The following is a 56,092-nucleotide window of genomic DNA, read 5'->3' as shown; positions in this document are numbered from 1 at the left end:
TCTCCAGGAGTACGGCGTTCGCCACCCTGAGCGCATGATCTTCGGCCGTCGTCGCAGGCCCACCCAGCAGGTTTCCACTGTTACTGCCGGGCACGGCGTTATAGTCGCTTCGTTTCCAATCGATGTCTCTAATCGGGAATCTTATTTTTGAAATTTTGCTTGGTTCTTGTCATCATATAAATTAAAAGGATTTGATTTGACTATTCAATCTTCGGGCGAGAGTCAAATAAGGTATACACTAAGTTAATCTTATTATGGTGCGTAAAATGAAAAAATTGTTGATTCCAGCTATTGCAGCATTATTTGTGGCAAATGCTTATTCTGCCGCTTCGGTCACTGGAAAGATAAAGAGGGTTCGAGTCGATCATGATGGGAGAGCCATGATAGTTTTTGAGCAACCTCTAGGCGGAACTCCAGCCGCGTGCTCGGATAAACAAAACTATGGCAATGCATTGGCTGTAGATGCGCGTACTGAAGGGGGGAAAGCAGTATTAAGCATGGCGTTAGCTGCGAAGCTTTCAGGATCAACTGTTGCGGCTTTTGGATCGGGTACATGTGGTTTGTATGGAGGTAGCGTTATTGAAACTTGGAATATTGGTTCCTTAGAGTAAGAGGTTTTGAAGTAACTCAAGACGATGTTATGTGGCGGGGCGTTCAAAATTCTATGCCAGCCAATTAGCCTCTTGCTTTTGCGGTCTATATAGGACCTGGAGCGCTGTGTTGCGTTGTTCCAGCATCGCCATTATTGAATACGCCGGTCATCCCCTTTCGGTGCGGCCGGTGGAAAGGGCGACTTCTACGCACTACACCGGCGAGCCGCTGGACCTATCCTGATTTCATTTCTTTTCATTGCATTTTGCCGCCAGCAGTGCGGGGTTATCACGCCGCCAAATCTAACAAGTCTCGAAAATTCAAATACTTAACTAAGTAGCTGACGCCAAACCCAACGAAAATGGAATCCCCAAAAGGCCTGGCGATCACTCCTCCCCACGCCTGCGCGTTTTGCGCTTTTCCTTAGCCAGCGAAATTGGAAAACACCGCAAACCCCCGCCAGCCTTGGGCTGTAGCGATTTTCCGAATTTCACAAATTGAAGAAAAATGAAGAGTTTTGAAAAGGTTTTTCACAGCCAAAAATGACCGATAGCCAGGAATCACGGGGTTTTCCCGGCAGTACCGGAGTGCTCTATCTTATTTTTTGTGTGTGCAGTTAGCCTGCGTCGGATGCCATTAATTAATACAACCAACCTAAAACTCGCCAGGCAATAAGAGTTAACAGGTGCTCTGCTCAACCTATTAAGTGCCATGTTCAGGCTGCCTCTAAATTTGCGTGGACACAATGTGGACACTTAACGATTTTTTGGCGTGTTTCTGTGCATGAACGCAAACAATAAAAAACCCGCGAAAGCTAGCGCTGACGCGGGTTTGGAGATGGTGCCCAGAGGCGGAATCGAACCACCGACACGGGGATTTTCAGTCCCCTGCTCTACCGACTGAGCTATCTGGGCCGGACGCGGTCGCCGGGCTTGCCGGGCGTTGCGAGGCGCGTATTAAACCCGCTCCTTTAGGCCGAGTCAAGCCCTTGATTGCTCGACGGTTTTTGGTGAGTAAGCCTTCACTTCCGGTCGCTTTCACCGACTTCCGGCGGCACATAGCCCTCGGCCGCGTCATAGGCTTCGCCACTGAGGAATTTGCCCATCTGCTCACCCAGATAGACGCGGCTGGAGGGCTCCATCATATTGAGACGCTTTTCGTTGATGAGCATGGTTTGGTGCGCCAGCCACTCCTGCCAGGCCTGCTTCGATACATGCTCAAAGATGTCCTGACCTTTGGGGCCGGGGAAGGGCGGTGCCGACAGGCCCTCCAGCTCCCGCTGGTATTTGCGACAGAAGACGGTTCTGGACATGACGTTATCCCTCAGTTTTTGGCTGGCGAGTTTCTGCAGTTGTCGAACAAGCCCGACCACCGGAGCCGGCAGGCCCAGTTCCTGCGCCGCCCGGGGGCGGTTGAGCTGGCGCAGTTTATACCAGCTGCCGGAGTGCTCGGCCACCTGCGCCGGCAGTGAGGCCAGCTGTACCCACAGGGGGCTTATATCCAGGTGGAAATGGGTAAAGGTATGCCGCAGCTCCGGCAGGGGGTGAAGCCCGGCAATTTCCAGGCCCTGTGTACTCAGCCACTGGCGTGCCTCGTTCTCACTGCCGTCCTCCAGTTGCGGAGGTGTCCAGAGGCCACCCCAGATACCTTGCGGAGGCCTCTGCTGTAAAAACAGCGCACCGCCGTGTTCCAGCAACAGCATGGTGGTGCTGCGCACCGGCTTGTCCCGCCTGGGCTTCCTGCCGGGAAACTCCTGTGGGTCGCCGTGTCGGTGTGCCTGGCAGTGGGCGGCCAGTGGGCAGTCGCCGCAGCGGGGATTGCTGCGGGTACAGAGGGTGGCGCCGAGGTCCATCATGGCCTGGGTGTAGTCCCCCCCTCTGGTGACGGGCGTATACTGCTCCGCCAGCTGCCAGAGTTCTTTCGCGACTGCCGTCTGCCCCGGCCACCCGGCTACCCTGTGCAGGCGGGCCAGTAGTCGCTTGACGTTGCCATCCAGGATCGGCGCCCTCAGTCCCATGCTGATACTGGCTATGGCGCCGGCGGTGGAGCGGCCGATCCCGGGCAGTGCTATCAGCTCTTCCAGGTTTTCCGGCAGGGCCCCGCCATGTGTGGACACGACGACCTGCGCGCACTTGTGCAGGTTGCGTGCGCGGGCGTAGTAGCCGAGGCCGCTCCAGTGGGCGAGCACGCGATCCAGCGGCGCTGCGGCCAGGTCCGCGAGCGTGGGGAAGCTGCCCATGAAGCGTTCGAAATAGGGGATGACGGCGCTCACCTGGGTCTGCTGCAGCATTATCTCGGACACCCATACCCGGTAGGGGTTGATATCCTGCTGCCAGGGCAGGTCTTTGCGGCCGTGCTGGTCGAACCAGGTTAGCACCCGGTGCTGAAATTGTTCTGGGGACATGACTGCTGGGTTGTTGGCGGTGGGCTTGGGGGAGCCTGCCAGTGTAACAAAAGGGGGCGGCTATGGGGCCGCCCCGGATCTGTGGCCGGCTATCAGTCGCGCCGGAAAAGGCCCTTGAGCCTGTCTTTGAGTTCGTCCACTTTTTCCTGCACTTTGCGGCCGTATTTTTTCTCCGCCTTGTATTTCAGTTCCTCGCGGGCCAGGTCGTCCAGGCGCCGGCTGTCCGGTTTGCAGCTGCCGATACCGGCATCGTCGAGACTGCCCTTGCAGCGCAGCGGCAGCGGGCGGTTGCGCCAGCGGTCGTTCTGTACAGAACAACCGTCGGCGGAGGTTTTCTGGCCCGTCAGGGCCAGGCCGAGGGCAAAATCAAACTCGCCTTTGTGCAGATCCAGGCTCCCATCCCCGGTCATGGCGATATTCTCGATACCGGCCTGGACCTCGCGAACCTGCACCTGCGTACCCTCGACGGCTATATTGGCGCGCAGGTCCTGCAGGCGGGTCTGCGCTGGCCACTCCCTTTGGGGCAGTGGCGATTTCTCGACAAGGCTGACCAGCTGGCACATGCCCCTTTCCAGATTGAAGGGTGCCAGGGCCAGCTGGTCGCTGGAGACCTGTATGGCGGCGCGCAGCTGCTCCTGCAGTTGTGCCGTGTCGGCGCCGTGGGTTTGCGCGGTCCAGTTGACGCTGGCGCTGCCGGACAGTTTTACCCGTTCGCTGGGAAACAGGGCTTGTTGCAGCCTGGCGAGTTCGACACCGGTCAGGCCGCCGCTGACGCTGGTCTCGGCGGACTGGGCGCGGGCATTGAAGGTGCCATTGGTATTCAGTTCACCGCCGTAGAGGCCGGCGGAAAGTTTCTGCAGGCGGTAGAGGCCATTGTCGACGGTCAATTGCAGCTGGGGTTTGTCCAGCTGGATCTCGAAGGCCTGCAATTGTTCCATTCCCAGGTCGATGTTGGCGTTGAAGCCGCGCATGGCGGTCAACGGCAGCGGGATTGGCTCCGGCTCCGCTGCCGCAGGCGCCGGTTCCACAGGTGCTTCCGCCGGCTCCGCCGATGCGTCCGCAGGGGGCGGCGGCAGGTAATTATCGACTATCAGCGCACCGCCGCGCAGAGTGAGATCCAGTCCGGGCATGTCCGCATTGCGCAACTGGGCGCTGCCGGTAAATTGGGTATCGTCGAGCTGCAGTTGCAGCGGGGTCAGATCGAGTTTGCGCCCGGTACCCTCGATACTGGTTTCGAGACTGAATTTCTGCAGGGCTGTATCGCTGCGGACAGACAGGCCTGTGCCCATGATATCCAGCCAGGGACGCAGTGGCTCGGCCTCGGCCTTGAGGTTCAGCTGCATCCGCCAGGGCGCGTCGGGGCCATTGCGGCGCAGGTGGCCCCGCAGGGAAACCAGGGCCGCCGCCGGACCACTGGATACGCTCAGCTGCAGGGGCTGCAGGCGCAGGCCCCTGATGCCTTCGTCCAGGGCCAGGGTGCCGTTCAGCTCCAGGGTAACAGCTTGTTGCAGGGCGCTGCCGCTGACCAGGGCATTGGCGCTGACCTGTCCCGGCTCGCCGCCGGGCACCAGGTTGTCGGCGGTCAGGCGCAGTTTCTCGACGGTGTACTGGGTTTCTTTGCCGGCGTCGCTGTAACTGACGCGGCCGTCTTCGATGCGCAATTTGTCCAGTGCCAGCTGAAGCTGTCGGTCGCCGGGCCCGGATTTCCCGGCGGGTACTTCGAGCTTCGGGGGTTCCTCTGCCGCGCGGCTCTGCTGCTTTTCCACCGCCTGGGTCAGCTGCTGCCAGTTGCCGCGCCCGTCTTTATCGACGGTCAGTTGGATTTGCGGCTTCTGTAACAGTATTTCCTGTGCTTTGATGCGCTTTTTCAGCAGCGGCATCAGCGCGACCCCGACGGCGATGCGATCCGCTTTCACCAGTGGTTGATCGGGCTGGGCCAGGGGCGCCAGTTGAACGCCGTCCAGCTGCAGGGCCAGGTCCGGCCACAACTGCCAGCCGATATCGCCGTCCAGTGCCAGTGCTATGCCGTGCTTGGCAGCGAGCTGTTCGAATTGGGGTTTGTACCTGTTGACATCGATACCCGCCAGCAGCCAGGCGACGGCGCCGGCCAGTAACAGGAGAACGATAAGCAGGGCGGTGGCGGTGCGCTTGATCCAGGCCATGAAGCTGCAAGTCCCTATGGTTGATCCGGTAGGGCCGGGCCCTTGGGCGTCGGCTGGCGTCTATTTAGGCGCCGGGCTTATGAGTGTTGTGACGGCACTATTGTAGGAGATATGGTCACTATGCCAAGGCTGTTGTGATTACCGGCGGGGAACGATTTTAACGGATGTTTACAAGGAATGTTCGGAGTGCAAATCGAGCGCGTGGCTGCTGGATTTGTCGTGACGGGTTTGCGGACAGGTTCCGCGAACACGGGTTGAGGGAAGCCTTTTCCACAGGCTAACAGGGCACCGATAACCGCCAACCAACCAGGCGAAGCCGGTTGATTGACGATGACAGTGGAGACAGGCGGGGATCAGAACCTGAAGCGCATACCGGCCTCGATACTGCGGCCCTGCTCCGGCGCGAAGTCCCGCAACAGTGAGGTTGAATTGCGAATTTCCTCATCCAGCAGATTGCGTGCACTGGCAAACAGCACTGCGTTGGTATCGCCGAGCTGGAGATTGTAATTCGCGGTCAGGTCCATGCGCGTGTAGCCGTCGGTGGGTTCCTCGAAGGCGCCGGGGTGATTCTGCTCAAACGCATAGGTGGTGCGCCATTCCCAGCTCAGCTGCTGATAGTCACCACCCAGGGCGATACCGGTGCGTAGCGGCGGCATGCGCGGAACGTCGTCGCTCTGCCCGGCGACGCTGTCCGCGAACTGGGCCCGCACGCTGTCGCCGAACAGGGTCAGGTACAGAGATTCGCGCAGCGGCAGTCGCACCGACGCTTCGGCACCGTAAAAGGTGGCATCGCGATTGGTGTAGGCGTACACCGGCAATTCGCTTTCCTCATCCTCGAGGCCGGTATTGAGGGCGTAGATATAGTCGCTCACGCGGTTATAGAACAGGTTCACTTCTACCCGCGCGGCGTGCCAGCCGGCCGCCTCTTCGTTGTGGTGGTGGTAGCCCAGTTCCAGATTGACGGAGTTCTCGGCATCCAGTTCGCTGTTGCCGACGATGTATCTCGCCTCTGCCAGGTGTGCGCCATCGGCGAACAGTTCCTCTGCCACCGGTGCGCGCTCGGCACTGGTGAGGCCGAGACTGATATGCTGGTGTTCGGCGAGGAAGTACTGCAGGGCGGCGCTGGCGCCGAGCAGATTGAAGTTGCGATCACTGCCCAGGTCCGGGTTTACCTCCACCCGTTCCAGGCGCCCCCCCAGGTCCAGATGCCAGTTGTCCCAGCTGCGCTCCTTCATCGCGAAGGCGCCGGCGCTGGTGGTGTTGGAGGGCTGAATAAAGGCCTCTTCACCGACAGCTGCGAAGTCTTTGTCCGTTAGCTGCAGACCGTAGGCCCCGCGCCATTCACCGCCGTCGTCGTGGGTCACTTCGATACGGCTCTCCCAGGCTTTATTGGTAAAGCGGGTGCCGGGCTCCCCATTCTCCAGTTCCACGTGTTCATAGTCGTTGTAGCCGACGCGCACGCTGAGCTTGTCCCAGTAGTCGCTGTCGAAGCGGTGTTCGCTCTTCAGGTCGAAGCGGGTCTGGGCCAGGTCGATACGCACGGATTCGGGGCCTTCACCAGCATGGGCTTCATGCTCATCCGGGGTTTCACCAGCGTGTTCATCTCCGTGGTCATCTCCGTGCTCATGCTCGTGCGCGCCCTGGGGAATGCCGTAGTTGTTTTCCAGCCGGTTGATGGAAAGGCCGACAAAGCCGCTGTCGGTAATCCAGGACAGGCCGCCGCTGGCACTTTGGGCGCGGCCGTTGGTATTGCCCACAAAGCCATCGGTGTTGAACTCTTCCTCGTGCTCTTCCCCGGCGTGATCCCCATCATCATGGTGCTCTTCGTCGTGTTCGACAATCGCCAGCCCGGGGATGCGGGTATCGCCGTTTTCCCGGTAGACGCCGTCCAGGTACCAGGCCAGCTGGCCGGCACCGCCGTCCAGGCGGAACACACCGGCATCCTGGTCATTGCCGCTGTTGTGGCGCAGCTCCAAAGCACCGGAGGTCTTCTCCGGCAATCGGGTGGGAATACGGCCGTCAATGACGTTGACGACACCACCGATGGCGCCGCTACCGTAGCGCAGTGCGGCGGGGCCGCGCAGGATTTCAATGCGTTCGGCCAGCAGTGGTTCTATGCCGACGGCATGGTCGGAACTGGTGTTGGAAGCATCGGCCACATCCAGGTTGTCGCTCAGAATCTTGACCCGGTTGGCACTCTGGCCGCGAATAACCGGCAGGCCGACACCGCCCCCAAAGGAGGCGTTGTGCACACCCAACTCGCTGTTGAGGGTGTCACCCAGAGTTGCGGATGCCCTGTCCCGCAGCTTGTCTCCACTGAGTACCGAAACCGGCGCAGCCACCGCATCAGCAGGCTTGTCCAGAGGGGAGACGGTTACATTGACTTCTTCCAGTACCTCGCTCTGGGCGAAACCATAGGGCACAGTGAGGGCGCCGGCGATTGCCAGGGCCAGTTTGCTGTAATTTTTCATCGGTTCTGTTCCTGTTACACGGCTGCGGGCAATTACTATTAGGTGCAACCCGGCAGACCGGAAATCCAATTTCGGGATTGTTGGTTTTTTAATGGTGTAACAGGGGGGCGGGCGGCGCGCGGGCACTCTGGCGCTCTGGCTGGCTGTCGCTGGCAACAGGTGCGCTGTGGCTAAAGGGGGTCAGGGGCGCGGCCGCAGGGAGCATCCGGTACTCGCTGCCCAGAGTGGCCGGCATATGGTTGAAGCAAATATCGCACAGTTCGTGGGCGGGGTCGGCGAAATGGATGTGCTCCGCCAATACCGGCTGTGCCGTGATCAGTGCGACCAGCAGCAGCAGGCTCGCCCAGATGGGCGTTCTTTGACGGGGGTGCTTTACCATGCGCCGTATCTTAATCAATCACTCGGTCGAATCAAGTTTCATCCGAGACAATCGGGTCACAGGCGCTGTGATTGGACCTATAATCCGCACCTTCTATCGCAAATGACGGGTCGGCTTGTTCGACCCGCGAACCAGGATGCAGCTCATGCGCAAGGCCAGCGTCAACCGCGACACCCTTGAAACCCGGATTCAGGTCAGCGTCAATCTGGACGGTACCGGTCGCGGCCGGTTCGATACCGGGGTGCCCTTTCTGGAACACATGCTGGATCAGGTAGTCCGTCACGGCATGATCGACCTGGACATCAGCTGCAAGGGTGACGTGCATATCGACGATCACCATACGGTGGAGGATATAGGCATTACCCTGGGCAAGGCCATCGCCGAGGCGGCGGGGGACAAAAAGGGCATGACCCGCTACGGCCACAGCTATGTGCCTCTGGATGAGGCTCTGTCCAGGGTGGTGGTGGATTTCTCCGGTCGCCCGGGGCTGGTAATGAATGTGCCTTTTACCCAAAAGCGCATCGGCAACTTCGATACCGAGCTGTTTTTTGAGTTCTTTCAGGGCTTCGTAAACCACGCCCTGGTGACGCTGCATATCGACTGTCTGCGTGGACACAATGCCCACCACCAGGTGGAGACGGTCTTCAAGGCCTTTGGCCGCGCGCTGCGCATGGCCCTGACTCTGGACCCGCGCATGGCGGGCGCCACGCCTTCCACCAAAGGTGTGCTCTGACCATGCAGAGGATTGCTGTGTTGGATTACGGTATGGGCAACCTGCACTCGGTGGTCAGTGCTGTGAAGCGGGTCGCGCCGGAGGATGAGGTGGTGTTGGCCGGAGGACCGGACCAGGCTGCTGGAGCGGACCGCCTGCTGGTGCCGGGAGTGGGTTCCATCGGCGCTTGCATGACGGGATTCCGGCAGGCGGGGTTCGAGCCTCTACTGCGCTCGGCGATCGAGGCTGAACTGCCTGTTCTGGGGATCTGTGTGGGTATGCAGATCATGATGCGCCACAGCGAGGAGAATAATGGGGTCGACTGCCTCGGCATTTTTCCGCAGCCGGTAAAGTTTTTCGGTACCGGACTGAGCTCGGAGGGTGCGCGTCTGAAGGTGCCCCATATGGGCTGGAACCGGGTGCGCCAGGTTGTTGACCACCCTCTGTGGCAGGGTATCGACGACCAGAGCCGGTTTTATTTCGTACACAGTTATTATGTACCGGCCGGGGGCAACAGCGCGATGGTGGGACAGGCCGACTATGGTATCCAACTGGCCGCGGCAGCGGCCCGGGGCAGTCTTTTCACCACCCAGTTTCACCCGGAAAAAAGTGCCGGTGTGGGCCTGCAGCTACTGAAGAATTTCGTCCACTGGGACGGCGCTGTCTGATAGCCGGCAGCGAGCGGATCAACCCTATTCTACCGTCAACCATAAAGATTCAAGATGATAGTTATTCCCGCGATAGACCTTAAGAACGGCCAGTGTGTACGCCTGCGACAGGGGGAGATGGAAGAGGCTACGGTGTTTTCCGACGATCCCCTGGGCACTGCCCGGCACTGGGTTGAGCAGGGGGCGCGCCGGCTCCATCTGGTGGACCTGGATGGCGCCTTTGCCGGCAACCCGGTCAACGGCGAGGTGGTCACCGCCATTGCCGGGGCATTTCCGCAGTTGCCGGTGCAGATCGGTGGTGGAATCCGCGATCTGCACACTATCGAACATTACCTCGACGCCGGGGTTAGCTGGGTGATCATCGGTACCGCTGCGGTGAAGGATCCGCAGTTGGTGAAGGACGCCTGTCGGGAGTTCGAGGGCCATATTATTGTCGGCCTGGACGCCAAAGATGGCCTGGTTGCCACCGAGGGCTGGGCGGAGGTGTCCAGCCTGCAGGCGACAGAGCTGGCGCGGCGCTTTGCCGACTGTGGTACCAGTGCCATTGTCTACACGGATATCGCCCGCGACGGCATGATGCAGGGGGTCAATATCCCCGCGACCCTGGCGATGGCGCGTGCGGTTCAGGTACCCGTCATCGCATCGGGCGGTGTCAGCAGTATGGGGGATATCAAACAACTGCTGGAGGCCGGGGAAATCTACGGGGCAATCACCGGCCGCGCGATTTATGAGGACAAATTGAATCTGCGCGCGGCCCAGAGCCTGTGCGACGAGTGGGGAAAATAAGCGTGGGTCTCGCGAAGCGCATCATTCCCTGCCTGGATGTGGACGCCGGCAGAGTGGTGAAGGGGGTCAATTTTGTCGGTATTCGCGATGCGGGGGATCCGGTGGAAATCGCCGCGCGATACAACCAGGCCGGTGCGGACGAAATCACTTTTCTCGATATCACGGCTACCCACGAGCAGCGCGATACCACGCTGCACACGGTTGAACGGATTGCGTCGCAGGTCTTTATTCCCCTCACCGTCGGCGGGGGTGTGCGCAGCTTGCAGGATATCCGCAATCTGCTGAATGCCGGCGCGGATAAAACCGCAATCAATTCGGCGGCAGTGAAAAACCCGGAGCTGGTGCGCGAGGCGGCAGAGCGTTTTGGCAGCCAGTGCATTGTTGTCGCAATTGACGCCAAGCAGGTGGCGGGTGAGCGCTGGGAGATTTTTACCCACGGCGGCCGCAAACCCACCGGTATCGATGCGGTGCAATGGGCGCAGAAGATGGCGGACCTGGGTGCCGGGGAAATACTGCTCACCAGTATGGATCGCGACGGTACCCGGAGCGGGTTTGACCTGGCACTGACCCGAGCGGTGAGTGATGCAGTAGCGGTCCCGGTCATAGCGTCCGGCGGCGTCGGCGATCTGGAGCATCTGGCGGAAGGTGTTTTACAGGGCGGTGCCGATGCGGTGCTGGCGGCAAGTATTTTTCACTTTGGCGAATACACTGTGGAAGAGGCCAAGCGCTATATGCAGGCACAGGGTATTGAAATGCGCCTTAGCGGGCTCTTGGAAAAGTAGTTTTCAACAGCCGGTTAGACAGGTAGAGCGGTCTCAGCGGCTCTGCGTGTGTGGGTTTTTACTGTGCCGGCCGGCGAACAGGTGCACCACCGAACTGGAATGGTTTTCCTTTGCGCGGGGTTCAAAGAGGGTGGCCAGCGCCTGTTCGGCTTCACTGCGACAGGGGTAGGGTCCGAAACAGCGGCCGCCGCGGACCTGAAAGTACCAGTCATCCCCAACCTTGTAGAAACGATCCGAGCGGGGCGGAATGGGTTGCCCCTCTTCGCCGTTGCGGTAGCGTTGCATTGACACCTTCCGTGGAATTGGGTGCGGACATGGCCCGCGCGGATTCCCTGTTGGTTATTCTCGACCCCGGCAGTCTCCCACCCGTGGGGGTTGTATCACTGGCTTAAGCGGGCTAACCGCTCGCGCTCCAGGCGATCGCGTTGGGCGTAGAGATTGAGCCCTTTCAGCACGTTGAGTGCCTCGAATATCTGGTTGTCGCGCCCGTACCAGTCCTCCCGTTGGGCCTTTTCGCGGGCGCGGTCCTCGGCGTTGCGCTCGGCACCGCCGTTGCCATTGTCCAGGTGCCCGGCCAGGTCCGCCTCGGTGGTGCGGGAGTCCGATGGCAGCCGGGTGACCTTGACCCGTTCCACCTCGATATCGGGGTTGATTCCCTGGGCCTGAATGGACCGGCCATTGGGGGTGTAGTAGAGGGCGGTGGTCAGTTTGATGGCGCGGTCCCGGCTGATGGGAATCACCGTTTGTACTGAGCCTTTGCCAAAACTGTCGGTGCCCATCACCACAGCGCGGCGGTGATCCTGCAGGGCGCCGGCGACAATTTCCGCCGCCGAAGCGGAGCCGCCGTTGATCAGCACCACCAGGGGTGTGCCGTCGCTGAGATCGCCGGGCTCCGCCGAGTAGCGCAGATTGGAGGAGTCGTTGCGGCCTTTGGTGTACACCACCAGGCCCTCTTCCAGGAAGGCATCCGCCACTTCCACCGAGGCCTGCAGCACTCCGCCGGGGTTGTTGCGCAGGTCGAGGATCAGGCCCTTCAGCTCGCGCTCGTCGCGCAGCTTTTTGAGTGCCCGAGCCAGGTCGCGGCCGGAGTCGACCTGGAACTGGCTGATGCGAAGGTAGCCGTAGCCGTCCTCGAGGAATTCACCGCGCACACTGGGTACGCGCACTTTGTCGCGTTTGATGGTGACCTGGAAGGGCTCCTTGTAGCCTTTGCGGGCTATGGTGAGGGTCACACTGCTGCCGATGGGTCCGCGCATGCGTTCCACGGCCTCTTCCAGGCTGACACCGCGCATGGACTTGCCGGCCAGGCGCAGGATGATGTCGCCGGATTTCAGGCCGGCGCGGGCGGCCGGTGTGTCGTCCATGGGGGTGACGACGGTGACATGCTCGTTCTCAATACCCACCTCGATACCCAGGCCGGCGAATTCGCCGGTGGTATTTGCCTGCAGATCGTCGAAAGATTCGCGGTCCAGATAGGCGGAGTGAGGGTCCAGACCCTGCAACATACCTTTGATGGCGTACTCCAGCAGGGTGCTGTCGTCCACTTCCTCGATATAGCCCTGACGGATCTGTTCGAACACCTTGGCGAAACTGCGCAGATCCTCCAGGGGCAGTCGGGTCTCTGCTGGTGGTGGCTGTTTGGCTGGGGCATCCCCTTGGCTAAGACCAATCAGCGGCAGCGCGGTGAGGGCAGCTGCGCCGATGACGGCGGCCAGCGTCTTGGGAGTTGGCATAACGGTTAGACCTCGGCCTTATTTGTTCGCTTCTTCGCCAAAGTGTAGACCTGGGAAAGAAGCTAAGTTTCCAACTTGACATGCCATTCTACCAACTTGAGATGGTGCGGCGGTATTGCCGGCTGGCGGGGAGGGGGCTGTACGGCGGGGCTCCGGGTCAGCTTCGGCACCAGATGGTGGGGTCCTGAGGCTGGCCGTCATGGCGGATTTCGAAATAGACACCGCTATCGCTCAGGCCGCCCGTATTGCCTGCGCGCGCGATAGTGTCTCCGGTCTCCACCCACTCACCGAGACTGCGGCTGAGCGACTGATTGTGACCATAGAGGCTCAAATAGCCATCGCCGTGGTCGAGGATGATCAGCATGCCCTGGCCGCGCAGATAATCTGCAAATACCACGCGGCCCCGGTGGATGGCGCGCACCGGCGTTCCCTCGCTGGCGCGGATGGTAATACCGGTCCAGGTGATGCCGTTGGCGCGGCGCTGGCCGAAGGCATTGGCCCGCCGGCCCTTGCTGGGCCAGTCCATGCGGCCCCGCTGCCTGGCGAAGGGCTGCTGGTGGTCGGGATCGATCAGGCTGGCGATAGCGCGGCCCACCTGATCCACAAGTTTTTGCAGGCGGTTTCGGTCCCCCTGCAGCTTCTGCAGCGCATTGTTCTTGTCGGCCAGGCGCAGTGTCAGTTGAGCGAGGGCGTCCTGGCGCTTGCTGCGCGCCCTGCGCAGTTGCTGTTCACGGATTTCCAGCTGCCGCAGTTCTGCCGCCAGGGTGTCGCGCTCCCCTTCAATAGTGCGACTGAGGGTCCGCAGCTTACTGAGTGTGTCGAGATAGTCGTCGATGACGCGGCTGCGTTCTTGGAGGAAGTATTGGTGGTAGCGGAGTTGGCGGGCGATGTGTTGAGGGTCCTGCTGGTTCAGGAGCAGTTTGATCTGCTCCTGTTTGCCGAGTCGGTAAGCGGCGGCGACTTCCTGTTCGACCTGCCGCTGCATACTTCGCCGGGACTGCTCCAGCTGCTGCCGCTCCAGCTCCAGCTGTTGCAGCCTGTTGTTGCGGCTGCGGGTGTCACGTTTGATCCTGTCGATGCGCTGCAACAGATCGGAGATATCCTTCTCGCTGGTCTCCAGATCCTCTAGCAGTTGGTCGCGCTCATTTTTTACCTGTCGGAGTTCCTGCTGCAAAGCCTCGATGCGCTGTTTAACCTCGTGCAGGCGTTCCTGTTCGGTCTGGGCTTGCACAAACTGGGCCGGCGCCGCCAGCAGCAGGGCCAGCAGCGCGTACGGAAGCCTGCGCAGTAGCTGTTTCATCTTTCCCATTGCACCAGGCTCCGGCCAGTCATTTCCCCGGGCTGGGGCAGGTCCATCAGTGCCAGCATGGTGGGGGCCACATCCGCCAGGCTGCCGCCGTCGCGCAGGGCGAGTTTGCGCTGACCTATATAGACCAGGGGCACCGGCAGCGTGGAGTGCTGGGTGCTGACCTGGCCGGAGGCCGCATCATACATTTCTTCCACATTGCCGTGATCGGCGGTAATCAATACCTCTCCGCCAGCGGCGAGAGCCGCGGTCACGACCCGGTCGACACAGTGATCCAGAGTTTCAACCGCCTTCACCGCTGCCTCGAAGACGCCGGTGTGACCGACCATGTCACCGTTGGCGTAATTGCAGATGATCACATCAAAGGCACCCGCCTCCAGCGCCGCCACCAGCTTGTCGGTGACTTCCGGCGCGCTCATTTCCGGTTGCAGGTCATAGGTGGCCACGTCGGGGGACTTGATCAGTTCGCGGGTTTCGCCGCTGTAAGGGGCTTCGCGACCGCCGCTGAAGAAAAAGGTCACATGGGCATATTTTTCCGTTTCCGCGATGCGCAGCTGCGTCTTACCCAGCTGAGCCAGATACTCCCCCAGGGAGTTGGCCAATGCCTGGGGCGGGAAGGCGCAGCTGGCCTGGATGTCGGCGGCATACTCGGTGGTCATCACGAAATCCGCCAGCTTGGGCTCAGCGGCGCGCTCGAAGCCCTGGAAATCCGGCTGGGTAAAGGCCCGGGTGAGCTGGCGGGCGCGGTCCGGGCGGAAATTCATGAAGATCAAGCTGTCGCCATCGGCCACTGGCGCCGCTGCCCCCACCAGGGTCGGCGCGACAAATTCATCATTTTCGCCCCGCTCATAGGCCGCTGCCAGGCCGGCCAGCGCATCCTCCGCACGGTGCGCGGCGCTGCCCCGGGTGAGCAGGTCGTAGACAGCCTGGGTGCGGTCCCAGCGCTGGTCGCGATCCATGGCGTAATAGCGCCCCGCCAGGCTGGCGATGCGGGCGCTTCCCACCGAATCGCACACCTGTGTCAGACGCGCGATGGAGGCTTCGGCACTGCGGGGCGGGGTATCGCGCCCGTCCAGGAAAGCGTGCAGGTAAATCGCTCTGGCGCCCCGCTGGGCGGCCAGGGTGATCATGGCGACGATATGGTCCTCGTGACTGTGCACACCACCTTCGGACGCCAGTCCCATGATATGCACAGCACCGTTGTTGAGAATGGCCTTGTCCACCGCGGCGGTGTAGGCGGGATTGCGGAAGAAGTCGCCACTGCCGATGGCCTTATTGATGCGGGTGAAATTTTGATAGACCACGCGTCCGGCGCCCAGGGTCATGTGCCCCACTTCGGAGTTGCCCATCTGGCCCTGGGGCAGCCCCACTGCCAGGCCGGAGGTCTGAATCAGGGTCCTGGGCCGGGTTGCCCAGATTTCGTCCCACACGGGGGACAGCGCCGAGTGAATGGCGTTGTGCTGAGAATTGTCACTGTGGCCGAAGCCGTCCAGGATCAACAGGACCAGCGGGTGTTTGGGTGGGGACTGGGCGGCTGTCATGCGTGGAGTTTCCCAATGGCTGACTCAGTATGGGGACGCGGATTTTAACCTGTTTGACCGCCGTTGGTCAGGTGTAGTGGCGCCGGACCCAAAGATTCACTGGTTAAGAATTCGCCACAGTAGTGTATACTCCCGCCCTCTCCTGAACTGCGCAAGTGTCCGGGGGACAACAAAAGACACTGACGAAACTGGGGGCCGAGTGGATTTTTTCGTCTTTATAAGCGAGCAGTGGCTACTGGTCAGCCTGCTGGTGATACTCCTTTATGCCTTTGCGCTGAATGAGCGCCGCAACGCCGGTATTCCCGCTTCGGTGCATGAGGTGACACGCCTGATCAACAGCCAGGGCGCACGGGTGCTCGATGTGCGCGACTGCGGTGACTATGACGCGGGCCATATTGTCGACGCGCTGCACATTCCCCACGGGGAGGTGGCCGGACGCCTGAATGAGCTGGCGTCCATGAAGGACAAGCCGCTGATAGTGGCGGACAAAATGGGCCAGCACGCGGGTGCCGTGGGGCGCGCCCTGAAACGTGAGGGATTTAGCGTGCGCCGGCTGCAGGGTGGCATGACGGAGTGGTCCACGCAGAATCTGCCGCTGGTCAAGAGCTGACCGCAATCGAGAGCTGAAGTTAATGCAACCCGTTGTTATCTATACCACCCGTTTCTGCTTCTTCTGTCTTCGCGCCAAGCGCCTGTTGAACAGTAAAGGCGTGGACTACAAAGAGATTCCGGTGGATGGCGACCCGCGTTTGCGCGCAGAGATGGCCGCTAAGGCGGGCCGCAGCACTGTGCCGCAGATCTGGGTGGGAGACCATCATGTGGGCGGCTGTGACGAGTTAATGGCGGCAGAGCACAGTGGGCAGCTGGACAAACTGCTGCAGTCCCGGGCCTGAGTTCCGCGGCAAATTGGCGCCAAATATCAACCCAGGCCTTGAAACGGTATTCGGAGGCCCCATTTGAAAGGCTCATACAGGGAGTCTTTCTCAGGGAAGACGGAAATAAACCATTGATTACCAACGACAGGCAGTAACATGGCTGAAGAAAAGAACGGTGCCGCGCCACAGGCTGAGGGTCCAGGCGTGCAGTTCGCGATGCAGCGCATCTATTTGAAAGACCTCTCCTTCGAAACCCCGATGGGCGTAGAAGTATTCAAGAAGCAGTGGAAACCCCAGGTAGGCCAGGAGCTGAACACTCAGACCGCCAAGATCGATGAAGATCTGTACGAAGTGGTTTTGACTCTCACTATCACTGTAAAGCTCGAGGAAGAGACTGCTTTTCTGGTAGAGGTAAAGCAGGCCGGCCTGTTTACCGTCAAGGGCCTGGAGGGTCAGCAGCTGGCTCAGGCGTTGAATACCGCCTGCCCCCAGATCCTGTTTCCCTATGCCCGCGAGGTGGTGGACAATGCGGTGATCAAGGGCTCCTTCCCGGCTTTGATGTTGCCGCCGATCAATTTCGACGCTCTTTTTGCCGCTGCCCTTGCCCAGTCGCAGCAGCAGTCGGCAGATCAGGCGGAGTCGACCGAGGCGTAATTCGCTCAGGTCGTCGCACAGGAAGGCCCCATCGGGGCCTTCTTGCATTTTGGGTCGCCACGGCGGCGACTTGCCGCAGCGCGGCCAATGGCATAGCCTCGTGCCGGAGAGTGCGGGGTCTGGCTGCCCCCGGCAGCTGAGGTGGAGTGACAATGAAGTGGGATTTGCCCCGGCCCTTTGAGTGGCGGGTCGAAGTGGCGGGGGAGCAGCTGGACGGGCTGCACCACGTGAACAACGCCGAGTATGTGCGCTGGTGTGAGCGGGCCGGCTGGGCCCACAGCGTTGCCCTGGGGCTGGATGTCTCCCACTACCAGCAACTGGACCGCGGAATGGCGATCCGCCGCGCCGAGTACGACTATATACTGGCCGCCAGAGAGGGTGATGAACTCCTGTTCGGCACCTGGCTGACCATGGTGGACGGGCGTATCAATTTGACCCGCAGGTTTCAGGTGTTTCGCCTGTCGGACGGTGCACTTATCCTGCGGGCGCAGTGGCAAATGGTATGCATTGAATTATCCAGCGGCAGACCGCGCCGTATGCCGCAGGCCTTCAGGGACACCTATACCCCCGCGGTTGTGACCCTGCCGGCCGCTGACCCACATTGACCAATACCGGGACCACCCTGGAGAGTGAGCATGGGCGAAGAGCCGATTACCCTGAGTGAAAATACCGGAGCCCTGCGCGGCAGGACAGTGTTTATCACCGGCGCCAGCCGCGGCATCGGTCGGGCGATTGCGCTCAAATGTGCCGCCGATGGGGCCAACATCGTCATTGCGGCGAAATCCGCCCAGCCCCACCCCAAACTGCCCGGGACCATCTTCTCGGTTGCGGAGGAAGTGGAAGCTGCCGGTGGCCAGGCACTGCCGCTGCAGGTGGATGTGCGTGAAGAGGCGCAGGTGGCGGATGCACTGGCCACTGCGGCGGACAGGTTCGGTGGTATCGATGCGGTGATCAACAATGCCGGCGCCATCAACCTGACCAACGTCGAGTCCACACCCCCAAAACGCTATGATCTGATGCAGAGCATCAACAGCCGCGCTGTGTACCTCACCGCCCATCTGGCGATTCCCTATCTTAAAAAGTCCACCAACGGCCATATTCTGAGTCTGTCGCCGCCCCTGAATCTGCAGCCCAAGTGGTTGGGGCCCTGTGCGCCCTACGCTCTTTCCAAGTTCGGCATGACGATTCTCAGCCTGGGTCTGGCCGAGGAGTTGCGCGATACGGGAATCAGTGTCGCCACGCTCTGGCCGCGAACCCTGGTGGCAACCGCGGCGATTGAATTCGCGGTGGGCAGTCGGGAGATGTTCGAGCAGAGCCGCAAGCCGGTCATCATGGCGGATGCAGCTTACGAAATCCTGTGCACCGAGAAGGGTGTGCTCAGCGGCCAGCAGCTGATCGACGAGGAACTGCTGCGGGAGCGCGGAGTGACCAACTTTGTGGAGTATGCGCACAATCCGGACATGGCCGACCAACTGGCTGTGGACCTGTTTCTGGACTAGCAGGCGACGCCTAAGTCGTTGATTTTGAAAGAAAAGTGAAAATCACATTTTTCGCTTTTCGTGTTTTGAAACAGGCAGGATGCCTTTTTCAACAACCTGCTAGGGCCTGTTCACAATAACCGAGTTAGCTCTGCTGCCACTGGAGAGACAGGACGGTGACAAGCGACAGCGATATTTTCCGCCGCGCCCTGGGGCAACTGGGTGACGTCAAGCCGCTGCAGAAAGAGCGCAGGGTGACCCTGCAAACCGAGCGGGCCCACGTTGCGCTTAATCAGAGTGCGCGGCGCCAAGCCGCCACCCGGGAGCAGTCCAGTGAGCTGAATCCGCTGGCGGGGGATGGGGAGTACCTGGAGCCGGTGGCCCCCTGGGATCCAATCGAGTTCAAGCGCGATGGGGTGCAGAACGGGGTTTACCGCAACTTGCGCCTGGGCAGGTACCGGGTGGATGCGCGTTTGGATCTGCATCGCCACACGGTGGAAATGGCGCGCCGCGCACTGTTTGAATTTGTGCGCGATTGCGTCGAGGCCGACGTGCGCTGTGCCTTGATTACCCACGGCAAGGGCGCGGGGCGGAAGCAGCCGGCCCTGCTTAAAAGCTGTGTCAACAGTTGGCTGCCGCAACTTGCAGAAGTGTTGGCCTTCCACAGTGCGCAAAAACAGCATGGTGGTATGGGTGCCACCTACGTTTTACTGCGCAAGAGCGAGCGCAAAAGGCAGGAAAATCTGGAGCGGCACCAGCGGCGCCCTTTTTAATCCAGTCATTTGATTGTCACAAGCGGCAACTAAAATAAATTCGCAACGATGTCCCCGCCCGCCGCATGGGTGGATTTCGAGCGGCTGTCGGGACATTGTTGACCTTCTCTCTGTGGGATTTCTCGACTTAGAGTGATGGCGGCCCCGGGGGCCGCCTTTTTTCGCGGGACCATGTGGCCCTAGCAGGCTGTTGAAATTCGCAGAATTTCGACAGCCTGGTACCGGAATATGGATGTTCCGGCAAAATCGACGACGCCTAAGTCGTTGATTTTGGGCGAAAAGTGAAAATCACATTTTTCGCTTTTCGTGTTTTGAAACAGGCAGGATGCCTTTTTCAACAACCTGCTAGTTGCCAACTTCATCGGCGCGGCGGAACACGAGCCGTGAGGAACCGCTTTTATCCTGCAGAATCAGTGTATTCTCCGAGACCACCAAACTGCCGGTGCGCGATAAAGCCTCGAGAAAATCCTCTTCCAGTGCGCCGCTGTCCTCGACATCGCCCATACGCAAAATTTTCGGCGCCTCCTGCCAGGAAAAATCGCCGTTTTGGGAGAGGGAAAAGCGGGCCGTGTAAGGGTTGGCGCCGGCGCTGCCGCGCACATGGCCGAGTTTGTCACAGGTAAGGTAGGGGCGGTCGCGCCAGACTTTCTGCCACAACATGCGGTAGCGGTGTTGCCGGCCGTCCACGGACAGGCTTTGCAACAGCCACTGGTGCTCGCAGATATAGGATTGCCGGCTGCTGTCCGTTTGCTCGGATTTCTGCAATTTTCCGCAGCCGCCCAGCAGTGTCGCGCTGAGCGTTATCCACAGCAACAGGCGCACTGGCGACAGAGTGCGAAATGCTTCCACGGCGCGGACCTCTTTTTTTATGCTATTAAAACGCAAAAACTGCCGCCCGTCTGCGGTCTATATCAAGGATTTACCCTGACATATTCGATATAGATGTCGCCGGAAGGGTTGCGCAGAATCAGGCGGTTGCCGCCGGACTTGGTGAGCGCCTGGCGGGTGCCGGCGAGGGCGCCCAGGTAGGCATTCTCCTGCTGCATCAGATAATCGGGCCCGCTCATCTTGGTGGAGGCAAAACTGGATGTGTCCCAGATCATCTGGCCGTTGTCGGTAATCTTGACTGAGCCGCGAAAGGTATTGATACCGCTTTTACCCACTACATCGCCCGCCGGGTTGCAGACAAAGGTGTAGCGGGAGCTGTCCTCAACCTCGACGGTTTCCCCGTTTACCCGCAGGCGCTTGAGTTGCCACTTGTCGCTGCAGACGGAGGTGGAGCTGCCTGCATGCTGGGTGATCTGTGGCTGCTCCGTACCCACCCCCAAACAGCCAGCCATCAGTGCGGCCGGCACTGCCAGCCATATTTGTGTGAACTTGCCCATCTGAATACCGCTCCCTGTCTACTGCTTGCTGCCGGCGCCCCAGGTGCCAGATTTGCATTAGCACAAGCTTAGCCCTTGCGCTCCCTTCCGGGGAGAGTTAGGGCGACATTCAACGAACCGGGGGAGAGTGGCAGGGCCGCTCAAGCGGCGCGCGCGCGCAGCAGGCTGGTCAGGAACAGTATGCCCGCCGCCAGTACTATGGAGGGGCCTGCCGGGGTGTCCCACAGGACTGATGCCAGCAGGCCCAGGACTACGGCGCAACAGCCGATCGCCGAGGCCAGTAGCGCCATGCGCTCGGGGGAGTTGGAAAACCTGCGCGCGCCTGCCGCGGGGATAATCAGCAGTGCGGTAATCAACAGGACGCCCACCACTTTCATTGCGATAGCAATCAACAGGGCCAGCATGAGCATCAGCGCCAGGCGGACTCTTTCCACCGGTACACCCTCTACCGCCGCGAGTTCCTCATGCAGGGTGAAGGCCAGCAACGGTTCCCACAGAAAATACAACAGACTGCCGATGACGATTACCGCCACACCCATCAGCAGCAGGTCCCGCGTACTTACCGCGAGCAGGTCGCCGAGCAGCAGCGACAGAAGGTCAACCTGGATGCCAACCAGGCTCACGGTCACTATGCCCAATGCCAGCATGGAGTGCGACAGGATGCCCAGCAGGGTATCCACAGACAGCTGTTGACGCCGCTGTAGAGATACCAGCAACAGCGCCAGCAGACAGCAGGTGGCGCCAACCGCCAGGGTGGGCTGTATCTGCAGCAGGAAGCCCAGCGTTACGCCCAGCAGTGCGGAGTGGGCCAGGGTGTCGCCAAAGTAGGCCATACGGCGCCACACCGCAAAGCAGCCCAGGGGGCCGCTGGCCACCGCCACCAACAGGCCGGCGGCGAGCGCGAGCCATAGGAAGCGGCTTTGTAGCAAAACGACGAATTCGGCCACTCAGGTTTCCTTCCCTGTGGGTTCGCTGGAATGGTGTTGATGATCACAGGAGACTATGTCGCCACTGATATCGTGCTGATGATTGTGGCGATGGGTATAGGGCACCACCTTGTCGCCGAACAGCGCCAGATAGGCGGGGTCGCGGCTGACCTGGTCCGGCAGTCCCTGGCAACAGATGTGCTGGTTGATGCACAGTACCCTGTCGGTGGCCGCCATCACCAGGTGGAGGTCGTGGGATACCAACAGAACGCCACAGCCCAACTGGTCGCGCAGCGCCGCGATCAGTTGGTAAACCTCGGCCTGGCCGCCGAGATCCACGCCCTGGGTCGGTTCATCCAGGACCAGCAATCCGGGTTTACGGGATGCGGCACGGGCCAGCAGTACCCGCTGTATCTCGCCGCCGGAGAGTTGCGCCAGGCTGGATTCCAGCAGTTGTTCCGCGCGCACTCTCTGTAGGGACGCCACTGCCTCCGCCGAACTCAGGCGCGGCTGGCCCAGTTGCAAAAACCGCAGTACCGACATGGGCATAGAAGCATCTATGTGCAGTCGCTGGGGCATATAGCCCAATACCAGCCCCGGCTGTCGCCACACCCTACCCTGGGTCGGCGGCGTCAGACCCAGTAGCAGCCGCAGTAAGCTGGTTTTACCGGCGCCATTAGGGCCGATTACGGTGGTGATTTCACCGGCGCGAACCTGTAGGGAAATATCCCGCAACAGTTGCCGGCCGGCCACTTCCAGACCCAGGTGGTCGGCGGTGATAAGGGCTGGGGACTGGCTCAGGGCGAAGCTCCGGCGTTGTGTGGAGGAAATTACAAGGCTGGCGGGGGGAGGCCGAGTGTGATTATATCCCATTCCCGTCGCCCCCCACGAGTCAGATGATGGTTGTGATGCGCCTGTTGTTCCTGTTCGTCCTGGCTGCGGTTGCGGCCTGCAGTAAAGAAGCCCCACCGGCTGCCACGGAAATCGTAGTGAGTATGCGCCCACTGGCACTGATCGCGCGCGAAATCGTCGGGCCGGACATACCGGTGCGCACTCTGATGACCGGTGACGATCCCCATCGCTACGCGCCCAGCGCATCCCAGCGGGCAGCCCTGGAAAACGCCCGCCTGGTGGTCTGGATGGGGCCGGAGCTGGAGGGGGTGCTGGCGCGCCAGCTGGCATCGCTGCCGCGGCAGCGACAGCTGGCACTGCTGGATGCCGGAGGTTATGAGACCGCGGGTGCCTCTGCCGGGGATCCCCACCTGTGGCTGCGACCGCTCAATGCGGCGGTGATCGGCGCCCATATCGCAGACCGCCTGGGAGAGCTGGACCCGGCCGGAGTGGAGGGTTACCGCCAGCGTGCCCGGGATTTTTCCCGTCGCATGGCCAACGCACAAAAGGTTTTGAACCGCGCATTGTGGGCTTATCGCGAAGTACCGATAGTGGTGACCCACGACGCTTACGGGCATTTCTTCGGTCCCGCCGGCGTTCGCACCCGGGCCCTGAGTGACAGCAGCCATACAAAGCGCGGCGCCCGTACACTGCTGGAGCTGCAGGGATTGGGGGATGGTTGCCTGTTCGGTAAGGCGCCGGCCAACGACCGGGACCGGCAGACGGCCGCTAGCCTGGGGCTGCGCTATGGGGCACTGGATCTGCTGGGCAGCGACCTGCCCCGGGAAGCCGATTACGGAGCCCTGGTCCGGCAGCTGCTCACCGATGCGCGCGGGTGCCTGGCAGAGACATCCGCGCAGCGGTAGAGCCGGCGCAATTCACCGGCGGGAACCCCGCCGACAATTTCCCCTCGCTGCGCGCTAGTGTTCCTCTTCCGTTTCCGTGCGGCCGCGGGTCCGTTTAAGCTGCTGGCGCAACTGTTCGATGGGTTTTACCTGAGTCTCCCGCAAGCGGCGCAATTGCTCCCGCCGATGCTGTTGCGGCAGCTGTCGCCTCTGGTCGCGGACCTGTCGAGCTTTTTCCTCGTCATCACTGGGTTCCGGGGTGCCGAAAACTTCCAGATACTCCATCGGTCCGGCTTGCTGTACCTGCTGGCCTGCTGCATCTGCCAGAAGGGGAGTTGAACCGATGGTGAACAACAGTAACAAAGCGGAAAAAACGACTCTCGACATAGCAATATTCCTTGCATGAACTTTGACCAATATGCATAGGTATAGCAGCCCAACCGAAGCGGACGTGGGAGGGGGAGCCGGATTTCCGTTATGGGGGTGGCCACAGGCGCAGGGGCGCTGCAGTGGACTGCCCGCGGCGCGCTATGGCCCTGGAACCAGGGTTGTAAATGCCGCTGGTATCGCGGGAGGATGCGGTGGTCAGTGCGCGTAATCGAGTATCGATACAAGCGAAAAAAAACCAACGCGGGTATCCTGTTGTGCTATGTCGATGACCCACCACTCACTGCTAGATTTCCGGAAAATTATGCGTAACAAACAAGCTCCCGCCGCTCCCCTGATCCTTGTGGATGGCTCCTCTTACCTGTATCGCGCCTTTCATGCACTGCCGCCGTTGACCACCAGCAGCGGCCAGCCCACCGGCGCGGTACGCGGCGTAATCAGCATGTTGCGCCGCCACCTCAAGGAGCACCCTGACAGCACGGTCACGGTGGTGTTCGATGCCAAGGGCAAAACCTTTCGCGACGCACTGTTCGCGGACTACAAGTCTCACCGGCCTCCCATGCCGGATGACCTGCGCGAGCAGATCCAGCCGATTCACGACATCGTCGATGCCATGGGGCTGCCGCGGCTGATCATTGACGGAGTGGAGGCGGATGACGTTATCGGCACCCTGGCCCTGGAGGCGCAGGCGCAGGGCACAGAGGTGATTATTTCCACCGGCGATAAGGACATGGCGCAACTGGTGCGCCCGGGGATAACCCTGGTGAATACCATGTCCAACACCGAGCTGGACGAAGGGGGGGTGAGGGATAAGTACGGTATCGGGCCCGAGCTTATCATCGACTTCTTAGCCCTGATGGGCGACAAGTCCGACAATATTCCCGGCGTTCCCGGGGTCGGCGAAAAAACCGCGCTGGCGCTGTTGCAGAACCTGGGTGGCCTCACGAATATCTACGCCGACCTCGACGCCATAGCGCCACTGGGGTTTCGCGGTAGCAAGACACTGGCAAAAAAAATGGCGGAGCACCGCGAGGTGGCAGAGCTTTCCTATCAGCTCGCCACCATCAAGACCGATGTGGACATGCCCTATAAGCCGCAGGAGCTGCACAATGAAACCCCGGACAGGGAAAAATTAATTGAGCTGTTTACAGCGATGGAGTTTCGCGGCTGGCTGGATGAGCTGAGCGGTGGTGAGGGTGCGCAACAGGCCATGCAGGAAGCGGCGGAGCGGGATTACCAGATAGTGACCGATATGGCGGAGTTCGATCACTGGCTGGGAAGGCTTCGCGATGCGTCCATTTTTGCGTTCGATACCGAAACCACCAGCCTCAACTACATGCAGGCCAGGCTGGTTGGGGTGTCCTTTGCCGTACAGCCGGGAGAGGCCGCCTATGTGCCACTGGCGCACGACTACATAGGGGCACCGGAGCAGTTGCCTTTTGACCAGGTGCTGGAAAAGCTAAAGCCGCTGCTGGAAGACCCGGCACAGAAAAAGGTGGGTCAGAACCTGAAATATGACAGCCATATTCTGGCCAATTACGGAATTCACTTGCGCGGCATCAGCCGCGATACCATGTTGGAGTCCTATGTGCTGGACAGCACCGCCAGCCGCCACGATATGGACAGTCTGGCACTTAAATACCTGGGCGAGCACACGGTGCACTTTGAGGATATCGCCGGCAAGGGTGCCAAGCAGCTTACCTTCAACCAGATTGAGCTGGAGAGGGCGGGTCCCTATGCCGCCGAGGATGCCGATATTACTCTGCGTCTGCACGGTGAACTGAGCCGTCGCCTGGCACTGGAGCCGTCGCTGGAGAAGGTACTGGATGAGATCGAAATGCCACTGTTGCCGGTACTCGCCCATATGGAGCGCAACGGTGCTTATATCGATGCCGGAATGCTGGCCCAACAGAGTATCGAATTAGAGAAGAAAATGCGCGAGGCGGAGCAGCAGGCATTTGCAGTCGCCGGGGAGGAGTTCAACCTGGGCTCCACCAAGCAGCTGGGGGCGATACTTTTCGACAAGCTGGGGATTCCGGTGATCAAGAAAACCCCCAAGGGGGCGCCCTCCACCGCGGAGCCGGTGTTGCAGGAGCTGGCCCACAGCCACGAGTTGCCGGCGCTGATCATGAAGTACCGCGGACTGGCGAAGCTGAAAAACACTTATACCGATAAGCTGCCACAGATGATCGACCCCTCCACCGGGCGAGTGCACACCTCCTACCACCAGGCGGTGGCCGCCACCGGAAGGCTCTCTTCCAGCGACCCCAATCTGCAGAATATTCCCATCCGCAGCGAGGAGGGGCGCCGTATTCGCCAGGCTTTCGTGGCCGATCCACGCATTGATGGCGGCAGTGTGATTATCGCCGCTGACTACTCACAGATTGAGCTGCGCATCATGGCCCACCTGTCCGGAGACAGTGGTCTGGTGGAGGCCTTTGCCCGTGGCGAGGATATTCACCGCGCCACCGCGGCGGAGGTTTTCGAAGTGTCGACGGAGGAAGTCAGTGGCGAGCAGCGCCGCCGCGCCAAGGCCATCAACTTTGGTCTCATCTACGGTATGTCGGCATTTGGCCTCGCCAAACAGTTGGGCATTCCCCGCGCGGATGCCCAGACTTATATCGACCGTTACTTCGCGCGCTACCCCGGGGTCCGGGCCTACATGGAGAATACGCGCAGGCACGCGGCGGAGAAAGGCTATGTGGAAACCCTTTTCGGCCGCCGCCTGTACCTGCCGGAGATCAACGCCCGCAACGGCGCACAGCGCCAGGCTGCAGAGCGCACCGCTATCAATGCACCCATGCAGGGCTCGGCAGCGGACATCATCAAGCGGGCCATGATCCGGGTGGAGGCGTGGTTGGCGGAGCAGCAACTGGCCAGCAAATTGATCATGCAGGTGCACGATGAGCTGGTGTTGGAGGTCGTGGAAACCGAGGTGGACCGGGTCCACAAAGGTATCTCCGAGTTGATGCAGGGTGCGGCGGAATTGCGTGTCCCCCTGATTGTCGATGTGGGCCAGGGGGCAAACTGGGATCAGGCCCACTAGCAGGTTGTTGAAAAGGGCATCCTGCCTGTTTCAAAGCGCGAAAAGCGAAAAATGTGATTTTCACTCTTCTCCCAAAATCAACCAGTTAGGCGTCGTTGATTTTGCCGGAAGATCCATTTTCCGGTGCCAGGCGTCGAAATTCTTCGAATTTCAACAGCCAGCTAGAGCTTTGCTACACCAGCCGGATCCCAGACACTCGGGGTGATGGAGGAGAAATAATGCGCCAATTAACGGGAATTTACATTTTTTAACCCTCGCTGGGGAACCTGGGTGGCAATGGCCGCTCTAATCACACGAGATCGTTGGAATGCGTCATCATCCCCCAAGGAAGTCAGATGTTAGCCCCGGACCCCCCCCAAGTCCGGGGCTTTTTTTATGCACCGGCCGCCGTCGCGATTCCGCAACCCACTAAATTGCCGGGTTAATGACAGCGGGCCGGACATTACCCTTTTGCCGGCGGAGCTGCTCCTTGCACAATCAATCAGCGGTCAGTGTTTGCTAGTCTAATTTTATTGAGCAACCGACGATGTGAGCGGGGAACGGGCTGTGACGACGCCCTTCGAGAACCGCGAGGAGGCCGGGCGCCTGCTGGCGGAACGACTGAGCGAATACGCCGGCCGCAGTGATGTGATTGTCCTGGCCCTGCCCCGGGGCGGAGTGCCCCTGGGCCTGGAGTTGGCGCGGGCGCTGCGGGCACCCCTGGACCTGATGCTGGTGCGCAAATTGGGGGTGCCGGGGCACGAGGAACTGGCGATGGGTGCTATCACCGGTGAGTCCCGGGTCCTCAACGAAGATGTGGTCGCCAGCTGTGGCGTCGACGATGAGGCCCTGGAACAGCGGACCCGCGCGGAACAGAGGGAGCTGTCGAGGCGCGCCACCCGCTACCGGGGCGACCGCCCCTGGCCCCAACTCCGGGACCGATGCGTTATTCTGGTGGATGACGGTATCGCTACGGGCGCCACTATGGAGGCCGCGGCACGCGCCGTCCGCGGGCAAAAACCAGCCACTTTGTTACTCGCCGTACCAGTGGCGCCACCATCGGTCGTGCATCGTTTTGAACCGCTGGTGGACCGTTTTATTTGCCTGCGCTACCCGGAAGCGTTTTGGGCCATCGGCGCCTGGTACAGGGACTTTTCCCAACTTACGGACGAGCAGGTCATCGCGATGATGGAAACAGCCCGGCAGCTTTCGGGGGCTTCGTCGTGACCGGGCGAGTAGCATCGCGGGCCCGCGGGCCCGTGGGTCAAAGCACAAGCGACAATCACCTGTGTGAAGCGTTAACTGTCGTCGATCTAATTATCACCCTCGGTCCTCCTCCGAACCCGGGGATGACTGTCCGGTGATGCGTCTGAAGTTGTTTAGCCTGGCCGAGGGCGCCGCTTTCGCGCACCGGGTGGCCGCGCAGCTGCGGGAGCCGCTGGCCTCCCATGAGGAACGCAGCTTCGAGGATGGAGAGCATAAGCTGCGCCCATTGGACGATGTGGAGGGTGCGGATGTCTACCTGATTCAGTCCCTGCACAGCGGCGCTGACAGCAGTGTCCATGACAAACTGGTAAAGCTGCTGTTTTTTATCGCCACTCTCAGGGACGCGGGCGCCACACGGGTGACAGCGGTGATTCCCTATCTCTGTTATGGACGCAAAGACCGCCGCACCAAAGCGCGGGACCCCTTGTCGGGCCGCTATCTGGCCGATTTGTTCCAAGCCGTCGGCACCGATTGCGTGATCACGCTGGATGCGCACAATCTGGCCGCATTCGAAAACGCATTTCGCTGTCGTACCCTGCACCTGCAGGCACGGTCAATCTTTGTAGATTTTGCCGCCAGCCAGCTGGCGTCAAGTCAGGTCCCGTTGGTGGTGGCTTCGCCGGATATTGGTGGAGTCAAACGCGCCGAAGCCTTTCGCCTGGCGCTGTCGGAAAGGCTGCGGCGACCGCTGGGGCACGCCTTTGTGGAAAAGTACCGCAGCAACGGTCAGCTCACCGGTGGCACTCTGGTCGGTGAGGTACAAGGCGCGACGGTACTGATTGTGGACGACCTGATCGCCGGTGGCGGTACCATGATCCGTGCTGTTGAAGCCCTGGGTCAGGCCGGGGCCAGTGAGGTTTACGCTTTCGCCAGTCACGGCCAATTCTGTGACAACGCCCTGGCCCGGCTGTCCGCCTTGCCCCTGCGGGGATTGGTGGTGACCAACTCGCTGCCGCAGTCCACACAGACTTCCTCCCTGACAGTCATCGATTGTGCACCTTTGATCGCTGAGGCTATCGGCCGGCTGCATCGCGGTGGTCCCGCCGTCGAGTTGAGCCCTTGAAAGGACAGCAGGGCAAGCTCAGTTAGTCTGAAAAGGCTTTAGAGACATTTTGTGCATGATTGGCATTTACTCTTCTTTACTCAGCGGGTGGGAACCGGTCCTTTCATTGCCTCTCTAAGGTTACAGATCGTTGATCACCCAACCCCAAACTGGAAGTTATCTTCCCCTCGCCCCGAACCCTCCGCTGTGTCGGGGCTTTTTTTTGTTTGGCGATGGGGTTGATAGACCCAGACAATCGAAGCGATAGAAATGCTTTGCCTGTATTGCGGGCAAAAAGCAATACAATGCTCAGCAGATTGTTTGAATCCGGTGCGACCGCTAGTGCAGTAGCCGCATTGGGAAATCCACCGGTAGCAGCTTACCTTAGACCCAGTGGAATAGAGAATGTACGTGTGAGAACCCAACAGATGTACCCTCCCCCTGGGTACACCTGCTTAGGTGCCCATCCCCAAGGGCACTGACCCCTGGCCGGCAGCTCCCATCTGCCGGCTTTTTTTTGCATTGCCCTAAGCCTTCAGAAGTCTCTGGAAAATGATTGTGCCACTATTGTAAATGATAATCATTATTATTATATTTAACTATGTGGAAGCAAAGGAGGTCGCCGTGAATCTACGTTACCTGTGTGCAAATCACAGCCAGTGGTTGATTGCCGACAAAGGCCGTGCCGAAAAGACATGGCTCGATTGGATGGAGAGGGGCAAGATCTTGTCCGAGGAGGGCAATGGTGCGGATGCAATCCCCTACCTGGGGTCCGCTTTCGACCTGGCGGGATTTTTGCTGACCAAGCAGTGGCCCAGCTATGCAGTGTCGGCGACGCGCTTTAGTGAAAATGCCCTCTGCTTAATGGCAGCCTACCGGGAGTTGGGTGATGAAAAACTATGCAACTATATTCGCGCGGGTGCCAGTTCGCTCCTTGCGCGCCAGTTGCGGGATGGCTGCAAACAGCGGGTTACCGCCGACTGTATCAGCGCCCTCTACCCCGAGGATCACCCCCGGTCGGTGCAGGGTCCCGGGGCGGGCAGCGAACCTTCCCCCGTTGCTGGCGATACCCACCTGCATTGATAGGATGGCCGGTGCCATGCGCAGAGACTCTTCGCCCCTGCTGATGGTCGCCATTCGCGAGGACACACTGACCACGCTATTGGCCCAGCGCCACCTGTGCGCTGAGGAGCTGCACTGCGAAACGTTGGGTGCGCGCCAGCGGTTACAACGGCTGTTGCTGCGCTCCCTGCTGCCTCGCCGGGGTGTGCAAAAGTAGTGATTACCGCGCAATGATCCCGCGCTATTCAAGCAGTTACACGCTTGATTTGCGGCCCGAATATCGCTGTTCGGGAGAGCAGGCTGTTGATATATACTTTTTCAACAGCCTGCTAAGGGGTTAGCTGTCCCGCTGAGCCTGTGTTTCCCGGGGTGCGAGCCAGTCGACCAGCTTTCTCTCCAGCTTGTCCAGCCCGGTCCGCTTGGTGGAAGAGAAAGTCTGGACGGTAACGCCGGTATTCAACCCCTTCTCCTTCAATGCCTTCTCAACCGCGAAGCGGGTGTTGTTGGCCGGGCCCTGCTTCAATTTGTCCGCCTTGGTCAACAAGAGATGTACCGGCAGCCCGGCAGTGGCTGCCCAGGTGATCATGTGCAGATCGAATTCTTTCAGCGGATGGCGGATGTCCATCAGCAGGATCAGGCCGCGCAGACACTGGCGCTGTTCCAGGTAGAAAGCCAGGTGTCGCTGCCACTCGTCCTTCATTGAGCGCGCCACCTTTGCGTAACCGTAGCCGGGCAGATCCACCAGGCGCAGGTTATCGCGGATGCGAAAGAAATTGATCAACTGGGTACGCCCGGGGGTTTTTGAGGTGCGGGCCAGTTTGTTGCTTCCGGTCAGGGCGTTGATGGCGCTGGACTTGCCCGCATTGGAGCGGCCTGCGAAGGCCACCTCCGCGCCCTCATCGGGTGGGCACTCCGCCAGTGTTGGCGCACTGGTTAAAAATTCAACATTGCGAAACTGGATCGTCTCGGGTTTCGGTTCTGACATGGTCGGCCCGCAGATTAGGTACACTCGCTTGGCGCGCAAGTATATAATGCCGCGGTTTGAGCGTCGCCTCCGGCTTTTGTCGTCTGGCGCCGCGGCGGTCCGGATAGGATGTAAACGCCATATTTCAGCATTCAGCGCGCTATGGGACGACGTATGAAAAGCATTATTAATAACACCGCTGTAGCCCTGGTCCTGGGCCTGGCCGGCGCCCTCGGGGTCGCGACTGCCACGGCACAGGGGGACCCCAATGCAGGTCAAGCCAAGGTTGCCACCTGCGCCGCCTGTCACGGCACCGATGGCAACAGCATCGCACCGGCCTTCCCCAAGATAGCCGGCCAGGGAGAAAAGTACCTGTTCAAGCAGTTAATGGATATCAAATCCGGCGCGCGGGCGGCTCCCCAAATGATCGGCCAGCTGGATAACTCCAGTGAACAGGATCTCCGCGATATGGCGGCTTATTTCGCTTCCCAGCAGCAGCAGGTTTCCGGCGCCCAGCCGATTTCGGTGATGCTGAACAGTGGCGAGAATGTCGATGGCCTGGCCCTGGGCCGCGACCTGTACCGTGCGGGCAATCCGGCCACCGGCGTGCCCGCCTGTATGGGGTGTCACTCCCCCTCCGGCCTGGGCAACGAACCCGCCGGTTATCCGCGCCTGGGCGGCCAATACGCGGGTTACATTGAGGCCCAGCTGAAGGCGTTTCGCACTGGCACCCGGGCCAATGACGGTGATACGCGGGTGATGAGGAGTGTGGCCAAGCAGCTGTCCGATGCTGAAATAAAGGCTTTGTCCCAGTACATTGCCGGACTGACCCCCTGATATTGTGAACACAGGAGCAGACAGGCTGTTTCCGTCTGCATCTTGCTTGGTAACGCGGGAACTTCAATAATCGGCGCTGTCTATTGACATGCCGGGGAGCCCCCAGGTCCGTGCTAATAAATAGGAGAATTTTATGAGAGTGCTAGCCGCAGTAGCCACGCTTTTGTTCAGTCTCGTTGCCTGCGCTCAGGACAGCGGTGAGTTCAAGGTGGGTGACTACTACCAGGTACTGCCGCAGGCCGTACCCCAGCGTGATACCAGCAAGATCGAAGTGACCGAACTCTTCTGGTATGGCTGTGGCCACTGCTACCACTTTGAGCCGATCCTGAACAAGTGGATAAAAGCTATGCCCGCGGACATCAAGCTGACCAAGATCCCGGCGATCTGGCAGCCGGTGATGGAAGTACATGCGCGCATGTACTATGTGGCCGACGCCATGGGGGTGCTGGACAAGATGCACGAGCCTATCTTCAACGCCATCAACAATCAGCGCAAGATGTTTGCAACCCGCGACGGCCGGGATTGGAATCCGGACCTGGCGGCGATCGAGGAGCTGTTCAACTCCCACGGCGCGGATGGTGCCAAGGCCGCCAAGCTGATGAATTCCTTCTCCGTAAACAGCAGGGTCAAGCAGGGCATGGCCAACCAGCGCGCCTACCAGTTGGCCGGCACGCCGGAAGTGGTTGTCGCCGGCAAGTACCGTATCAGTACTTCCCTGCCGGGTTTTAAGGGCAAGAGCAATGGTCAGGAACTGATGCTGCAGGTAGCCGACTATCTGATCGCCAAAGAGCGTGCCGACCGCGGCTAAAACACAGTTTTCACCGATCTGAAACCAAAAAGCCCCGCTCAAGCGGGGCTTTTTGGTTTCTGCCGCCATTCCTCCGGACTTGCTAACCTGAAGGAGAAGTCCGGCCCTACAGCTTGCCCATGAAATCAACCCGCTTACAGTGGTGTTTCCTGTGTCAGCACCACCGCCTTGCCGCTCTGGAGCTGCCCGGCTTGTGCCTAGCCCTGTTGTTACTGGCGGGCCCGCTGGAGTGCCAGGAGTCCCGGGCGGCGGAGGCCATCAACTTGCTTTCCTATATCGCGGTGGACTACGGCGCTGCGGTGCAGGGTGGCCGGGTGGTGGACGAAGCACTTTACCGCCGGCAACGGCGCGATATCGCCGGGGCTCTGGAACTGGTGCGCAGGCTGCCGGCCCGGCCCGGTCGCGACACGCTGGAAAGCCGTCTGTTGAGTCTGGACATCGCGGTGGCCAATATGCGTCCGGGAGAAGAGGTACGCCGGCTGGCCAATGGCATTGCGGATCGCCTGGCGTCACTCTATCAGCTGCCCCGCTCACCGGTGGAAGCACTGCCGGCGGCGGCCGAAGCCGCCCCTATGTACGCTACTTATTGCGCCAGTTGCCACGGTGAGGCGGGGCGTGGAAGCGGAGCCGCACCACCTCTGAACGACCTGGCACGCATGGGGAGTTTCAGTCTCTACGATCTCTACAATAAGCTCGACCCTTCCGTCACTCCCAGCCATGCCGCCATTGCCGCTGGTAATGGATTGGACAGCCGCCAACGCTGGGCACTGGCGGTGGCGGTGGCAAACCTGGCGGTGGCGGATATACCCTCGCCGCCAGTGGAGATGGCCCGGCGTTACCCCAATCTGACTGGACTGCCGGGTCTTGCCACAGTGCGCCCGGTGGAACTCCCGGACGAAGTGGCTTCAGCGCTGCTGTGGTGGCGCGGTCACCCGCGCCAGGCAAGTGCCCTACAGCATCCCCTGGCACGGGCGGAAGGCCTGCTACAGGTGGCGGAAACCACCTATAGGGCCGGCGACTCCGTTACCGCCTACCGCCGATTGATACTGGCCTACCGCCAGGATTACCTGCCCCTGCGCGCAACCCTGACGCAACGGGACCCGCCCCTCGCAAACCAGTTGGAGTCTGGTTGGCAGGTGCTGAGGGAGCTGATCCTCGACGATGCCCCCAGTGCAGAAGTGATCGCCGCGTTTAAACAGCTGCGGGAAACTCTGGGACGCGCACAAACCCGGCTACAGGTGGTGGCACCACAACCCCCGGGTTATTGGCTTGCTGCGTTACTGTTTTTCGGTGCACTCTCGCTGGGGCTGTTACTGTGGTGGGCGCTGCGTCGTCGCAGCAGGGTTTAGACTGAAAACAGTATCCAGCGAAAACGACCCTAGCGGAGTTTGCCATGGTGTTTCGATTTGTGCTGTTCTGTCTGCTGGTTGGCCTTTCCACAGGTGTCCGGGCGGTGGACCTGAATGTCTTTCCCTCCACTGTAGAAGAAAAGCGGCGCCATGTGGTCACCCTACCCAAAGTGGTGGATGAAAGCCGGTTTATGGTCGAGTTGATGCCGGGCAGGGTCGAGCAGGTCGACTGCAATCCCCGCAGCTACCAGGCAAAACTCCGGCGCGAGGTGCTGGTGGGCTGGGGCTACCCTTACTTTGTCCTGTCCGATCTGGAGCCGGCCAAGTCTAACCGCAAAGCCTGCCCAGAAACCGCGAAAAGGCGCCGGTTTGTGCGCGTACGCGGGGAAAACCTGATGCTGCCTTACGCCAGCGGCACACCGCTGGTAGTGTTCCTGCCACCGGGGTTTGATTTGAAGTACCGGATCTGGCGCGCCGACAAGAACTATTCCAATGCCCGCATAAAATAGCGCCAATGGCGGCAAAATAAATTATTTAACGCTTTCTCTGCCAAGGTGTGATTTAGCGACTAGCCTTTAACTACATGGGACGTGAAAAACCGCGTATTTGCGATTTTTCATGCCGTCCGGTAGCTGGCATCAACCGGCCCGGGCGGACAGGAAAACCGGCAGCGCCACAGGCACTGATGCTGCCAGTCGCAAACGTCTACTTGTAGTAGCAGTAGCGGAGTCGCGCATGAAGTTTTTGCGTTGCCCGTCCACCCCCAAGGTCATTCTCCCCCCGGATCACCAGGCGCCACTGCCAGACAACATCCTCGTCCGCGGCCCGGTGCCAAGATCGGTGCTGCTGACTTTGTTGCGGGTGTACCTCGCCATACTGGTGCTGTTTCTATTGCTGCCATTGGCGGCGGCGGCCCAGCAGCCCGACCAGCGCAGCTGGGCCGGCAACTGGTTGGTGGTGAGCGAGAGAGATCAGCAGCTGGTGTGGCAGTTGAATGAGGATGGCTCGGGTTTTGCCTACGGCTTTCTCCCCAACGGTAAATTGTCACACGGGTTCGCTATCAACTGGCGGCTCGATGGCGACCGGGTCAGTGTCCGCACCGGTGCCTCGGTGCGCTGCAGCGACGGAGTGGTCGCCGTGGCGTTTACCGGCTGGAGCGCCGCGACCTTAAAATTCGCCATTGTAGACGGCCGCAACTGGTTGCAGGCCAATGGCAGCATATTGAGTTTCCAGCGCCGTCTGCACAAGTGGAGTACCCCCAGAGCCGGCGGAGAATGCCCGAATCTGGCCACCTAACCGGTGAAGCCTGCAAAACACCTACGACCTCAGGGACGAGCCACGCACAGTTGGAGTCCCGCTGTGATACAGCCTCGCCTTATTGTTATCCTGCTGGTATCACTGCTTCCGATCAGTGTAGTGGCCGAAGCTGGAGACGAGGACTGGCGGACCGAATCGCGTTTTGAGGCCGCCCAATGGGTGGGCTCCTGGCTGATTTCCCGGGATGGCGAAGCGCGTCACGTCTGGAGTCTCAATGCCGACGGCACGGGGCGCTCCTACGCGTTTGTCGAGCACAAGGGAAAAATGCGCTTTGCCTATGGTTACGATATTCACTGGTATTACGAGCCGTTCACCCAAATGGCGAATATCAGGACCGAGCGCCGAATCGTCTGTCGCGGTGGCCGCGTCTACCCTTATTTTCTCACCCTGAAATCCTACGAAAGCGATTACGCAGTACGCGGTAAATACGCCTGGCAAACCACCTGGACTGAAGCCAGCATCGGACAGAACAACCTGCACAAATCCCTCGTGGTGTTCGTCGCACCACTATCTGCCTGGCACAACCCGGACAAGGATGCCCCCTGTCCAGAATTCCCCAGCCTGCCCCTGGAACGCGACATAGACACAGCGTTGCAGAGGTGGGACAAAGAGGCGGAGGGGGATCAGGCGGCAGAGGCGGGAAATGAAGCACTTGATGGGTCCCGGTAGAGGATGTCGAACTGCGGCGGGGGGTTGAGTACCTATCTCCGTATGGGCCCGTCGACCAACGGTATTGGCGGATCAATTGATGAATACAGCAGTTCCGGTGGGAAATTTACTCCGCGATAGCAAGGTGATCGCGGCGTTGTGCCGTCACCCTGTGTTGGTTCCCCAGCACAGGGCCGGTGAGAGGCTACGGATTCCGCGCGGTGTCGGCAACCGGGCGCAGTACAGCTGATGCAGGTGCCAGGTAATGCGGCAAGGCTATGCAGATCGATTATCCTCCGCCGCAACCGCACGGTGAAATCCGTCGGCTGCTGCCGGACTTTTTCTGTGTCCCGGGCACCACCAAACTGGCTCCCGCCACGCTGATCAACCGCAATATGGGCATTGTCCGCTGCGGCCGGGAACTGATTCTGGTCAATCCGGTGCGGCTGAGATCGCCCCAGGAGGAAAAACTCGCGGACCTGGGTCAGGTTCGCCACGCGATCCGGCTCGGCTACTATCACGGCTGCGATGACCTTTATTACCGCGATCGCTTCAATCTCACCTTTTGGTGCCAGGCGCACTCCGACCGCTATCCGGCGCCGCCCGCTGACCGCCTTCTGCGCGAGGGTGGTGATTGCCCTGTACCGGGTGGCCGTTTTGTGGAATTCAGCCATGGCCGATACCCCGAGGCTGTCCTCCTTGTGCCGGATCACGGCGGTCTGTTGCTGACCTGCGATGCATTGCAATACTGGCGGAACTGGTACGGCTGTAGCTGGTGCGGCCGCAACCTACTGCGACTGTCGGGTTTTCGCCGCCGTATGCAGATTGCCCCCGGCTGGTGCATGCGCATGGCTCCGGTCGGCTGCCCCCAGCGTCTGTATCAGGATTTCGAGCGGCTTCTGGCGTTACCCTTTTGCCACTTGATGGCTGCCCATGGCAGTTTCTGCGCAGATCGCGCCTATGAGGAAGTCAGGCGAGCTATAGCCAGGGCCTTTGGTCATCTAAGAATCTGACCAGGGGTTTTTCCAGGTATAGATCCACGGTGTTGTAGCAAACCTGTGGAATTGAAACTGAATTCTGTCCGGTGTCAGCCTTGGTCAAAAGTTACCGGTCGCAACTGCGATGTCTTCAAGAGTTTGCCCGGCACAGCTCCATCCAGCGTTCGATACCGGCGCTGCGATATTTCTGCCGGTGCAGAGCAAAGTGAAATTCCCTGCGAAAGTTGCGCTGTGGTACCGGTAACTCCACCAGAGAGCCGCGTCTCAATGCATCCACCAGCGACACCCGCGACAGGCAACTGATTCCCAATCCGGCTTCCACCGCGCGTTTGATTGCCTCGGTGTGCTGTAATTCCAGGCGGATATGCAATCGCGGCAGCAGGCCGGCCATGGCGCGCTCAAATGTCTGTCGGGTGCCGGAACCGGTCTCGCGCAGTATCCAGGTGGCCGCGCAGAGTTCCCGGTCGCCCACTTGCCCGCGTCCTGCGAGGGGGTGTTTCGGTGCGCAGAACACCACCAGCTCGTCGCTGCGCCAGGGGAGCATTTCCAGGTCCGGGTGGTTGACCTCCCCTTCGATCAATCCTAGGTCCAGTTCGAAATTGAGTACCCGTTCGGCAATAGCCGCGGTGTTGGCGACTTCCAGCTCCACCCGTGTGCCGGGTTGTTCCTCCATATAGCGGGCCATGATGCCGGCGGCCAGGTAGTTACCGATGGTCAGGGTGGCGCCGATCTTGAGCCGGCCGAGATCGCGGTGTGTTGCGAGGGTCTGCTCCAGCGCCCGGGCCCGCTCCAGCAGTTCTTCCGCCCGGGGCCACAGTTGGCGCCCCAGCTCGTTGAGCCGCAGGCGCTTGCCGGCGCGCTCGAACAGCCGCAGATCGAACTGTCGTTCAAACTCCTGCAAGGCAGTGGATGCCGCGGATTGGGACATGTTCAGGCTGGCGGCCGCACGACTCACATTTTCATGGTGAGCGCAGGCTATGAACACTTCCAGTTGGCGCAGGGAGTAGCGCAAAGCTTGATTCCTATTATCAAATAAATCGATAACAACTATTGAAATATCCCATTTTGCCTATAGATAAGCCAGGGCTAAAATTCCACTATTAAGAGTATTAAGGAATAACTGGTTTTAAGGTTATGTCTAATTTGAATATAGAGAAAGTGTTGGAAGTACACCACTGGAATGACACTTTATTTAGCTTCAAGACCAGTCGCGACCCGGGATTCCGGTTCGAAAACGGTCATTTCACCATGATAGGCCTGCAGCGGGACAACGGCCGCCCGCTGCTGCGCGCCTACTCCATCGCCAGTGCCAATTATGAGGACGAGTTGGAGTTTTTCAGCATCAAGGTGCCGAATGGCCCCCTCACCTCACAGTTGCAGCAGATCAAGCCGGGGGACGAGATTCTGGTCAGCCGCAAGCCCACCGGTACCCTGGTGGCGGACCACCTGCTGCCGGGCAAGCGCCTCTGGTTGCTGTCCACTGGAACTGGGCTGGCGCCATTCCTCAGCATCATCAAGGATCCCGGCGTATACGAGCGCTTCGATCAGGTGATTCTGACCCACGGGGTACGCTATGTGTCCGAATTGGCCTACCAGAATCAGATTGAAACCGAGTTGCCGGAGCACGAGTATTTCGGGCAGATGGTGCGGGAGCAACTGCTCTACTACCCCACCGTAACCCGCGAGCCCTACCGCAACAACGGGCGCCTGACTGACTTGATGCTGAGCGGAAAAATGTTTGCCGACCTGGATCTGCCGCAACCCAATGTGGAGGAGGACCGCTTCATGCTTTGCGGCAGCCCGGCTATGCTCAAGGATCTGACCGCAATTCTGGACAAGTGGGGTTTTCGGGAAACCCGTGCCGGGGTGCCGCACGAATATGTGATCGAGCGCGCCTTTGTGGAGAAGTAGGCGGCAGTGAACCTTGCCCGAGCACGGAGGCTGGGCGATGGAGCGGACTATTTGGTTATCTGCAGTGCGGCTTTGCCGCACCCCCCTATCCCTGCTGGCGGCCATGTGCCTGGTCGCCTGTACCGGCGTACCGGAAAATATCCAGCCGGTGGAAAATTTCGAGTTGCGTCGGTATCTGGGGAAATGGTACGAAATTGCGCGACTCGACCACTCCTTTGAGCGGGGGCTCAGCCGGGTAACCGCGGACTACAGTCTGAATGAGGATGGGACTGTACGGGTGCTCAACAGTGGTTATTCCGCGGCACAACAAAAATGGAAGCGAGCCACCGGTCGGGCAAGGTTTGCCGCAGAGAAGACCACCGGCCATCTGGAAGTGTCTTTTTTTGGGCCCTTTTATTCATCCTATGTCATCATTGCACTGGACAGACACTACCGCCACGCCCTGGTGACCGGCTACAACAGATCCTATTTATGGATACTATCGCGGGAGCCGTGCATGCCAGAGCCGGTACTACAACAGCTGGTCACTCAGGCCAGATCCCTCGGTTATGCTACCAATGCGCTGGTGTTTGTAGATCAGGGCTGCTATTAACCTGGCAATTCAATGGATGATCCCCCATCGAGTGAATTGTGGGCCTTGAAACCCTATACGATTACGCGAAATCCCTTGTTTTCAATACCTTGCGCAAACTTCCACCAGGTGGTGGCACATTCTTGTACCACATCAGCGCAGCAAAGCCCGCTCCCGCCACCAGCTGAGTAACAGCAGAGCCATCAATAGGGCCGCGATCCACTGCCGTGGTATCGGGATGAGGTCGCTATTTGTTTCTGACCCAGCACCCAACCGCGCGGTAGCCATCTGCGCGGTCTCGCTTACAGCCAGGTCGCGCTGCCACCAGGGCCAGTCCCCCGGGGCAAAGACGTAGAAGGAAAAATCGGACTCTGTCCCTTTGAGGTGGTGCCAGCCCGCGCCCCTGGGCCAGTAGGCGAGACAGTGTCCCGGCTCCTCCGCCTGCACGGATACTGCCACCAGCGGGTCGCCGTCCGATTCGGCGGTCACTGTGGGTGCCGCGGTAAAATCGGGACTGCACAGAGTCACACGCTGTTCCATTTTCGGCAGCGGACTCTTTATCACCACCGGTGGCTGCTTGCCGGCGAAGGCCAGCTGATGGCGAAGGATATCGGTCCACAGCCGGGCAAATTCCGCCGTAAAGCCGGCAGTGATCCAGCGATAGCTGTTTTCAAACAGCACCAAACCCACTGAACCGGAGGGTGTCGACCTGCCCCAGTAAATGGGATTTTCCGCAGTTGACCCAAGTAGTAGATCACTAGTGCGAGGCTCTTCCGGTTGCAGACCGGTTAGGGTGAGCGTGGGGATCTCATCCGGTGCTGCCAGCGCACCGGCGAGATCCTGCGGCTGGCCCCGGTGCAAGGGCATACCCGCTTTGCCCATGTAGTTGAGGAAACTGTCCGGGGCATTCCTGTCAACCAGCCACAGCACGGATTTCCTGGTTGCGAAGTCTTGCAGATGCTGCTTTTGCGTATCCGAAAGCTGTGGCCACAGCTGGCTGTCCAGAATAAGCAGATCAAACGGGGGGGCGGATTGCAGCGGCTGTTGCGGGAATTCCCTTTGGGTATTGATAGACACGCGCCTGAGGACTCCCGGGGCCAGCTGGGTGATTAGCTGGGCCTCGGTGCCCGACTGACGCAGCCAGCGGGACAGGGCCGCGGTTTCAAAAGAGGCCCGGCTCAGCCACAAAAGAACACGGGGCGTCGCGCCGCTGTCCACGACCACCGGCACCGGCTCCTCACGCTGATCGCCGCCCTGCTGGATGCGCAATTTATACAGCCAGCGACCGGGCAGCTTGGGGGTATCGGTCAGCTGGACGGACCCTCCGCGCAATGGCCCAGGGCCCAGCTTGGCGGTATCCACCTGGGCCCCGAAGGGGTCCAAAAGTGACAGAGTCAGTTGCTCCGGGGCGGTCCCTTGCGGGCTGATTTGTACTTCCAGCCGGTCACCCAGCGTCAGCTGGTGTGGCCAGTGCAGTTGCCACCTGGGTGCGGATCTCTCCCGGTCGGGCCGCAGTCGCACCGGGGGCAAACTACCCAGGGCTTCCCGGGTCAGGCCGTCGCCGGTTATAGAGAGCGACTGCAGGGTGCCAATTGGATACGGTATCTTTCCGGCTTCCGGCGCTATTGGATGGTTTGCCGCCGGGGTGGCCAGGGGTGTATGCAGAATACCGGTAGCGGGCCCGGGTAGTATTTCAGGGGGTTCGTATAAAGACCAGACTGTGGCCCAGATGCCGAACTGCAAGCCGAGCGCGAAAAGCCGCAGGTGGAGCGGCAGTTGCTGACGCACGATCAATAGCGCGGAAACAACGCAGGCGCCGCCGCACAACAGGGTAAACCAAGTCGTCATCGGCCGCTGTCCTTGTTGGGATGTGTCAGCCAGTCGGCAAATACCCCCGCTTCGCGCCGGGTGCGCGGCAGTGCTGGGACTGGCTCCGGGGCGGGCAGCAACCCGTATAAGAAAGCCGCCAACTGCCGTCGGCAGTCTTCGCAGCGTTGATCCTGCCGATACAGTCGCCAGGTCTTGGCGAGTTCCAATGCCAATTCCGGCTGCTGCTGCACTTGTGGCAGTGCCTGCAGCTGGGCGAGGACATCATCGGAGAAATTTTCGCTGCCGAGCGCGGCCTGCAACAGCGACTGCAGCTGCTGCTCGTCTGTATTTTCCTGTTGCGCCGCTACCGGCGCTGGGCGAATCTCACCGCGCTCTCCGCTCAGGCGTCGGGACTCGTCGATTGGCGGCGGTTCAAAACCCACACGCTGCAGGTAAATGCGCGATGCCTGCTGGACTTCCTTGATGTAACGCAGGGCGCTGTGCTGGTGCGGCAGGGAGGCGGCCGGTTCGATGACCGCCAGCTCGCGCCAGGCGCTCCACATGGCATTGAGCGCCGACCGCAGCAGGCTTTTGGTGGCGGGGTCGAACAGGGTGGCGTGTTCGGTATGATCGTGTTGGTGACCGACCGATGCGGCGATACCGTCGTCGACACCGAATTTATGCCCTGAAGATGTCTCGGCGTGTTCGCCTTCACCGTGGTGTTCTTCGTGTTGGTCATGGGAGTTCGTATCATCCCCCTCTTCGGACTGGTGGCCGATGTCCGCGTCCTCCTCGCCGAGAAAACGACCGTAGCGCATGCGCAACAGGTTTTGTTCGAAAGCCAGTGTTTCGGAGCGGGTGCGGAACTCCATTGGGGTAATCTGCTCCCGCTCGGCCAGAAGTGCTTCGGTGTCGATAATCAATTGGCGTTGGCTGCGGAAGTACTCCGGCAGTACTTTGACGGCCATGCCCTCGGCGTCGCTCAGGCCAAAAATCTCCTCATGGGGCCAGCGCAGAATAAAGCGCTGGCTTTTGGTGATATTGGCCTCCGGCTGGCGGTTGTCCTGCGCTTGCAGAAACCAGTAGATTTCGTCGCCGGGTTCGATGGCGTAGCTTTCCAGCGGCAGTTCAAAGGTGAACCTCTTGCTATGGTCATCGGTTGCCGCCGGTTTGAGCTCAACGGATTGGTCGCGGAAGCGGATATTTTCTCCGCTGCCACTGGCAAGGGTCATAACCAGGCTGGCCCTCTCCACCTGAAAGTCATCACTGACGGTGACATCGACGGGAAAATACCGGGGTTGGGCGCTATCCCCGCCTGACATCACAGTAACTGTGTCCCTGGGCAGGTGGAACTCAAATTCCGGTGCCCGGTCCGGGACCACGTCGATGGTGTAAATTGGCGGATAGAGAACCTGGCCCTCGTCAATACTGGCGGACAATTGGTAAAAATCCGCTTTGTCGACCCGGCGCGACAGTGACCAGTGATCGCTGGGCGGGGGACCGCCGGGGGTAAATTCGAACTCTGCGTTGGAAGTGCGCATGGTGAGGCCGGTCACCGGCCCGGTCAGGGTGACCTGCCAGGTTACGGTGGAATTCTCCGGCGCGGTCACCTGCAAGGTCTGAGGCGTTTTCGGCAGGCCTGTGTAACGGGGTGGCTGTACCAGTGTGTCGGCACTGTGCAGAGTCACAGCAGACGCCGGTCCTGCCGGAATCCCTGAGAAGGTATCCGTCAGGGGGGCCTGGGAAAGGTTAAAGCCATCGGTGGCGACATAGAGCAGTAGGCCCATGCAGGCACCGGCAGAGCTGCTGATGGCACTGCGCAGCGGCGGGGCATGGAAACGACGCAGCTGCCCGGCAGCAATCAGGCTGTTCAGGGCGCGCTCCACCCGCTGCCGCTGGAGCCGTGCAAGCGGGGCTAGTTCCTGTGCAGGATGCGACAACAGAGCCGTGCTGTCGTGCAGTTGCGGGAAACTGCAATCCAATCGACATGCCAGGTCCTGGTACCCTGGCCGCCAGTGCGGATCGAGTAGCAGTCCCAGCAGAGCAAAACCAGGCATAGCCAACAGGACCCAACCGGGCCATCCCAGCAGTGCGCTTCCGAGCAGGGAAACAGCGCTGGCGCCGGCCGCCAGCCAGGCGTAGGGCAGGAGGCTTTGAAGGACCCAGTTACGCCTTACCCAGAGTAACGGGGATTTGGTTTCATCCATCGCTATCCGCCACCTCCCTATGCCGGGGTCCCCGCCCTCTGCTCAGCACCAGCACACGCTCCAGCGCCAGCAGTGCGACAAAGAGCATCAGCAGCTGGCGCTGGTAGCCCTGCCAGACCCATGGAGAGATTTCTTCGTCGTCCACCACAATGGATGGTGGCGAGGCAACGGACCAGGTGCCGATACCGCTGTGTTGTAGCTGCCAGTCCTGTTGATACCAGGCTCTCCAGAGTTTTTCCGGCAGGGCGTAGTCAGTGAAAAACTCCCCTGAATGCCAGTCGCCCCGGTAGCGCAGCCAGCTGCCGCGGCCATAGGGTGCGGCTTCCATTCGCTCCGCTGTGGACAGGATCTGGAAGGCCAGCCGGGAGTCGTCACTGACGCGGGTGTCGGTGATCAGTAGGCCGCCCGTACCGATAAATCTGCGGACCTCTTCGGGCAGGGGGCCGGGGAGGTTGTAGATCAGCCAGTCGGTACCGGTATCCGCAAGTGCCTCGATCCCCACAAGCTTGCGCAGTGACAGGCCTGTTGCCGTGGTTGCAGCCAACTGGTCGATCACCGGCTCTAACCAAGCGGGGGCTTCGCCGATCAGCCCTATGCGGGGTGGGGTAAAAACCTCTGCATCCGATTCGGCACCGGCAACACGCCACTGCCAGTGCGGGCTGCTGCGCAGCGCGGTAAAGCCAGTGGGATTGTCCGCTTGTGCCAGCAGGATGGTGGCGTAGCGGTAGCGGGGGCTGTAGGCCAACGCGGACAAACTGTGCCAGAGGTTCTCCGCCGGTGGGCGCTCGTCTGCGATTGGGCGCGGCACTGTGTGCAGCCATTCGATCCGCTCCGGGGCCTCCGACTGCTGCAGAAACTGCTGCAGTGCCTGTTGGCTGATTCGCGGATCCACCAGCAGGGTGGAGGGCGGTGCGGCAACCTGTTGCTGCAGTTGCGGCGCGGCTGCCAGCAGCACCAGTGAGGTCAGCGCTGCGAGTCGCAACAACAGCAGCCAGGGTTCCCGCAACAGCAATCGGCGCAGGCTGCGGCTGGATTTTTGCTCGAGCCAGTGGGCGGCGGCAAAAGTAATTTCCCGGCGCGCCCGACGGCGCAACAGGTGCACCGCTACCGGTACCGCCAGCAGAGACAGCAACCAGAGCCATTGCGGGGTCAGCCACTGCATTTTAGGTGTCCTGCCCGTGGGTTGCGATGAACTGGCGCAGTGTCTGTTCCAGGGGGTGTTCGATGGTCACACTGCTGAGCGGATACTCCCAGGAAGCGAAACGGGCGCTCAGATTTTTTTGCGCAGCGGCGAATGCGCGCAGATATGCGTTTCGCTGGGACTTTGCATCCAGTTCGATCGCCCCCGCTTCTTCCGGATTGCGCAGCAACAACGCACCGTTGAAGGGAAAAGTTTTTTCGGCCTCCACCAGCAGTTGCAACGGCAGGCAGGGGCGGCCGGCGCCGTGCAGGCGCGCGGCAAAGCGGCTGATTTCCTCGCGCCGCTCAAAAAAATCGCTCACCAGCACTGCCTGGCAGGGCTGCTCGAAACGGCTCCAGAGGGGGCGCAACTGGGTGTCGTCCGGCCAGTGTCCCGCTGCGGTCAGTTGATCCAGCTGCAGGGTCAGGCGCTGGTGATGGGCCTCGCCCTGGCCCTCCGGTAGCAGATGTATTCCACTGTCGCTGAGTGCAAGGAGGGAGTAGCGGTCCCCCTGGGCATTGAGCAGCCAGCACAGGGTGGCGATCCAGCATTTCGCGTATTGAAGTTTGGTCAGTGTGGGCACGCTGAAGCTGGGCTGGGCCATGGAGGCAGTGGTGTCGAGCACGAAGCACACATGCATCTGGCTCTCCTGCTCCGCCTCGCGTACAAAATAGCGGTCGGAGCGGGCAAATAGTTTCCAGTCGATGTGCCGGATGGGATCGCCGGGCTGGTAACTGCGATACTGCTGAAATTCCAGGCCGGCGCCGCGGCGCTGGCTGCGCTGCATGCCCAGCATCATGCCTTCGGCAATGTGGCGCGACAGCCAGAGCAGGTCGCGGGTGCCGGCCAGCGTCAGTGGATCCACCAGAGTCACAATATCAGTCCCGGCCGGGTTCCGGGCAGGCCTTCTGCAGCTCTTGAAGAACCTGCTCCATTCCGACCCCTTCGGCCTGGGCGTGAAAGCTGAGCAGTACGCGGTGGCGGAGTACCGGCAGCAGCAGGGCACGGATATCCGCTCTGGTCACCGCCAGTCGCCGGCGCAAAAACGCCCGCGCCTTGGCCGCCAGCAGCAGGGCCTGGCCGGCGCGCGGCCCGGCCCCCCACTTTATCCAGGCTTCCAGCTGTGAATTGCCGCCGGCGCCGGGGCGGGTGGCGCGCACCAGCCGGGCCACGTAATGGTAGAGATCATCACTGATGTGGATATCCCGTACCAGCCGCTGCATTTCCTGCAGCTGGGTGGGGTCGAGGCAGGGCTGCGCCTGCTCCCCATCACTACCGGTGGTTGCGCGCAGTATCGCTATCTCCTCCGCCTCCTGGGGGTAGTCGATATGGATATTCAGAAGAAAGCGATCCAGCTGCGCCTCGGGCAGTGGATAGGTGCCGGCCTGTTCGATGGGGTTTTGGGTCGCCAGCACAAAATAGGGTTTGGGCAGGTCCATGGTCTCACCGGCCACGGTCACAGCGGTCTCCTGCATGGATTCCAGCAGGGCCGCCTGGGTTTTTGGCGGCGTTCGGTTGATTTCATCCGCCAGCAGGATATTGGTGAAAATGGGCCCGCGCTGAAATTTGAAGAAGCGCTTGCCGGTACTGTGATCCTCTTCCAGGATCTCTGTACCGAGAATATCACCAGGCATCAGGTCGGGGGTGAACTGTACCCGCTTGAAGGCCAACTCGGTGCCATCGGCCAGGGTTTTCACCAGCAGCGTTTTCCCGAGCCCCGGTACCCCTTCCAGCAGTGCGTGTCCCCGGGCCAACAGACAGATCAGCAGCTGATCCACAACCTCCTGCTGGCCGACGATGACTTTGCCGATCTCGGTACGCAGACGTTGAACTGCGGTCAGTTTCAATTCGATGGATTTTTCCAGGGTAGCTTCCATTGGGCCCTCAGGTTGTCAGGGCGTAAACAACAATGTTTACTGCAAATTTTGTGTTGTCGATGGCGAGCCAGCGTTTGTTGCGAAAGTCGTAATCCCACTCGCATCCAAAGTCCTTGTTGCTGTACAGAACGGCGATACGGCCGTTGATGACAATCGCCCGCAGGTAATCGTGTACCAGGTCGTCACCCCAGCCGTTCAGTTCGAAACTGGTGACCGGCAGCTCGTCGAAGTGGAAAAAGCAGCTGTACAGTTCGTGGTCGTCCGGTAGCTTTTGCAGGCTGTCTTCGCCGAACAGCGCTGCCATCTGCGCTTCAAACGACTTGGCGAAGAGGCCGTCGATATCGTGGTTGCAATCGTCCACGAAGACGAATCCACCGCGATTGACATAGTCGCGGAAATTGCGCTCCTCAGCAGCACTGAATTCCACCAGCTTGTGTCCGGCCAGATAGCAGAAGGGGGCCAGCAGCATGTCCGGGTCGGCCAGCGGGACTATACGCTCCACCGGATCGACACGCAGATTGGTGTACTCCACCAGTGAATTGAGCACGTTGGAGGGCATGCGCTGGTCCACGTCCCAGTCGCCGGATTCGTACATCAATCGGGTAAAGTGGAAATCGTAACGCTGCTCCGCCGCACCCTGTGCCAGCGCTGTTCGCGGCAGTGCCAGGCCGCAGCCGCCAGCTACCAGTGTGTGCAGGAATTGTTTGCGGGTGAACGACATAATTTGCGATACGGTAATTCCGGCGGGGCACTCAGTTGCGGGCTGCGTTCGCTGTGTCCCCCGGGTCGCCCGGGGGACACGCGCAGGATCAGCCCAGTTTGCGTTTGGTGTTGATCACGTTGACATTGTCGAAGCGGGCAGTGGCACTGCCGTGGGATACGGCACTGACCTGGCTCGGCTGACCCTTGCCATCGAAAAAGGAGCCCCCGAGGCGGTAGTCGCGTTTGTCACAGATCTGCGAACAGGAATTCCAGAATTCCTGTGTGTTCGACTGATAGGCAACATCTTCCAGCATGCCGGTAATCTCGCCATTTTCGATCTCGTAAAACAGTTGACCACCGAACTGGAAGTTGTAGCGCTGCTGGTCGATGGAGAAGGAGCCGTCGCCGATGATGTAGATTCCTTTCTCCACATCCTTGATCATTTCCTTCACGCTCAACTCGTCGGTTCCGGGCAGTAGCGATACATTGGGCATGCGCTGGAATTGCACGCTGGACCAGCTGTCGGCGTAGCAGCAGCCGTGGGATTCTTTTTGCCCCAGCATGTGCACCTGGTCGCGGATGGCCTGGTAATTGACCAGTACGCCCTCTTTTACCAGATCCCAGTTGCGGGTCTTCACGCCTTCGTCATCGTAACCCACTGCTCCCAGGGATCCCGGCTGTATCTTGTCGGCGAACAGATTCACCTTGTCGCTGCCGTACTTGAACTTGCCGCTGCGCCACTTGTCGATGGTGGCGAAAGAAGTGCCGGCAAAGTTGGCCTCGTAGCCCAGCACCCGGTCCAGCTCAAGCGGGTGACCTACGGATTCATGTATGGTCAGCCAGAGATGGCTGGGGTCCAGAACCAGGTCGTACTTGCCCGGTTGCACGGACTTTGCGCTGAGTTTTTCCCGGGCCTGCTCGGCGGCCAGGCGGGCGTCCTCCACCATGTCATAGGAATCGCGATACAGCACTGTCTGCGACTTGACCTTGTCTTCCGCGCGGCCATCCAGATATTCAAAGCCACGGCCTACCGGTTGGCCCAGGCCGTCGCGGGTGCGGAAGCCGCCCGTCTCCTTGTCCACAGCGGTCACGGTAAACGGCGCCCAAAGTCGGTGCACGTCCTGATCGATATAGGAGCCGTCGGTGGAGGCGAAATATTTTTGTTCGTTGACCAGGTAGAGCATGGAGTTGATGAAGTTGGCTCCCGCTTCGAGGGCCGCTTCGTTCACTGTCATGAGCAGGTCGACTTTTTCCGCCAGTGGAATTTCCATGGCGTTTTTCTGTAGTGGCGTTCTCCAGCTCACTTCGCCATAGCCTTTCTGCGCGGCGAGCTGTACCGGTTCTCCCTGATACTTGGCGTTGGCCTTGGCAGTGGCCACCGCTTTGGCGGTGGCGCGGGCAATACCATCCACAGTCATATCGTTGGTGGCGGCGAAACCCCAGGTGCCTTTGGCAATCACGCGTACACCCATACCGATGGATTCGGTGTTGACCACGTTTTGCACTTTCATCTCGCGGGTGACCACATACTGGTTCAGATAGCGGCCGATGCGCACATCGGCATAGGTGGCGCCCATCTTGGTGGCGGTATTCAGGGCTGTGTCCGCCAGCTCTTTTTTGACCGCTGTATCGATGCCACTGAAAGTTAACTGGTTTTCGGCCACCACATGGCCCGACAGTGGCAGCATGCCAATGCCGAGCCCTGCACCGCCCAATTGGAGAAATTTTCTTCGGTCCATGTCAGATCCTCAGTGTTGGGCGTGGTTAAACGGCGTCGGAGAGGCTGCTGAAGGTGAAATCGCGCACCTTCAATGCGGGAATCATTGCAGAGAAGCCCCACATGCCCACACGTTCTGCCCTGCCCATATCCTCGATATTGTTCAGCATGATCACAGGGCTTTCGTTGAAACGGAAATTCTTGATCGGATACTTGATTTTGCCGTTTTCTATGTAAAAGGTGCCGTCGCGGGTCAGGCCGGTCAGCAGCAGCGACTGTGGATCCACCATGCGGATATACCAGGTGCGGGTCACCAGAATACCGCGGCGGGTGCTTTTGACCAGCTCCTGGGTGGATTTGTCGCCACCCACCATAATCAGGTTGGTGGGGGTGGGGACGGCTTTCTCTTCACTCTGGGAGGCCCAGTAACGGCTGCGCGGCATGTTCTCCACTACACCGCCCTTGATCCAGTCGACGCGCGAAAGCGCCATGTGATCATCTTCCGCCCAGGGCACAGAGGGTACATTGAGGTCGGTGGGGTCGGAGTAGAGATGGACGCGCTTGTCGAACATCTTTTCACCGATACGGTTGCCGCCGCCTTTCTTGCTCATAAAGCTGCGACCTTCATCGGCACTGCGGGCGTTGAAGCTGAACATCATGTAGCCAATCAGCCCCGATGCCGCACTCGGTTCCAGCACTACTGTGTACTTGCCTGGTTCCAGCGCACGCGCCTCTTGCGACATGACCGCTTTATCGATGGCCACCCCGGAAGTGGCGCCAGTGTCCATGGAGGTAAAGTCGGTGACATCGCTCTGGGCCCAGCCGGAGCCGAGGCCGTTCTCGGTGCGCATGGTCACGGTGAAGTTGGCGGAAGTGGAAACATGGTATCCGAACAGGCCGCGGGTGTTGGCCACGGCGGCAAAGGCCCGCTCATCCTCCAGATAGCCGGCGGCGATGACTTTCTTCTCCTTCGCCGCGACAATGGAGTCCGCGGCGGCTTTGGCGCGCTGGTCCGGTGATATGTCTGCGGTGGCTTTGGCGAAGCCATCCACCACCGAATATTTTTGCTCACCCAGAAGTGGCATGGCTTCCGGATTGTCCGGGGACAGCTTGGCAAGTTCTTCGGCACGGCGCATGACTTTTTCCAGCGCCGCATCGCTGAATTCGTTGATGGTGGCGACACCGGATTTCTTGCCGTAGCGCGCTTCCACCGCGAGTTCCACATTGTCGACGATGCCACTGGTGGATACGCTGTTGCGGGCATAGCGAATGTTGCCGGTTTCGGCACCGCTCAACTGGGCGCTGGCAGCTTCGGCGCGGCTGTATTTCAGCACCTTGTCGAGGATACGCTTGGCTTCGCTTCTGGATAAAATTGCCATTTTGTTCTGCTCCAAAAAATTTGTTTTCGTTCACCGCCGCATCATGCGATTTTGCGCTTGGTGTTGATTACGTTCACTTGGTCGAATCGCGTGGTCGAGCAGCCGTGAGAGACGGCGCTCACCTGGCTCGGCTGTCCCTTGCCATCGAAGAAGGTGCCACCCAGGCGATAGTCGCTGCGGTCGCAAATGGCGCTGCAAGAATTCCAAAATTCCTGTGTGTTGGACTGATATGCCACATCCTCCACCTGACCGACGATTTCGCCGTTTTTGATCTCGTAAAACAACTGGCCGCCGAACTGGAAGTTGTAGCGCTGCTGATCGATGGAGTAGGAGCCGCGGCCGAGGATGTAGATGCCTTTTTCCACGTCCCGGATCATTTCCTTGGAGGAATACTTTTCGTCTCCCGGCGCCAGCGATACATTCGGCATGCGCTGGAACTGCACGCTGGACCAGCTGTCGGCGTAGCAGCAACCATGGGATTCCTTTTGGTCGATCATATGCACCTGGTCCCGGGTGGCCTGGTAGTTCACCAGAATACCGTCTTTCACCAGGTCCCAGCGCTTGGTCTTCACACCCTCGTCGTCGTAACCGACGGCACCCAGAGAGCCGGGCTGTACCTTGTCGGCGAACAGGTTGACCTTGTCGCTCCCATATTTGAATTTACCGCTGCGCCATTTGTCCAGGGTGGCGAAGGAGGTGCCGGCGTAGTTGGCTTCGTAGCCCAGTACCCGGTCCAGTTCCAGGGGGTGGCCGACCGACTCGTGGATGGTCAGCATCAGGTGGGAGGGCTCCAGCACCAGGTCGTACTTGCCCGGCTCGATGGACTTGGCCGTCAGTTTGGCCCTGGCCTGTTCGGCGGCCAGGCGGGCGTCCTCCGCCATATCGTAGGAGCCTTTGTACAATACGGTCTGGCCGTGAATCTTGTCTTGCTCGCGGCCGTCCAGATATTCGTAGCCGCGCCCCACCGGATCGCTGAGACCATTGCGGGTCTTGAATACTCCCGTGTCCTTGTCCACCACCGTCACCTGCATGGGTGCCCAGAGGCGGTGCACGTCCTGATCGATATACGAGCCGTCACTGGAAGCGAAGTATTTCTGTTCATTGACCAGGTAGAGTGACGAATTGATGAAGCTGGCACCGGCCTTCAGGGCGCCGTTGTTCACCTCCATCAGAAAGTCCACTTTTTCGCTGATGGGGACCTGGAAGGCGTTTTTCTGAATCGGCGTCTGCCAGGCCACTTCCCCCACACCCTTAACCGGTGCCAGCTGGACCGGTTCGGTCTGGTATTTGGAGTTGGCCTTGGCGATCGCCACCGCCTGCCGGGCCGCCCTGGCGACCCCGTCTTTGGTCAGGTCATTGGTGGCGGCGAAGCCCCAGGTACCATTGGCGATCACGCGGATACCGGCTCCGAAAGACTCGGTGTTGACGATATTCTCGATCTTGGTTTCGCGGGTGGTGACGAACTGGTTCAGGTAGCGGCCGATACGGACGTCGGTATAACTGGCTCCGGCGCGGCGGGCCGTGTCCAGCACGACATCGGAGAGTGACTTCTTCAGTGCTGCGTCCATGCCATTGCTGGCCAGTTGTTCCGCACTGACGGGCAAACCGTAGACGGGCAGTAGCACCCCGGTGCTGCCCACGCCGGCAATCTTGAGAAATTTTCTTCTTTCCATTGTCCTCCCCGCGCCCCCGGGCCCACACCGCTGCGCGACCGGGTCGGGAGCCTGTTATGGCTAGTTGATGGTTTTGTGCTGCCGCGAAGGAAGCGGGTACACCCGGCTCCGCACCCCAAGCTTTTGTTTGAGCGCTATCTGGCGGCCGGCCAGTAGGACAGAAGACTGCCAACAGGGCGGTTTGTAAAGGGGTGCTCGGTAGAGTGACGCCGATTAGCGTCGAAATGCGTGCAGTGGTGGTCTGAGCCGGTTTTGGGCGTAAGACAGGCTTATACTGCGGCGGAACTGCCCGTTGGCGCCGCATTCATCGAAACGGAAGCTGGTCCTAGTAGGTTGTTGAGAAAGCCCTCCCTGGCTTCCCTCAACCCGGGTTTGCGGCTCATGTCCGCAAACCCTCCACGACAAATCAAGCAGTTACATGCTTGATTTGCGGCCCGAACACCCCTGTTCGGGACAGCAGGCTGCTGAAAAGGATTTTTTCAACAGCCTGCTAGGGCCTGTTCACACTAACGGAGTTGGCCCTGTTGTGACAGAAAAGGTGCCAATCGAGGCAAGAGGAGCACGGTTTGGTTGTTCCAAATGAGCGACGAGCAACGAAGAGTGGCGCCTTTTCCGGCACAACCCGAAGGGCGGCCCCTGGTTTTGCGCCCTGCGGCGTTAGAAATTGCTTATGTGGACCCACCACACTCCGCAACTCCTGCCTTGCAGGCCACAAAACCTGAAGCAGCAGGGCTATCTCAGTTAGTGTGAACAGGCCCTAAGTCAACAGTGGCGTGCGCCCGGCAGGCAGAGGTAGTTCAGGCAGCTTCGCGACGGCCTGGATCAGCCCCTCGCGGCAGAGTTCCGCCGCTTCCTCGGTTTCCCCCAGAGCGCGCAGCAGCCGCGCCAGTTCCGCAAAAGTGGTCGGGTCAGAGCGCAACTGCAGGCTTTTCTCGAAACACTGCCGCGCCTTGCCCCAGAGCTCATTGCGCAGGTAGAGGCGGCCAATACAGGTCAGCAATTCTCCGCTGTCGCCGTATTCTTTAAGCCAGCCCTCCGCCACCGTCAGCTGCATCGAGGGATTGGCTTCCGTGAGGCAACCGTAAAGCCGGGTCATATCCGGGAGCCACTCCCGATTGATCACCCAGCGCAGGTGTTTTTCCGCTTCCACGTCGTCGCCAACCCGGTGCAGCTGTGCTGCGAAGAGGCAGCGCAGTTCCATATTGCGGTGCCAGCGCCCGCCCAGGCCGCGCCAGATCTGGTTCAGTTTGTCCGCTTCCGCCCGCTCCGCGGCGTCCACCAGTTGGTGCTGATAAATCTCCCGCTCCAGCTGTTCCAACTGCTCCTGGCTCATATTGGCATGCTTTTCCAGTTCCGGCAGCAGCTTGCGCAGACTGTTCCAGTCGCCCAGGTGGTAGTAGGCATCCTTGAGCAGCTGAAGCAGGGCCGGGTGTTTGGGTTCGACCTGCTTGGCGCGCTGCAAACTGGCGATACACTGTTCGTAGTGCTTTTCGATCAGTTGCATGCGCGCCTGGCTCAGGGCCACGGCCAATTGCGTGTCTTCGCCACTGGCCTCGGCCTTGGCGAGCAATTCGTTGGCCTCGTCCCGGTAACCGAGTTCGAAGGCACTGCGCGCTGCGGCCAGGTAGTTGATCAAAGGCGCGTCCGAACGCGGGGCGGACTTTAGCAGCTGGCGGCGGGCGCGGGCCCAGTTGCCCTCCATAAACTCCACCAGGCCGTTGGTCAGCCGGCGCCGCGCAACCCGGTTGCGCCCGAAGCGAATCCGGCTCACGCCGCCTTCAATACCGCGCAACAGGCTGCGTATCAGCCAGATGACCACAAATAGCAGCAGCAGTCCCAGGACCAGCGCACCTATGGCAACCCACAGGTTCATTTCTATACGTTTGCCACCGATTGCCAGCAGCAGATAACCGGGGTGGCTGCGGATCATTTCCGGAACAAAGGCGCCAAAGAGCAGAAAAGCGAGAATGAAAAAAAGGATACGCTTCACTGGGAATCACCCTCCGGCGCCGGTGTGTCGCCAGCGGGCTTCGGGTCGTCGGGCGGCTGAAGTTCGCTCTCTTCTGATTGGGGGGCGGCCCGCCCCAGGCCTTCCATATAGTTGTGCAGGGCATTTTGTGAGGCCGCCAGGCTGGGCAGCTCCGCGGCAATGTTTTTCGATATCAGCTGGTCCAGCTCGGCCACGAGGCGGTCGCGCCTGTCGGAGGCAGTGCCGTAATCCAATAACAGCTGACGGGCGCGATTGAGTGAATCCCGGTAGACAGTGGTATCGCCCCGCAACAGGGCCAACTCTGCCTGCTCCATATTGAGGCGCAGGTTCTGCCGGAAGCGGACCTCACTCTGTGGTGACAGCAGGACGGGGTCAATATTGCCGTCCCGGATGCGAATGGACTCGCTCAAAAAGCGGGTGAAGAAGTTGTGCCAGCTGCGGGTCAGTGGGCTGCCGGAATCACTGCCCTCCTCCGCTTCGGGTTCGCTCGCCGCTTCCCGTATGAGATTGAACTCGGGCTGGATACTGGTGCGCAGCATCTGCTCTTCCAGTGCCCGCAGGCGCAGGTAGATTCCGTCCAGATCCACCTGGTCCACCAGCTTCAGTGCGGTGATGTCCTGCGTTAACTGCCGGCGCACACCGTAAAGGTCCGGCAGGTCCACCTGGCGCAGAATATTGTCTGCTTCTTCCAGCAGGCTCAGGGCGGTACCGCTATCGCGCTCCAGCAACAGGCGCTGATTGGCGAGGCGCAAAAGGTATTCCGCTTCCGCCAGCCGCCAGTCATCGCGGCTGACGTTGCCCAGTTGGCCCAGGCGGTTGCTTTGGGCGGTGACTGTACGCTGCAGCTGCGCCAGTTGCTGTTGCAGAGTGGCGATGGTCTCCCGCTGTTGATCCAATTGCTTCGTCAGGGTGGCCATGGCCATTCGCTGGGCTTCCAGCGCGGCGGCGTCAGTGGTTCTGGGCGGGTCCTCCCGGTTTGCGCCGGGTACGCTTGCCGGCGCGGGGGTCTTGACCTCGCTCGCGGGAGTTGGTTGAGCCGTTTCCCCCCCTTCCTGGTGGCCGCGCAAAGACGCCAGCTGGCGCTCCAGGCCGGCCTGCAACTGCGGCCAGTTATACCAGCTCCAGGTGCCCGCACCTGCGAGTAGCAAGATGAAAATCAACAACCAGAGCCAGCGCCTGCCCCCGGATCCCTTGGGTGCGACTTTGCGCCCTTGCGCCTGTCGGGCCGCTTTGGGGGTATCCTCCCCCGGTTCCGCTTTTTGCGTGACTGTGGGTATTTCCGGGGATGGCGCTGGTGATTTTGATTTTTCGTTTGTCATGGCTGCCAGGCAGAGGTGGGGATGTCGCCAAATTATAGCGACTGAAGTCACGCTTGATAGGATGTATGGCGCTCTTTTGAGTTTTTACCGGATCAATGGTGAAAAGCTGTGCAAATTGTCCCCCCGGATTTTCGAGGCAATAAGGCAATAGATAGGAGTCGAGGTACAAATCAAAGGTACAGCTGCTTGATTTGTCGCGGAGGCTTTGCGGACCAGCGCCACAGATCCGGGCTGAGGAAAGCCGGGCAAGGCTGTTCCAACCGGCACTAGCAGGCTGTTGAAATTCGAAGAATTTCGACGCTTGGTACCGGAATATGGATGTTCCGGCAAAATCAACGACGCCTAAGTCGTTGATTTTGGGAGAAAAGTGAAAATCACATTTTTCGCTTTTCGTGTTTTGAAACAGGCAGGATGCCTTTTTCAACAACCTGCTAGAGTTGCGCCAGGGCCGCCAGCATGGCCGTATCGCCGGCGTTCTGTGCCTCGATCACCCTGGAGAAGCCGAGGTCTCGGGCCAGCGCGGCAACCCGCGCGCTGGGGCAGATCAGTGGTACGGCAAACAAATGTCGGGTGCCGGCCAGTCGCGCACAGCTGGCGAAGTTTTCCAGGGTTTCACCACTGTGCACTGTCACGGCGTCCGGTTGATGGCGGTAGCGGCGCAAGTTTCCCTCCGCATCTTCCGGCAGGGTACG

General features: G+C 60.2%; 56 protein-coding genes, 1 tRNA gene and 1 pseudogene (2 of these 58 running past the window's edge). 28 read left to right on the top strand and 30 right to left on the bottom strand.

Annotation, left to right across the window (positions count from 1 at the left end):
- Together ABVT36_RS04360 and ABVT36_RS04355 are read left to right on the top strand one after the other, a co-directional pair.
- Window positions 1-151: the 3' portion of a hypothetical protein gene (locus ABVT36_RS04360; protein WP_368455436.1), read on the top strand. The gene continues 47 nt to the left of window position 1, outside the view; the window shows 151 of its 198 coding nt (coding positions 48-198); its start codon lies beyond the left edge, outside the window; the stop codon is at window positions 149-151.
- A gap of 115 nt (window positions 152-266) precedes the next feature.
- On the top strand, window positions 267-611 hold the full coding sequence (locus ABVT36_RS04355) for a hypothetical protein (RefSeq protein ID WP_368455435.1): 345 nt from the start codon (window positions 267-269) through the stop codon (window positions 609-611).
- 818 nt (window positions 612-1,429) lie between these two features.
- On the opposite strand, the gene ABVT36_RS04350 is transcribed toward ABVT36_RS04355, so the two are convergent.
- From ABVT36_RS04350 to ABVT36_RS04325, 6 genes and pseudogenes are all read right to left on the bottom strand, one after another.
- A tRNA-Phe gene (locus tag ABVT36_RS04350) sits at window positions 1,430-1,505 on the bottom strand.
- Window positions 1,506-1,612: 107 nt separating this feature from the next.
- Window positions 1,613-1,903 carry an oxidative damage protection protein gene (locus ABVT36_RS04345; RefSeq protein WP_368455450.1) on the bottom strand — a complete coding sequence of 97 codons (291 nt, stop codon included), beginning with the start codon at window positions 1,901-1,903 and terminating at the stop codon, window positions 1,613-1,615.
- A gap of 39 nt (window positions 1,904-1,942) precedes the next feature.
- Window positions 1,943-2,995: pseudogene (gene mutY, locus ABVT36_RS04340) on the bottom strand (A/G-specific adenine glycosylase); the annotation flags it as partial.
- Between the two features lie 92 nt (window positions 2,996-3,087).
- On the bottom strand, window positions 3,088-5,157 hold the full coding sequence (locus tag ABVT36_RS04335) for an AsmA family protein (RefSeq protein ID WP_368455434.1): 2,070 nt from the start codon (window positions 5,155-5,157) through the stop codon (window positions 3,088-3,090).
- Between the two features lie 353 nt (window positions 5,158-5,510).
- Window positions 5,511-7,628: a TonB-dependent receptor gene (locus tag ABVT36_RS04330; RefSeq protein ID WP_368455433.1), complete on the bottom strand. Its 2,118-nt coding sequence runs from the start codon at window positions 7,626-7,628 to the stop codon at window positions 5,511-5,513.
- An 88-nt stretch (window positions 7,629-7,716) separates the two neighbouring features.
- Window positions 7,717-8,007, bottom strand: a complete 291-nt coding sequence (locus ABVT36_RS04325) for a hypothetical protein (protein WP_368455432.1) — start codon at window positions 8,005-8,007, stop codon at window positions 7,717-7,719.
- A 136-nt stretch (window positions 8,008-8,143) separates the two neighbouring features.
- On the opposite strand from ABVT36_RS04325, the gene hisB reads away from it, so the two are divergent.
- From hisB to hisF, 4 genes are read left to right on the top strand one after another with little or no spacing between them, the layout of a single operon-like run.
- Window positions 8,144-8,740, top strand: coding sequence for an imidazoleglycerol-phosphate dehydratase HisB (hisB, locus tag ABVT36_RS04320; RefSeq protein WP_368455431.1), 597 nt, complete (start codon window positions 8,144-8,146; stop codon window positions 8,738-8,740).
- A 2-nt stretch (window positions 8,741-8,742) separates the two neighbouring features.
- Window positions 8,743-9,387, top strand: a complete 645-nt coding sequence (gene hisH, locus ABVT36_RS04315) for an imidazole glycerol phosphate synthase subunit HisH (RefSeq protein WP_368455430.1) — start codon at window positions 8,743-8,745, stop codon at window positions 9,385-9,387.
- Window positions 9,388-9,441: 54 nt separating this feature from the next.
- The gene (gene hisA / locus ABVT36_RS04310; RefSeq protein WP_367149002.1) at window positions 9,442-10,173 is read left to right on the top strand and encodes a 1-(5-phosphoribosyl)-5-[(5-phosphoribosylamino)methylideneamino]imidazole-4-carboxamide isomerase; all 732 of its coding nucleotides are present in this window, start codon (window positions 9,442-9,444) and stop codon (window positions 10,171-10,173) included.
- A gap of 2 nt (window positions 10,174-10,175) precedes the next feature.
- On the top strand, window positions 10,176-10,955 hold the full coding sequence (gene hisF, locus ABVT36_RS04305) for an imidazole glycerol phosphate synthase subunit HisF (protein ID WP_368455429.1): 780 nt from the start codon (window positions 10,176-10,178) through the stop codon (window positions 10,953-10,955).
- Between the two features lie 33 nt (window positions 10,956-10,988).
- Here hisF and ABVT36_RS04300 read toward each other — a convergent pair whose 3' ends face one another.
- From ABVT36_RS04300 to gpmI, 4 genes are all read right to left on the bottom strand, one after another.
- Window positions 10,989-11,240, bottom strand: coding sequence for a DUF6316 family protein (locus tag ABVT36_RS04300; protein ID WP_368455428.1), 252 nt, complete (start codon window positions 11,238-11,240; stop codon window positions 10,989-10,991).
- A gap of 95 nt (window positions 11,241-11,335) precedes the next feature.
- On the bottom strand, window positions 11,336-12,688 hold the full coding sequence (locus ABVT36_RS04295) for a S41 family peptidase (RefSeq protein WP_368455427.1): 1,353 nt from the start codon (window positions 12,686-12,688) through the stop codon (window positions 11,336-11,338).
- A 157-nt stretch (window positions 12,689-12,845) separates the two neighbouring features.
- Window positions 12,846-13,997 (bottom strand): murein hydrolase activator EnvC, encoded by a 1,152-nt coding sequence (locus ABVT36_RS04290; protein WP_368455426.1) that lies wholly within the window; start codon window positions 13,995-13,997, stop codon window positions 12,846-12,848.
- Complete coding sequence (gpmI, locus tag ABVT36_RS04285) at window positions 13,985-15,535, bottom strand: 2,3-bisphosphoglycerate-independent phosphoglycerate mutase (protein WP_368455425.1); 1,551 nt, start codon at window positions 15,533-15,535, stop codon at window positions 13,985-13,987. The genes ABVT36_RS04290 and gpmI overlap by 13 nt, the downstream gene beginning before the upstream one ends.
- Before the next feature lie 199 nt (window positions 15,536-15,734).
- Between gpmI and ABVT36_RS04280 the strand changes: the two genes are divergently transcribed.
- The 6 genes from ABVT36_RS04280 (at window position 15,735) to smrA (ending at window position 19,315) form a co-directional block, all read left to right on the top strand.
- On the top strand, window positions 15,735-16,145 hold the full coding sequence (locus tag ABVT36_RS04280; protein WP_368455424.1) for a rhodanese-like domain-containing protein: 411 nt from the start codon (window positions 15,735-15,737) through the stop codon (window positions 16,143-16,145).
- 22 nt (window positions 16,146-16,167) lie between these two features.
- Complete coding sequence (gene grxC, locus ABVT36_RS04275; RefSeq protein WP_367148994.1) at window positions 16,168-16,428, top strand: glutaredoxin 3; 261 nt, start codon at window positions 16,168-16,170, stop codon at window positions 16,426-16,428.
- A 138-nt stretch (window positions 16,429-16,566) separates the two neighbouring features.
- Window positions 16,567-17,064: a protein-export chaperone SecB gene (secB, locus tag ABVT36_RS04270; RefSeq protein WP_367148993.1), complete on the top strand. Its 498-nt coding sequence runs from the start codon at window positions 16,567-16,569 to the stop codon at window positions 17,062-17,064.
- Window positions 17,065-17,216: 152 nt separating this feature from the next.
- Window positions 17,217-17,669 carry an acyl-CoA thioesterase gene (locus ABVT36_RS04265; protein WP_368455423.1) on the top strand — a complete coding sequence of 151 codons (453 nt, stop codon included), beginning with the start codon at window positions 17,217-17,219 and terminating at the stop codon, window positions 17,667-17,669.
- 30 nt (window positions 17,670-17,699) lie between these two features.
- On the top strand, window positions 17,700-18,563 hold the full coding sequence (locus ABVT36_RS04260; protein ID WP_368455422.1) for an SDR family oxidoreductase: 864 nt from the start codon (window positions 17,700-17,702) through the stop codon (window positions 18,561-18,563).
- Window positions 18,564-18,718: 155 nt separating this feature from the next.
- Window positions 18,719-19,315: a DNA endonuclease SmrA gene (gene smrA / locus ABVT36_RS04255; protein ID WP_368455421.1), complete on the top strand. Its 597-nt coding sequence runs from the start codon at window positions 18,719-18,721 to the stop codon at window positions 19,313-19,315.
- A gap of 345 nt (window positions 19,316-19,660) precedes the next feature.
- Here smrA and ABVT36_RS04250 read toward each other — a convergent pair whose 3' ends face one another.
- The 4 genes from ABVT36_RS04250 to ABVT36_RS04235 all read right to left on the bottom strand — a co-directional run bounded on the left by ABVT36_RS04250 (window position 19,661) and on the right by ABVT36_RS04235 (window position 22,499).
- On the bottom strand, window positions 19,661-20,200 hold the full coding sequence (locus ABVT36_RS04250; RefSeq protein ID WP_368455420.1) for an META domain-containing protein: 540 nt from the start codon (window positions 20,198-20,200) through the stop codon (window positions 19,661-19,663).
- A gap of 26 nt (window positions 20,201-20,226) precedes the next feature.
- Window positions 20,227-20,700, bottom strand: a complete 474-nt coding sequence (locus tag ABVT36_RS04245; protein ID WP_367148927.1) for an META domain-containing protein — start codon at window positions 20,698-20,700, stop codon at window positions 20,227-20,229.
- 140 nt (window positions 20,701-20,840) lie between these two features.
- The gene (gene znuB / locus ABVT36_RS04240) at window positions 20,841-21,647 is read right to left on the bottom strand and encodes a zinc ABC transporter permease subunit ZnuB (RefSeq protein ID WP_368455419.1); all 807 of its coding nucleotides are present in this window, start codon (window positions 21,645-21,647) and stop codon (window positions 20,841-20,843) included.
- Window positions 21,648-22,499, bottom strand: coding sequence for an ATP-binding cassette domain-containing protein (locus tag ABVT36_RS04235; RefSeq protein ID WP_368455418.1), 852 nt, complete (start codon window positions 22,497-22,499; stop codon window positions 21,648-21,650).
- 23 nt (window positions 22,500-22,522) lie between these two features.
- Between ABVT36_RS04235 and ABVT36_RS04230 the strand changes: the two genes are divergently transcribed.
- On the top strand, window positions 22,523-23,383 hold the full coding sequence (locus ABVT36_RS04230; RefSeq protein ID WP_368455417.1) for a metal ABC transporter solute-binding protein, Zn/Mn family: 861 nt from the start codon (window positions 22,523-22,525) through the stop codon (window positions 23,381-23,383).
- A gap of 54 nt (window positions 23,384-23,437) precedes the next feature.
- Here ABVT36_RS04230 and ABVT36_RS04225 read toward each other — a convergent pair whose 3' ends face one another.
- A complete protein-coding gene (locus ABVT36_RS04225; RefSeq protein ID WP_367148918.1) occupies window positions 23,438-23,749 on the bottom strand; it encodes a hypothetical protein in 312 nt (103 codons plus the stop codon).
- A 304-nt stretch (window positions 23,750-24,053) separates the two neighbouring features.
- Between ABVT36_RS04225 and polA the strand changes: the two genes are divergently transcribed.
- The 5 genes from polA (at window position 24,054) to ABVT36_RS04200 (ending at window position 30,361) form a co-directional block, all read left to right on the top strand.
- A complete protein-coding gene (gene polA, locus ABVT36_RS04220) occupies window positions 24,054-26,795 on the top strand; it encodes a DNA polymerase I (RefSeq protein ID WP_368455416.1) in 2,742 nt (913 codons plus the stop codon).
- Between the two features lie 546 nt (window positions 26,796-27,341).
- Entirely contained in the window at window positions 27,342-28,001 is a 660-nt protein-coding gene (locus ABVT36_RS04215; RefSeq protein WP_368455415.1) for a phosphoribosyltransferase, read from the top strand.
- A gap of 136 nt (window positions 28,002-28,137) precedes the next feature.
- Complete coding sequence (locus ABVT36_RS04210) at window positions 28,138-29,103, top strand: ribose-phosphate diphosphokinase (protein WP_368455414.1); 966 nt, start codon at window positions 28,138-28,140, stop codon at window positions 29,101-29,103.
- 603 nt (window positions 29,104-29,706) lie between these two features.
- Window positions 29,707-30,165 (top strand): hypothetical protein, encoded by a 459-nt coding sequence (locus ABVT36_RS04205; protein WP_368455413.1) that lies wholly within the window; start codon window positions 29,707-29,709, stop codon window positions 30,163-30,165.
- Between the two features lie 16 nt (window positions 30,166-30,181).
- Complete coding sequence (locus ABVT36_RS04200) at window positions 30,182-30,361, top strand: hypothetical protein (protein WP_368455411.1); 180 nt, start codon at window positions 30,182-30,184, stop codon at window positions 30,359-30,361.
- Window positions 30,362-30,481: 120 nt separating this feature from the next.
- Here the strand turns inward: ABVT36_RS04200 and yihA are convergent, their stop codons facing one another.
- The gene (gene yihA, locus ABVT36_RS04195) at window positions 30,482-31,129 is read right to left on the bottom strand and encodes a ribosome biogenesis GTP-binding protein YihA/YsxC (protein ID WP_368455410.1); all 648 of its coding nucleotides are present in this window, start codon (window positions 31,127-31,129) and stop codon (window positions 30,482-30,484) included.
- Window positions 31,130-31,282: 153 nt separating this feature from the next.
- On the opposite strand from yihA, the gene ABVT36_RS04190 reads away from it, so the two are divergent.
- From ABVT36_RS04190 to ABVT36_RS04155, 8 genes are all read left to right on the top strand, one after another.
- A complete protein-coding gene (locus ABVT36_RS04190; protein WP_368455409.1) occupies window positions 31,283-31,945 on the top strand; it encodes a cytochrome c in 663 nt (220 codons plus the stop codon).
- Window positions 31,946-32,078: 133 nt separating this feature from the next.
- The gene (locus tag ABVT36_RS04185; protein WP_368455408.1) at window positions 32,079-32,753 is read left to right on the top strand and encodes a thiol:disulfide interchange protein DsbA/DsbL; all 675 of its coding nucleotides are present in this window, start codon (window positions 32,079-32,081) and stop codon (window positions 32,751-32,753) included.
- Window positions 32,754-32,872: 119 nt separating this feature from the next.
- Window positions 32,873-34,102, top strand: coding sequence for a c-type cytochrome (locus ABVT36_RS04180; RefSeq protein ID WP_368455407.1), 1,230 nt, complete (start codon window positions 32,873-32,875; stop codon window positions 34,100-34,102).
- Between the two features lie 44 nt (window positions 34,103-34,146).
- Window positions 34,147-34,611, top strand: a complete 465-nt coding sequence (locus ABVT36_RS04175; protein ID WP_368455406.1) for an ecotin family protein — start codon at window positions 34,147-34,149, stop codon at window positions 34,609-34,611.
- Between the two features lie 226 nt (window positions 34,612-34,837).
- Window positions 34,838-35,398, top strand: a complete 561-nt coding sequence (locus ABVT36_RS04170) for a hypothetical protein (RefSeq protein WP_368455405.1) — start codon at window positions 34,838-34,840, stop codon at window positions 35,396-35,398.
- Window positions 35,399-35,461: 63 nt separating this feature from the next.
- Window positions 35,462-36,088, top strand: coding sequence for a hypothetical protein (locus ABVT36_RS04165; RefSeq protein WP_368455404.1), 627 nt, complete (start codon window positions 35,462-35,464; stop codon window positions 36,086-36,088).
- A 79-nt stretch (window positions 36,089-36,167) separates the two neighbouring features.
- Window positions 36,168-36,317, top strand: a complete 150-nt coding sequence (locus ABVT36_RS04160; protein ID WP_368455403.1) for a hypothetical protein — start codon at window positions 36,168-36,170, stop codon at window positions 36,315-36,317.
- 28 nt (window positions 36,318-36,345) lie between these two features.
- Window positions 36,346-37,080, top strand: coding sequence for a hypothetical protein (locus ABVT36_RS04155; protein WP_368455402.1), 735 nt, complete (start codon window positions 36,346-36,348; stop codon window positions 37,078-37,080).
- 115 nt (window positions 37,081-37,195) lie between these two features.
- Here ABVT36_RS04155 and ABVT36_RS04150 read toward each other — a convergent pair whose 3' ends face one another.
- The gene (locus tag ABVT36_RS04150; RefSeq protein WP_368455401.1) at window positions 37,196-38,077 is read right to left on the bottom strand and encodes a LysR family transcriptional regulator; all 882 of its coding nucleotides are present in this window, start codon (window positions 38,075-38,077) and stop codon (window positions 37,196-37,198) included.
- Between the two features lie 122 nt (window positions 38,078-38,199).
- On the opposite strand from ABVT36_RS04150, the gene ABVT36_RS04145 reads away from it, so the two are divergent.
- Both ABVT36_RS04145 and ABVT36_RS04140 read left to right on the top strand, forming a co-directional pair.
- Complete coding sequence (locus ABVT36_RS04145) at window positions 38,200-38,976, top strand: ferredoxin--NADP reductase (protein ID WP_367148880.1); 777 nt, start codon at window positions 38,200-38,202, stop codon at window positions 38,974-38,976.
- A 37-nt stretch (window positions 38,977-39,013) separates the two neighbouring features.
- The gene (locus tag ABVT36_RS04140) at window positions 39,014-39,568 is read left to right on the top strand and encodes a lipocalin family protein (protein ID WP_368455400.1); all 555 of its coding nucleotides are present in this window, start codon (window positions 39,014-39,016) and stop codon (window positions 39,566-39,568) included.
- A 132-nt stretch (window positions 39,569-39,700) separates the two neighbouring features.
- Here the strand turns inward: ABVT36_RS04140 and ABVT36_RS04135 are convergent, their stop codons facing one another.
- From ABVT36_RS04135 to ABVT36_RS04075, 13 genes are all read right to left on the bottom strand, one after another.
- Entirely contained in the window at window positions 39,701-41,395 is a 1,695-nt protein-coding gene (locus ABVT36_RS04135) for a hypothetical protein (protein WP_368455398.1), read from the bottom strand.
- Window positions 41,392-43,563 (bottom strand): hypothetical protein, encoded by a 2,172-nt coding sequence (locus ABVT36_RS04130; protein ID WP_368455397.1) that lies wholly within the window; start codon window positions 43,561-43,563, stop codon window positions 41,392-41,394. The genes ABVT36_RS04135 and ABVT36_RS04130 overlap by 4 nt, the downstream gene beginning before the upstream one ends.
- The gene (locus tag ABVT36_RS04125; protein WP_368455396.1) at window positions 43,556-44,725 is read right to left on the bottom strand and encodes a BatA domain-containing protein; all 1,170 of its coding nucleotides are present in this window, start codon (window positions 44,723-44,725) and stop codon (window positions 43,556-43,558) included. The genes ABVT36_RS04130 and ABVT36_RS04125 overlap by 8 nt, the downstream gene beginning before the upstream one ends.
- 1 nt (window position 44,726) lies before the next feature.
- On the bottom strand, window positions 44,727-45,617 hold the full coding sequence (locus tag ABVT36_RS04120) for a DUF58 domain-containing protein (protein ID WP_368455395.1): 891 nt from the start codon (window positions 45,615-45,617) through the stop codon (window positions 44,727-44,729).
- A 4-nt stretch (window positions 45,618-45,621) separates the two neighbouring features.
- The gene (locus tag ABVT36_RS04115) at window positions 45,622-46,620 is read right to left on the bottom strand and encodes an AAA family ATPase (RefSeq protein ID WP_368455394.1); all 999 of its coding nucleotides are present in this window, start codon (window positions 46,618-46,620) and stop codon (window positions 45,622-45,624) included.
- A 7-nt stretch (window positions 46,621-46,627) separates the two neighbouring features.
- Window positions 46,628-47,341, bottom strand: coding sequence for a DUF4159 domain-containing protein (locus ABVT36_RS04110; RefSeq protein WP_368455393.1), 714 nt, complete (start codon window positions 47,339-47,341; stop codon window positions 46,628-46,630).
- Window positions 47,342-47,429: 88 nt separating this feature from the next.
- On the bottom strand, window positions 47,430-49,061 hold the full coding sequence (locus ABVT36_RS04105) for a TldD/PmbA family protein (protein ID WP_368455392.1): 1,632 nt from the start codon (window positions 49,059-49,061) through the stop codon (window positions 47,430-47,432).
- Window positions 49,062-49,086: 25 nt separating this feature from the next.
- Window positions 49,087-50,418 carry a TldD/PmbA family protein gene (locus ABVT36_RS04100; protein WP_367148870.1) on the bottom strand — a complete coding sequence of 444 codons (1,332 nt, stop codon included), beginning with the start codon at window positions 50,416-50,418 and terminating at the stop codon, window positions 49,087-49,089.
- Window positions 50,419-50,459: 41 nt separating this feature from the next.
- A complete protein-coding gene (locus ABVT36_RS04095; protein WP_368455391.1) occupies window positions 50,460-52,091 on the bottom strand; it encodes a TldD/PmbA family protein in 1,632 nt (543 codons plus the stop codon).
- 757 nt (window positions 52,092-52,848) lie between these two features.
- Window positions 52,849-54,081 (bottom strand): heme biosynthesis HemY N-terminal domain-containing protein, encoded by a 1,233-nt coding sequence (locus ABVT36_RS04090; RefSeq protein WP_368455390.1) that lies wholly within the window; start codon window positions 54,079-54,081, stop codon window positions 52,849-52,851.
- On the bottom strand, window positions 54,078-55,229 hold the full coding sequence (locus ABVT36_RS04085) for a uroporphyrinogen-III C-methyltransferase (protein ID WP_368455389.1): 1,152 nt from the start codon (window positions 55,227-55,229) through the stop codon (window positions 54,078-54,080). Before ABVT36_RS04085 ends, ABVT36_RS04090 begins: the two co-directional genes overlap by 4 nt.
- A complete protein-coding gene (locus ABVT36_RS04080; RefSeq protein WP_368455388.1) occupies window positions 55,192-55,824 on the bottom strand; it encodes a hypothetical protein in 633 nt (210 codons plus the stop codon). Before ABVT36_RS04080 ends, ABVT36_RS04085 begins: the two co-directional genes overlap by 38 nt.
- Window positions 55,825-55,831: 7 nt before the next feature.
- A protein-coding gene (locus ABVT36_RS04075) for a uroporphyrinogen-III synthase (protein WP_368455387.1) crosses the window boundary here: on the bottom strand, window positions 55,832-56,092 show its final stretch. Its footprint extends 498 nt past the window's final position; the window shows 261 of its 759 coding nt (coding positions 499-759); its start codon lies beyond the right edge, outside the window; its stop codon occupies window positions 55,832-55,834.

This window comes from Microbulbifer sp. TYP-18 (assembly GCF_040932045.1).
GTDB lineage: Bacteria > Pseudomonadota > Gammaproteobacteria > Pseudomonadales > Cellvibrionaceae > Microbulbifer.
This window is presented reverse-complemented; position numbering and strand designations above follow the sequence as displayed.

What these genes read in the sequence shown, in the direction of transcription:
- ABVT36_RS04355 (WP_368455435.1), top strand. Translation starts at nt 267, where the DNA reads ATGAAAAAATTGTTGATTCCAGCTATTGCAGCATTATTTGTGGCAAAT.
- ABVT36_RS04345 (WP_368455450.1), bottom strand. Translation starts at nt 1,903, where the DNA reads ATGTCCAGAACCGTCTTCTGTCGCAAATACCAGCGGGAGCTGGAGGGC.
- ABVT36_RS04335 (WP_368455434.1), bottom strand. Translation starts at nt 5,157, where the DNA reads ATGGCCTGGATCAAGCGCACCGCCACCGCCCTGCTTATCGTTCTCCTG.
- ABVT36_RS04330 (WP_368455433.1), bottom strand. Translation starts at nt 7,628, where the DNA reads ATGAAAAATTACAGCAAACTGGCCCTGGCAATCGCCGGCGCCCTCACT.
- ABVT36_RS04325 (WP_368455432.1), bottom strand. Translation starts at nt 8,007, where the DNA reads ATGGTAAAGCACCCCCGTCAAAGAACGCCCATCTGGGCGAGCCTGCTG.
- hisB (WP_368455431.1), top strand. Translation starts at nt 8,144, where the DNA reads ATGCAGCTCATGCGCAAGGCCAGCGTCAACCGCGACACCCTTGAAACC.
- hisH (WP_368455430.1), top strand. Translation starts at nt 8,743, where the DNA reads ATGCAGAGGATTGCTGTGTTGGATTACGGTATGGGCAACCTGCACTCG.
- hisA (WP_367149002.1), top strand. Translation starts at nt 9,442, where the DNA reads ATGATAGTTATTCCCGCGATAGACCTTAAGAACGGCCAGTGTGTACGC.
- ABVT36_RS04300 (WP_368455428.1), bottom strand. Translation starts at nt 11,240, where the DNA reads ATGCAACGCTACCGCAACGGCGAAGAGGGGCAACCCATTCCGCCCCGC.
- ABVT36_RS04295 (WP_368455427.1), bottom strand. Translation starts at nt 12,688, where the DNA reads ATGCCAACTCCCAAGACGCTGGCCGCCGTCATCGGCGCAGCTGCCCTC.
- ABVT36_RS04290 (WP_368455426.1), bottom strand. Translation starts at nt 13,997, where the DNA reads ATGGGAAAGATGAAACAGCTACTGCGCAGGCTTCCGTACGCGCTGCTG.
- gpmI (WP_368455425.1), bottom strand. Translation starts at nt 15,535, where the DNA reads ATGACAGCCGCCCAGTCCCCACCCAAACACCCGCTGGTCCTGTTGATC.
- grxC (WP_367148994.1), top strand. Translation starts at nt 16,168, where the DNA reads ATGCAACCCGTTGTTATCTATACCACCCGTTTCTGCTTCTTCTGTCTT.
- secB (WP_367148993.1), top strand. Translation starts at nt 16,567, where the DNA reads ATGGCTGAAGAAAAGAACGGTGCCGCGCCACAGGCTGAGGGTCCAGGC.
- ABVT36_RS04265 (WP_368455423.1), top strand. Translation starts at nt 17,217, where the DNA reads ATGAAGTGGGATTTGCCCCGGCCCTTTGAGTGGCGGGTCGAAGTGGCG.
- ABVT36_RS04260 (WP_368455422.1), top strand. Translation starts at nt 17,700, where the DNA reads ATGGGCGAAGAGCCGATTACCCTGAGTGAAAATACCGGAGCCCTGCGC.
- ABVT36_RS04245 (WP_367148927.1), bottom strand. Translation starts at nt 20,700, where the DNA reads ATGGGCAAGTTCACACAAATATGGCTGGCAGTGCCGGCCGCACTGATG.
- ABVT36_RS04235 (WP_368455418.1), bottom strand. Translation starts at nt 22,499, where the DNA reads ATGGGATATAATCACACTCGGCCTCCCCCCGCCAGCCTTGTAATTTCC.
- ABVT36_RS04230 (WP_368455417.1), top strand. Translation starts at nt 22,523, where the DNA reads ATGATGGTTGTGATGCGCCTGTTGTTCCTGTTCGTCCTGGCTGCGGTT.
- ABVT36_RS04225 (WP_367148918.1), bottom strand. Translation starts at nt 23,749, where the DNA reads ATGTCGAGAGTCGTTTTTTCCGCTTTGTTACTGTTGTTCACCATCGGT.
- polA (WP_368455416.1), top strand. Translation starts at nt 24,054, where the DNA reads ATGCGTAACAAACAAGCTCCCGCCGCTCCCCTGATCCTTGTGGATGGC.
- ABVT36_RS04210 (WP_368455414.1), top strand. Translation starts at nt 28,138, where the DNA reads ATGCGTCTGAAGTTGTTTAGCCTGGCCGAGGGCGCCGCTTTCGCGCAC.
- ABVT36_RS04200 (WP_368455411.1), top strand. Translation starts at nt 30,182, where the DNA reads ATGCGCAGAGACTCTTCGCCCCTGCTGATGGTCGCCATTCGCGAGGAC.
- yihA (WP_368455410.1), bottom strand. Translation starts at nt 31,129, where the DNA reads ATGTCAGAACCGAAACCCGAGACGATCCAGTTTCGCAATGTTGAATTT.
- ABVT36_RS04190 (WP_368455409.1), top strand. Translation starts at nt 31,283, where the DNA reads ATGAAAAGCATTATTAATAACACCGCTGTAGCCCTGGTCCTGGGCCTG.
- ABVT36_RS04185 (WP_368455408.1), top strand. Translation starts at nt 32,079, where the DNA reads ATGAGAGTGCTAGCCGCAGTAGCCACGCTTTTGTTCAGTCTCGTTGCC.
- ABVT36_RS04180 (WP_368455407.1), top strand. Translation starts at nt 32,873, where the DNA reads ATGAAATCAACCCGCTTACAGTGGTGTTTCCTGTGTCAGCACCACCGC.
- ABVT36_RS04175 (WP_368455406.1), top strand. Translation starts at nt 34,147, where the DNA reads ATGGTGTTTCGATTTGTGCTGTTCTGTCTGCTGGTTGGCCTTTCCACA.
- ABVT36_RS04170 (WP_368455405.1), top strand. Translation starts at nt 34,838, where the DNA reads ATGAAGTTTTTGCGTTGCCCGTCCACCCCCAAGGTCATTCTCCCCCCG.
- ABVT36_RS04160 (WP_368455403.1), top strand. Translation starts at nt 36,168, where the DNA reads ATGAATACAGCAGTTCCGGTGGGAAATTTACTCCGCGATAGCAAGGTG.
- ABVT36_RS04155 (WP_368455402.1), top strand. Translation starts at nt 36,346, where the DNA reads ATGCAGATCGATTATCCTCCGCCGCAACCGCACGGTGAAATCCGTCGG.
- ABVT36_RS04145 (WP_367148880.1), top strand. Translation starts at nt 38,200, where the DNA reads ATGTCTAATTTGAATATAGAGAAAGTGTTGGAAGTACACCACTGGAAT.
- ABVT36_RS04140 (WP_368455400.1), top strand. Translation starts at nt 39,014, where the DNA reads ATGGAGCGGACTATTTGGTTATCTGCAGTGCGGCTTTGCCGCACCCCC.
- ABVT36_RS04135 (WP_368455398.1), bottom strand. Translation starts at nt 41,395, where the DNA reads ATGACGACTTGGTTTACCCTGTTGTGCGGCGGCGCCTGCGTTGTTTCC.
- ABVT36_RS04130 (WP_368455397.1), bottom strand. Translation starts at nt 43,563, where the DNA reads ATGGATGAAACCAAATCCCCGTTACTCTGGGTAAGGCGTAACTGGGTC.
- ABVT36_RS04125 (WP_368455396.1), bottom strand. Translation starts at nt 44,725, where the DNA reads ATGCAGTGGCTGACCCCGCAATGGCTCTGGTTGCTGTCTCTGCTGGCG.
- ABVT36_RS04115 (WP_368455394.1), bottom strand. Translation starts at nt 46,620, where the DNA reads ATGGAAGCTACCCTGGAAAAATCCATCGAATTGAAACTGACCGCAGTT.
- ABVT36_RS04110 (WP_368455393.1), bottom strand. Translation starts at nt 47,341, where the DNA reads ATGTCGTTCACCCGCAAACAATTCCTGCACACACTGGTAGCTGGCGGC.
- ABVT36_RS04105 (WP_368455392.1), bottom strand. Translation starts at nt 49,061, where the DNA reads ATGGACCGAAGAAAATTTCTCCAATTGGGCGGTGCAGGGCTCGGCATT.
- ABVT36_RS04100 (WP_367148870.1), bottom strand. Translation starts at nt 50,418, where the DNA reads ATGGCAATTTTATCCAGAAGCGAAGCCAAGCGTATCCTCGACAAGGTG.
- ABVT36_RS04095 (WP_368455391.1), bottom strand. Translation starts at nt 52,091, where the DNA reads ATGGAAAGAAGAAAATTTCTCAAGATTGCCGGCGTGGGCAGCACCGGG.